This window comes from Flavobacterium potami, assembly GCF_020026915.1.
GTDB classification, from domain to species: domain Bacteria; phylum Bacteroidota; class Bacteroidia; order Flavobacteriales; family Flavobacteriaceae; genus Flavobacterium; species Flavobacterium potami.
Genome location: NZ_JAINUY010000006.1, coordinates 57,672 through 114,580 on the forward strand (window position 1 = coordinate 57,672; position 56,909 = coordinate 114,580).

At 33.7% G+C, this 56,909-nt stretch carries 63 protein-coding genes (2 of these 63 cut by a window edge); 52 read left to right on the forward strand and 11 right to left on the reverse strand.

What is annotated here, in order from left to right:
- Positions 1–2,045: the 5' end (the start) of an alpha-2-macroglobulin family protein gene (locus tag K6T82_RS17015; RefSeq protein WP_223708080.1), read on the reverse strand. The gene continues 4,432 nt to the left of window position 1, outside the view; the window shows 2,045 of its 6,477 coding nt (coding positions 1–2,045); the start codon lies at positions 2,043–2,045; its stop codon lies beyond the left edge, outside the window.
- 215 nt (positions 2,046–2,260) lie between these two features.
- On the opposite strand from K6T82_RS17015, the gene K6T82_RS17020 reads away from it, so the two are divergent.
- Complete coding sequence (locus K6T82_RS17020; RefSeq protein ID WP_223708082.1) at positions 2,261–3,616, forward strand: UDP-N-acetylmuramate--L-alanine ligase; 1,356 nt, start codon at positions 2,261–2,263, stop codon at positions 3,614–3,616.
- 191 nt (positions 3,617–3,807) lie between these two features.
- Here K6T82_RS17020 and K6T82_RS17025 read toward each other — a convergent pair whose 3' ends face one another.
- Positions 3,808–4,437 (reverse strand): DUF1287 domain-containing protein, encoded by a 630-nt coding sequence (locus K6T82_RS17025; RefSeq protein WP_223708084.1) that lies wholly within the window; start codon positions 4,435–4,437, stop codon positions 3,808–3,810.
- 106 nt (positions 4,438–4,543) lie between these two features.
- On the opposite strand from K6T82_RS17025, the gene radC reads away from it, so the two are divergent.
- Genes radC through K6T82_RS17040 form a run of 3 tightly spaced genes read left to right on the forward strand, consistent with a single transcriptional unit; the run spans position 4,544 to position 6,696 of the window.
- Positions 4,544–5,233, forward strand: a complete 690-nt coding sequence (gene radC, locus K6T82_RS17030; RefSeq protein WP_223708086.1) for a RadC family protein — start codon at positions 4,544–4,546, stop codon at positions 5,231–5,233.
- A 3-nt stretch (positions 5,234–5,236) separates the two neighbouring features.
- Entirely contained in the window at positions 5,237–5,923 is a 687-nt protein-coding gene (locus K6T82_RS17035) for a YjjG family noncanonical pyrimidine nucleotidase (protein WP_223708089.1), read from the forward strand.
- Between the two features lie 2 nt (positions 5,924–5,925).
- On the forward strand, positions 5,926–6,696 hold the full coding sequence (locus K6T82_RS17040) for a hypothetical protein (RefSeq protein WP_223709153.1): 771 nt from the start codon (positions 5,926–5,928) through the stop codon (positions 6,694–6,696).
- Between the two features lie 15 nt (positions 6,697–6,711).
- On the opposite strand, the gene K6T82_RS17045 is transcribed toward K6T82_RS17040, so the two are convergent.
- Complete coding sequence (locus K6T82_RS17045; protein ID WP_223708091.1) at positions 6,712–7,989, reverse strand: replication-associated recombination protein A; 1,278 nt, start codon at positions 7,987–7,989, stop codon at positions 6,712–6,714.
- A 172-nt stretch (positions 7,990–8,161) separates the two neighbouring features.
- Between K6T82_RS17045 and K6T82_RS17050 the strand changes: the two genes are divergently transcribed.
- Both K6T82_RS17050 and K6T82_RS17055 read left to right on the forward strand, forming a co-directional pair.
- Positions 8,162–8,920, forward strand: coding sequence for a rhomboid family intramembrane serine protease (locus tag K6T82_RS17050; RefSeq protein WP_223708093.1), 759 nt, complete (start codon positions 8,162–8,164; stop codon positions 8,918–8,920).
- 60 nt (positions 8,921–8,980) lie between these two features.
- Positions 8,981–9,490: a hypothetical protein gene (locus K6T82_RS17055; protein WP_223708095.1), complete on the forward strand. Its 510-nt coding sequence runs from the start codon at positions 8,981–8,983 to the stop codon at positions 9,488–9,490.
- Positions 9,491–9,492: 2 nt separating this feature from the next.
- Here the strand turns inward: K6T82_RS17055 and K6T82_RS17060 are convergent, their stop codons facing one another.
- The 7 genes from K6T82_RS17060 to K6T82_RS17090 form a co-directional block, all read right to left on the reverse strand.
- On the reverse strand, positions 9,493–10,296 hold the full coding sequence (locus tag K6T82_RS17060) for a DUF2490 domain-containing protein (RefSeq protein ID WP_223708097.1): 804 nt from the start codon (positions 10,294–10,296) through the stop codon (positions 9,493–9,495).
- A gap of 49 nt (positions 10,297–10,345) precedes the next feature.
- Positions 10,346–11,080: a 23S rRNA (guanosine(2251)-2'-O)-methyltransferase RlmB gene (rlmB, locus tag K6T82_RS17065; protein ID WP_223708100.1), complete on the reverse strand. Its 735-nt coding sequence runs from the start codon at positions 11,078–11,080 to the stop codon at positions 10,346–10,348.
- A gap of 89 nt (positions 11,081–11,169) precedes the next feature.
- Positions 11,170–12,615, reverse strand: coding sequence for a RagB/SusD family nutrient uptake outer membrane protein (locus K6T82_RS17070; RefSeq protein WP_223708110.1), 1,446 nt, complete (start codon positions 12,613–12,615; stop codon positions 11,170–11,172).
- Positions 12,616–12,619: 4 nt separating this feature from the next.
- Positions 12,620–15,808, reverse strand: coding sequence for a SusC/RagA family TonB-linked outer membrane protein (locus K6T82_RS17075; RefSeq protein ID WP_223708125.1), 3,189 nt, complete (start codon positions 15,806–15,808; stop codon positions 12,620–12,622).
- A 248-nt stretch (positions 15,809–16,056) separates the two neighbouring features.
- A complete protein-coding gene (locus K6T82_RS17080) occupies positions 16,057–17,574 on the reverse strand; it encodes a SusD/RagB family nutrient-binding outer membrane lipoprotein (protein ID WP_223708127.1) in 1,518 nt (505 codons plus the stop codon).
- A 5-nt stretch (positions 17,575–17,579) separates the two neighbouring features.
- Complete coding sequence (locus tag K6T82_RS17085) at positions 17,580–20,834, reverse strand: SusC/RagA family TonB-linked outer membrane protein (protein ID WP_223708138.1); 3,255 nt, start codon at positions 20,832–20,834, stop codon at positions 17,580–17,582.
- A gap of 85 nt (positions 20,835–20,919) precedes the next feature.
- On the reverse strand, positions 20,920–22,548 hold the full coding sequence (locus K6T82_RS17090) for a BamA/TamA family outer membrane protein (protein ID WP_223708140.1): 1,629 nt from the start codon (positions 22,546–22,548) through the stop codon (positions 20,920–20,922).
- A 248-nt stretch (positions 22,549–22,796) separates the two neighbouring features.
- Here K6T82_RS17090 and rpsL point away from each other — a divergent pair, with 248 nt between their 5' ends.
- The 37 genes from rpsL (at position 22,797) to ctlX (ending at position 46,404) form a co-directional block, all read left to right on the forward strand.
- Positions 22,797–23,180, forward strand: coding sequence for a 30S ribosomal protein S12 (rpsL, locus tag K6T82_RS17095; protein WP_007136570.1), 384 nt, complete (start codon positions 22,797–22,799; stop codon positions 23,178–23,180).
- A 24-nt stretch (positions 23,181–23,204) separates the two neighbouring features.
- Positions 23,205–23,681 (forward strand): 30S ribosomal protein S7, encoded by a 477-nt coding sequence (rpsG, locus tag K6T82_RS17100; protein WP_026727879.1) that lies wholly within the window; start codon positions 23,205–23,207, stop codon positions 23,679–23,681.
- An 11-nt stretch (positions 23,682–23,692) separates the two neighbouring features.
- On the forward strand, positions 23,693–25,849 hold the full coding sequence (fusA, locus tag K6T82_RS17105) for an elongation factor G (protein ID WP_223708151.1): 2,157 nt from the start codon (positions 23,693–23,695) through the stop codon (positions 25,847–25,849).
- A 10-nt stretch (positions 25,850–25,859) separates the two neighbouring features.
- Positions 25,860–26,165, forward strand: a complete 306-nt coding sequence (gene rpsJ / locus K6T82_RS17110; RefSeq protein WP_007803605.1) for a 30S ribosomal protein S10 — start codon at positions 25,860–25,862, stop codon at positions 26,163–26,165.
- Positions 26,166–26,570: 405 nt separating this feature from the next.
- Positions 26,571–27,188: a 50S ribosomal protein L3 gene (gene rplC, locus K6T82_RS17115; RefSeq protein ID WP_144217592.1), complete on the forward strand. Its 618-nt coding sequence runs from the start codon at positions 26,571–26,573 to the stop codon at positions 27,186–27,188.
- Positions 27,188–27,817 carry a 50S ribosomal protein L4 gene (rplD, locus tag K6T82_RS17120; protein ID WP_144217595.1) on the forward strand — a complete coding sequence of 210 codons (630 nt, stop codon included), beginning with the start codon at positions 27,188–27,190 and terminating at the stop codon, positions 27,815–27,817. Before rplC ends, rplD begins: the two co-directional genes overlap by 1 nt.
- 7 nt (positions 27,818–27,824) lie before the next feature.
- The gene (gene rplW / locus K6T82_RS17125; RefSeq protein WP_144217597.1) at positions 27,825–28,115 is read left to right on the forward strand and encodes a 50S ribosomal protein L23; all 291 of its coding nucleotides are present in this window, start codon (positions 27,825–27,827) and stop codon (positions 28,113–28,115) included.
- A 9-nt stretch (positions 28,116–28,124) separates the two neighbouring features.
- Positions 28,125–28,949, forward strand: coding sequence for a 50S ribosomal protein L2 (gene rplB, locus K6T82_RS17130; protein ID WP_008464287.1), 825 nt, complete (start codon positions 28,125–28,127; stop codon positions 28,947–28,949).
- A 6-nt stretch (positions 28,950–28,955) separates the two neighbouring features.
- On the forward strand, positions 28,956–29,234 hold the full coding sequence (gene rpsS, locus K6T82_RS17135) for a 30S ribosomal protein S19 (RefSeq protein ID WP_008464288.1): 279 nt from the start codon (positions 28,956–28,958) through the stop codon (positions 29,232–29,234).
- An 8-nt stretch (positions 29,235–29,242) separates the two neighbouring features.
- Entirely contained in the window at positions 29,243–29,656 is a 414-nt protein-coding gene (gene rplV, locus K6T82_RS17140; RefSeq protein WP_007803631.1) for a 50S ribosomal protein L22, read from the forward strand.
- A gap of 5 nt (positions 29,657–29,661) precedes the next feature.
- Positions 29,662–30,420, forward strand: a complete 759-nt coding sequence (gene rpsC, locus K6T82_RS17145) for a 30S ribosomal protein S3 (protein WP_008464292.1) — start codon at positions 29,662–29,664, stop codon at positions 30,418–30,420.
- 18 nt (positions 30,421–30,438) lie between these two features.
- Positions 30,439–30,864 carry a 50S ribosomal protein L16 gene (gene rplP, locus K6T82_RS17150; protein ID WP_017495016.1) on the forward strand — a complete coding sequence of 142 codons (426 nt, stop codon included), beginning with the start codon at positions 30,439–30,441 and terminating at the stop codon, positions 30,862–30,864.
- Between the two features lie 12 nt (positions 30,865–30,876).
- Positions 30,877–31,068, forward strand: a complete 192-nt coding sequence (rpmC, locus tag K6T82_RS17155; RefSeq protein ID WP_008464297.1) for a 50S ribosomal protein L29 — start codon at positions 30,877–30,879, stop codon at positions 31,066–31,068.
- Between the two features lie 17 nt (positions 31,069–31,085).
- On the forward strand, positions 31,086–31,346 hold the full coding sequence (gene rpsQ / locus K6T82_RS17160) for a 30S ribosomal protein S17 (RefSeq protein WP_012022485.1): 261 nt from the start codon (positions 31,086–31,088) through the stop codon (positions 31,344–31,346).
- 2 nt (positions 31,347–31,348) lie between these two features.
- On the forward strand, positions 31,349–31,717 hold the full coding sequence (rplN, locus tag K6T82_RS17165; protein WP_007803649.1) for a 50S ribosomal protein L14: 369 nt from the start codon (positions 31,349–31,351) through the stop codon (positions 31,715–31,717).
- Positions 31,718–31,728: 11 nt separating this feature from the next.
- A complete protein-coding gene (rplX, locus tag K6T82_RS17170) occupies positions 31,729–32,043 on the forward strand; it encodes a 50S ribosomal protein L24 (protein WP_026727873.1) in 315 nt (104 codons plus the stop codon).
- Positions 32,044–32,045: 2 nt separating this feature from the next.
- Positions 32,046–32,597: a 50S ribosomal protein L5 gene (rplE, locus tag K6T82_RS17175; protein ID WP_012022484.1), complete on the forward strand. Its 552-nt coding sequence runs from the start codon at positions 32,046–32,048 to the stop codon at positions 32,595–32,597.
- A 3-nt stretch (positions 32,598–32,600) separates the two neighbouring features.
- Positions 32,601–32,870, forward strand: a complete 270-nt coding sequence (gene rpsN / locus K6T82_RS17180; protein WP_008464305.1) for a 30S ribosomal protein S14 — start codon at positions 32,601–32,603, stop codon at positions 32,868–32,870.
- A gap of 105 nt (positions 32,871–32,975) precedes the next feature.
- Positions 32,976–33,374: a 30S ribosomal protein S8 gene (gene rpsH, locus K6T82_RS17185; RefSeq protein ID WP_008464306.1), complete on the forward strand. Its 399-nt coding sequence runs from the start codon at positions 32,976–32,978 to the stop codon at positions 33,372–33,374.
- Positions 33,375–33,392: 18 nt separating this feature from the next.
- Positions 33,393–33,935 carry a 50S ribosomal protein L6 gene (gene rplF, locus K6T82_RS17190; RefSeq protein ID WP_223708154.1) on the forward strand — a complete coding sequence of 181 codons (543 nt, stop codon included), beginning with the start codon at positions 33,393–33,395 and terminating at the stop codon, positions 33,933–33,935.
- 11 nt (positions 33,936–33,946) lie between these two features.
- On the forward strand, positions 33,947–34,297 hold the full coding sequence (rplR, locus tag K6T82_RS17195; protein ID WP_223708157.1) for a 50S ribosomal protein L18: 351 nt from the start codon (positions 33,947–33,949) through the stop codon (positions 34,295–34,297).
- A 3-nt stretch (positions 34,298–34,300) separates the two neighbouring features.
- Positions 34,301–34,825, forward strand: coding sequence for a 30S ribosomal protein S5 (gene rpsE / locus K6T82_RS17200; protein ID WP_085949269.1), 525 nt, complete (start codon positions 34,301–34,303; stop codon positions 34,823–34,825).
- Between the two features lie 10 nt (positions 34,826–34,835).
- Complete coding sequence (gene rpmD, locus K6T82_RS17205; protein WP_008464315.1) at positions 34,836–35,018, forward strand: 50S ribosomal protein L30; 183 nt, start codon at positions 34,836–34,838, stop codon at positions 35,016–35,018.
- A gap of 11 nt (positions 35,019–35,029) precedes the next feature.
- Positions 35,030–35,482, forward strand: a complete 453-nt coding sequence (gene rplO, locus K6T82_RS17210) for a 50S ribosomal protein L15 (protein ID WP_109190654.1) — start codon at positions 35,030–35,032, stop codon at positions 35,480–35,482.
- Positions 35,483–35,495: 13 nt separating this feature from the next.
- Complete coding sequence (gene secY / locus K6T82_RS17215) at positions 35,496–36,842, forward strand: preprotein translocase subunit SecY (protein WP_223708159.1); 1,347 nt, start codon at positions 35,496–35,498, stop codon at positions 36,840–36,842.
- 7 nt (positions 36,843–36,849) lie between these two features.
- A complete protein-coding gene (infA, locus tag K6T82_RS17220; RefSeq protein ID WP_007136545.1) occupies positions 36,850–37,065 on the forward strand; it encodes a translation initiation factor IF-1 in 216 nt (71 codons plus the stop codon).
- A 12-nt stretch (positions 37,066–37,077) separates the two neighbouring features.
- Positions 37,078–37,194: a type B 50S ribosomal protein L36 gene (gene ykgO / locus K6T82_RS17225; protein ID WP_002987490.1), complete on the forward strand. Its 117-nt coding sequence runs from the start codon at positions 37,078–37,080 to the stop codon at positions 37,192–37,194.
- 2 nt (positions 37,195–37,196) lie between these two features.
- The gene (rpsM, locus tag K6T82_RS17230) at positions 37,197–37,571 is read left to right on the forward strand and encodes a 30S ribosomal protein S13 (RefSeq protein ID WP_184165582.1); all 375 of its coding nucleotides are present in this window, start codon (positions 37,197–37,199) and stop codon (positions 37,569–37,571) included.
- Positions 37,572–37,579: 8 nt separating this feature from the next.
- Positions 37,580–37,963, forward strand: a complete 384-nt coding sequence (gene rpsK / locus K6T82_RS17235) for a 30S ribosomal protein S11 (protein WP_026727866.1) — start codon at positions 37,580–37,582, stop codon at positions 37,961–37,963.
- 92 nt (positions 37,964–38,055) lie between these two features.
- Positions 38,056–38,661: a 30S ribosomal protein S4 gene (gene rpsD / locus K6T82_RS17240; protein WP_008464326.1), complete on the forward strand. Its 606-nt coding sequence runs from the start codon at positions 38,056–38,058 to the stop codon at positions 38,659–38,661.
- A 21-nt stretch (positions 38,662–38,682) separates the two neighbouring features.
- A complete protein-coding gene (locus K6T82_RS17245) occupies positions 38,683–39,675 on the forward strand; it encodes a DNA-directed RNA polymerase subunit alpha (RefSeq protein WP_008464329.1) in 993 nt (330 codons plus the stop codon).
- A gap of 62 nt (positions 39,676–39,737) precedes the next feature.
- The gene (rplQ, locus tag K6T82_RS17250) at positions 39,738–40,229 is read left to right on the forward strand and encodes a 50S ribosomal protein L17 (protein ID WP_091496644.1); all 492 of its coding nucleotides are present in this window, start codon (positions 39,738–39,740) and stop codon (positions 40,227–40,229) included.
- A gap of 239 nt (positions 40,230–40,468) precedes the next feature.
- On the forward strand, positions 40,469–41,578 hold the full coding sequence (gene carA, locus K6T82_RS17255) for a glutamine-hydrolyzing carbamoyl-phosphate synthase small subunit (protein WP_223708162.1): 1,110 nt from the start codon (positions 40,469–40,471) through the stop codon (positions 41,576–41,578).
- Between the two features lie 111 nt (positions 41,579–41,689).
- Positions 41,690–42,982, forward strand: a complete 1,293-nt coding sequence (gene eno, locus K6T82_RS17260) for a phosphopyruvate hydratase (protein ID WP_223708164.1) — start codon at positions 41,690–41,692, stop codon at positions 42,980–42,982.
- A 153-nt stretch (positions 42,983–43,135) separates the two neighbouring features.
- Positions 43,136–44,413, forward strand: a complete 1,278-nt coding sequence (locus K6T82_RS17265; RefSeq protein ID WP_223708175.1) for a citrate synthase — start codon at positions 43,136–43,138, stop codon at positions 44,411–44,413.
- Between the two features lie 62 nt (positions 44,414–44,475).
- Positions 44,476–45,390, forward strand: a complete 915-nt coding sequence (locus tag K6T82_RS17270) for a dimethylarginine dimethylaminohydrolase family protein (RefSeq protein WP_223708178.1) — start codon at positions 44,476–44,478, stop codon at positions 45,388–45,390.
- A 78-nt stretch (positions 45,391–45,468) separates the two neighbouring features.
- Positions 45,469–46,404, forward strand: coding sequence for a citrulline utilization hydrolase CtlX (gene ctlX / locus K6T82_RS17275; protein ID WP_223708180.1), 936 nt, complete (start codon positions 45,469–45,471; stop codon positions 46,402–46,404).
- A gap of 77 nt (positions 46,405–46,481) precedes the next feature.
- Here ctlX and K6T82_RS17280 read toward each other — a convergent pair whose 3' ends face one another.
- The gene (locus K6T82_RS17280; RefSeq protein ID WP_223708182.1) at positions 46,482–47,108 is read right to left on the reverse strand and encodes a MarC family NAAT transporter; all 627 of its coding nucleotides are present in this window, start codon (positions 47,106–47,108) and stop codon (positions 46,482–46,484) included.
- A 150-nt stretch (positions 47,109–47,258) separates the two neighbouring features.
- On the opposite strand from K6T82_RS17280, the gene K6T82_RS17285 reads away from it, so the two are divergent.
- The 9 genes from K6T82_RS17285 to K6T82_RS17325 form a co-directional block, all read left to right on the forward strand.
- Entirely contained in the window at positions 47,259–47,624 is a 366-nt protein-coding gene (locus K6T82_RS17285; protein WP_223708184.1) for a CoA-binding protein, read from the forward strand.
- Positions 47,625–47,759: 135 nt separating this feature from the next.
- Positions 47,760–48,380 (forward strand): recombination mediator RecR, encoded by a 621-nt coding sequence (gene recR / locus K6T82_RS17290; RefSeq protein ID WP_223708201.1) that lies wholly within the window; start codon positions 47,760–47,762, stop codon positions 48,378–48,380.
- A 71-nt stretch (positions 48,381–48,451) separates the two neighbouring features.
- Complete coding sequence (locus K6T82_RS17295) at positions 48,452–49,246, forward strand: polysaccharide biosynthesis/export family protein (protein ID WP_223708204.1); 795 nt, start codon at positions 48,452–48,454, stop codon at positions 49,244–49,246.
- Between the two features lie 11 nt (positions 49,247–49,257).
- A complete protein-coding gene (locus tag K6T82_RS17300; RefSeq protein WP_223708213.1) occupies positions 49,258–51,711 on the forward strand; it encodes a polysaccharide biosynthesis tyrosine autokinase in 2,454 nt (817 codons plus the stop codon).
- Positions 51,712–51,722: 11 nt separating this feature from the next.
- Entirely contained in the window at positions 51,723–52,706 is a 984-nt protein-coding gene (locus K6T82_RS17305) for an SDR family oxidoreductase (protein WP_223708215.1), read from the forward strand.
- 29 nt (positions 52,707–52,735) lie between these two features.
- Positions 52,736–54,127: a UDP-glucose 6-dehydrogenase gene (locus tag K6T82_RS17310; protein ID WP_223708217.1), complete on the forward strand. Its 1,392-nt coding sequence runs from the start codon at positions 52,736–52,738 to the stop codon at positions 54,125–54,127.
- 65 nt (positions 54,128–54,192) lie between these two features.
- A complete protein-coding gene (locus tag K6T82_RS17315; protein WP_223708220.1) occupies positions 54,193–54,657 on the forward strand; it encodes a UpxY family transcription antiterminator in 465 nt (154 codons plus the stop codon).
- A gap of 282 nt (positions 54,658–54,939) precedes the next feature.
- Entirely contained in the window at positions 54,940–56,229 is a 1,290-nt protein-coding gene (locus K6T82_RS17320) for a nucleotide sugar dehydrogenase (RefSeq protein WP_223708222.1), read from the forward strand.
- Positions 56,230–56,256: 27 nt separating this feature from the next.
- Positions 56,257–56,909: the 5' portion of a mannose-1-phosphate guanylyltransferase gene (locus K6T82_RS17325; RefSeq protein WP_223708224.1), read on the forward strand. Its footprint extends 355 nt past the window's final position; only the first 653 of its 1,008 coding nucleotides appear in the window; it begins with the start codon at positions 56,257–56,259; its stop codon lies beyond the right edge, outside the window.

Here is a 56,909-nt window from a genome sequence, read left to right on the forward strand (position 1 = left end):
CTTTTGTATTCCTCAACTCGAAATCTAGAATAAGAGTTGTAAAATTCGATAGTATTCCAAAAGTTATCTTCCGTCTTTAGCATATCTTCCTTTGAAGCCTCTTGCTGTTTTTTTGGAGGAATTACTTTTATGTCAAAACTGCCCGTTATTCCGTTTTTCGGTAGAATAAATTCGCCAGAAAAAGAACCAAATTCGTTCGTCGTTACATCAATTTCTTTAAAATTTTGATATTTAGAATCTTGAATAACAATTTTAAAATGAGCTGAAGCCGCAACAGCTGTTATGTTGTTGTCTTTCTGAAAGGCAATTCCTTTATAGTGAACCGTTTGACCTGGTCTGTAAATTGCTCTATCCAAATAGAATTTGACATTTCCTTTCGGTTTTTCTGTAGTTTCATAATATCCATACACATTATTAAGAGTTCTTTTGACGATGGATAACGTATCATTTGAGGTTGAAAATTCAACAAACCCATCACTACGGTAATTAGTAGGTAAGTTTTCTAAGTATGAAATTCCATTTTTGTCTGTTCTAGCAGTTTCTTCATTGAGTTTTACTGTAACATTTTCTAGAGGCATTCCAGTTTTTCTGTTTACTACTTGAAAAAGTATTTTTGACTTGTTTTTACTGCTTAAAACCGCTATATCTGTTATTGTAATAAACCCAAAAGAATTTGATTTGGTATTTTTTTTATAAGAATCACTTTCAAAATAAACAACATAAGTGCCTTTGCCAAGTTTTGGAAGAAGAACCTCTGTAGAATAATTATAGTAATCTTTCTTTGAAGGCAACAAATAATCTTGAGTAAGAATGGGGTGCATGTTTTTTATAATGTTATGCGAACGTATATCTGCATAATGCTCAACACTCTGCAACTCCAAAAATTGTTTTTGAGTGATTTTAAAAAAGGAAATTTTTAAACTATCGATGTTATTATAGTGAATTTGTGCCCTAGTATTCTCTCCTTCATAAGTGTTTTCTTGAAGGTCAATAGATAATGATTCGGATTTTATTACAGATTTTTGCTCCAACGCTAGTTTGTATGTGTTGGAATGAATATTTGAAGCTAAAATACTGTCGAGAATAGCTACTGACTTAATTTTATAATCAGGATGCAGTTTTTTGGATGAAAGCTTATAATAAGTCATTGCTTTTTCTAATTGAATTTTTTCAATAAGATTTTTATCAGCAATCTTTTTCTGAAAGTTATTTAGAAAAGAAATGTAATCAGTATCTATAATTAAAAGATACTTTGCGCAAAATTTAACCCTTTCCCATTGATTTTCAATTGTTGGTTGACTTGCTTCTTGCTTTTGATATAAAGACAGAACTTTTTCTAATTTCTCATTTTTTACAAATCCTAAATTTAGTTTTATAAATTCTCCAGAATTTCCTAAAAGTTCTCTTTTATAAGATGTAAAATCACTTTTTTCAATTTGCCCCTCATAGATTTTTGAGGAATAGTATGCGATATTTTCTGCTAAGGCATAGTCGTAGACGGTTTTGTTTTTGAATTCATTGAAAACAGAATAATGAAATATTTTTTCGTAATTGTTTAAAAGAGTGTTTTTTAAGGTAACTTCATTTTGCAATGAATTGGTGTAGGCTGTCTCTATTTGCTTTTGTAAATAATCGTTACTCCAAGTTAAAAAATCTGATTCTAGATACGTCGTGTTTGTTCGATCGTAAATGCTATAAAATTCCTTTTTAGAAAAATCTTGCAGACATTTAGCATAAACCAAATTCAGAATTGCTTTTGAAGGTATTGAAACATGGTCAATTTCATTTTTAAGATTATTTATAATTTTAGTTTGCGCATTTTCATCGATTGCCTGTAAATATTTAGATTGGTAGAAAAAGCATTTTATCATTTCTACTTCATTTTTTTGACGTACTGCTTTTTTATAAATAGAAGTAACAATTTTATTTGCAGATTTTACTTTGCCATCATTTTCGAGATCAATTACCTGTTTCCATTTTTTATCATTTTGCTGACCAAATAGTACTGAGGAGATTAATAAGAATACAATTAGTATATTTTTCATAAAAAAGTTTTTATTCTAAAGAGGCTCAAATTTCGAAAATGGTTGGGAACGTTCCTAGATTATTTTGAATAATTTTCGTACAAAGTACTAATTTATCTCTAAAACCAAATGTGACATATTATATTTCCTTATTTTTGAAGAATAATTACGAAGTTTGATTAGTTATTTGCCATGTCGATTAACCGATTAAACAGTTTAACGATTAAACATTTTAAATGAAAACACATTTCATCGCCATCGGCGGAAGCGCAATGCACAATCTGGCATTAGCATTACATAATAAAGGATATCAAGTTACAGGAAGTGATGATGCTATTTTTGAACCTTCAAAATCAAGATTAGAAAAGAAAGGAATTCTTCCTGCTGAAATGGGTTGGTTTCCAGAAAAAATTACTTCAGACATCGATGCTATTATTTTAGGAATGCACGCAAAAGCAGATAATCCTGAATTATTGAAAGCGCAGGAATTGGGTTTGAAAATTTATTCGTATCCTGAATTTCTATACGAACAATCTAAAAACAAAACCCGTGTTGTAATTGGTGGTTCGCACGGAAAAACAACAATTACTTCGATGATTCTTCATGTAATGCATTACCACAATATTGCCGTTGATTATATGGTAGGAGCACAATTGGAAGGATTCGATACAATGGTGCATTTAACTGAAGAAAATGATTTTATGGTTTTGGAGGGAGATGAATATCTATCTTCGCCAATCGACAGACGTCCTAAATTTCATTTATATCAACCAAACATCGCTTTGATTTCTGGAATTGCATGGGATCATATTAATGTTTTTCCAACATATGAAAACTATGTGGAGCAGTTTGAGATTTTTATTCAAAAAATTACAAATGGCGGGATTTTAGTTTACAACGAAAATGATCCAGAAGTAAAACGTGTTGCAGAAGCAGCTACAAACCCAATTAGAAAAATTGCATATTCAACTCCAGAATATTCTGTGAGTGATGGTGTAACTTTACTAAAAACTCCGGAAGGCGATATGCCAATTGAAGTTTTTGGAGCACACAATTTAAACAATTTGGCTGGAGCAAAATGGATCTGCCAAAATATGGGTGTTGACGAAGCTGATTTCTACGAAGCAATTGCAAGTTTTAAAGGTGCTTCTAAACGTCTGGAAAAAATTGCAGAAGGAAAAGGGAAAGTTGCCTACAAAGATTTTGCGCATTCGCCAAGTAAAGTGGCTGCAACGACAAAAGCCGTAAAAGAACAATATCCAAACAGAACTTTAGTGGCTTGTTTAGAATTGCATACCTACAGCAGTTTAAATGCTGAGTTCTTAAAAGAATACGAAGGTGCTTTAGAATATGCCGATGTTGCTGTTGTTTTTTATTCGCCAGACGCAGTAAAAATAAAACAGTTGGAAGAAGTAACGTATGACCAAATCGCAAAAGCATTCAATAGAGAAGATTTAATTATTTATACTAATCCTACTGAGTTCAAAGAATATTTATTCAACTTGAATTTAGATAATTCTGCACTTTTATTAATGAGTTCAGGAAACTACGGAGGTTTGAATTTTGATGATGTAAAAGGATTGATTGAGTAATTTGTCAATTAGAAAATTAGATAATGTGCCAATTGTTTTGCAGTTGGCACTTTTTTTTGGAAGTGGTTAGATTAGATAATTAGATAATTAGATAATTAGATAATGTGTCAATTATTTTACAGTTGACGTTTTTTTTGAATTATCTCATTCTCTAATTTTCTAATTGTCCCATTTTCTCATTGCCACATTTTCTAATTAGCTTTTTCGTATTTAAAATGCCCAACAATTTTATATTCAAATAAACAATCTTCCAAAACTTGTCCGCCACCCACATTGTGTACGATTAAATTACGTTTGCCATCTTTAGATTTTTTATTCGTTACAATTCCAATGTGCGGAAGTTTATCGTTAATCATCCACGTTACTAATTCTCCTGTTTTATAATCTGATGGATTTTGAGTGACAGGTAATTTTGTTCCTTTTCTTTCAAAAAAAACTTCGAGGTTAGGAACTCTTCTGTGATCAATGTTGGTATCGGTTTTTGTCATTCCCCATTTTTTTAAATTTGGGTAAAGTGCAAAATTTTCAATCATATCTTCATGAACTTCTTTCTGCAAATCAATATTTAAGATTCGGTAGGCGCGAATTACAACATCGGTACAAACGCCTTTGTTTTTAGGTACATCTCCATTTGGATAATCAATTTTAAAGTATGCTGGATCATAATCAATCGATGGATCGATTATAGAAATTGCAGCTTGTGATAATTTTTCAGGAAAGGTTGTTGGTTTAGTAGAATTGGAAGCCGTAAAATTTTTTAATTCTTTTTGTTGACATGAAATAAATAAAAGAAACAATATGATGATTTGCAATGGTTTCATTTTCAAAATATTTAAGTTTTAAATATAAGAATTTTTAAAATGCACTACACTATTTGAGAGAATTTTCCTGTTTTTGTATATATTCGCTTTCTAAATTTTTATGATTATGGAAGGAGGAAATTTTACTATAAAAAATTGGTCAGAAGATGATAAGCCTCGCGAAAAATTAATGCTTAAGGGAAAAGATGTTTTAAGTGATGCCGAATTATTAGCCATTTTAATTGGTTCCGGAAGTCGTAACGAATCTGCAGTTGCGTTAAGTCAACGCATTTTGGCTAGTGTTGGAGGGCTTAATTCCTTGGCAAAATTATCTATTGTGCAATTAATGAAATTTAAAGGAATTGGAGAGGCAAAAGCGGTTACAATTGTCGCTGCTCTTGAATTGTGTGCAAGACGAAGATCAGAAAGGGCAGAGGAAACAATAAAAATTACTTCTAGTAAAATGGTGTTTAATATAATGCAACCTTTAATTGGAGAATTATCTCATGAAGAATTTTGGGTGCTTTTTCTTAATAATTCCAATAATGTAATTTCGAAGTCTCAGTTAAGTAAAGGAGGAATTGCAGGTACAACTGTTGATATCAGATTAATTTTTAAATTGGCATTCGAGAAATGTGCTACTGGCTTGATTTTGTGCCATAATCATCCCTCTGGAGGTTTGATTCCAAGTGAAGCTGATAAACAAATTACGAAAAAGATTTATGAGGCTGGAAATAAGTTAGATGTTAAAGTTTTAGACCATTTGATTATTACTGAATCAAAATATTATAGTTTTGTAGATGAAGGAATTTTTTAATACATGAATACCACAATTACAGACGTCTTTTTTGACTTAGATCATACACTTTGGGATTTTGATAAGAATTCTGAAATGGCTTTTGATCGTATTTTTAAAAGTAAATACCAAGAAATTATTACCGAGGATTTTATAAAAGCATACATTCCGATTAATCAGGAGTGCTGGCGATTATATCAAAATGATAAAATTACGCATCAGGAATTACGTTATAATCGTTTGAAGCTTTCTTTTGATGCTTTAAAATATGTTATTTCAGAAGAAAATATTTTTGAAATTGCCAATGATTATATTGAATTCCTTACCGATAACAATCATTTGTTTGATGGTGCAATTGAAGTTTTAGAATATTTGAAGCCAAAGTACAAACTTCATATCATTACTAATGGATTTGCTAACGTGCAGGAAAAGAAAATCAACAATGCTGCATTAGGAAGTTACTTTACTACTATTACAAATTCTGAGTTAGCAGGCGTTAAAAAGCCAAATAGTATTATATTTGATTTTGCAATAAATTTAGCTGGCACATCTAAAGAAAACAGTATTATGATTGGCGATGATTTTGAAGCCGATATTACAGGTGCCTTAAATGCCGGATTGGATGCTATTTTCTTTAATGAAAAAAAATTAGATGTTTCTGGAGATTATAAACAAATTAACCATTTATTAGAACTAAAAAAATATTTATAATGATGAGAATTAAATTTTTACTTGCTGCTGTTTTATGTTCAGTTGTTGGATTCGCGCAGTCAATTAATGATTACAAAGCTGTAATTGTACCTTTGAAATACGATTTTATAAAAACAGATAATCAATATCGTTTAGCTACATTAAGCAAATCAAATTTGGTAAAAGCAGGTTTCGAAGCTTTTTATGCAAATGAACAACTTCCTGATGGTTATACAGATCGTTGTCAGGTTTTGTATATTGATGTTGTAAGAGATAATGCATTTTTGGTAACGAAGCTGTTTATACAATTCAAAGATTGTTTTGGTCAGGTAGTTTTTACATCTGAGGTGGGTAAAAGTAAAGAGAAAGATTATGAGGCAGCATATAAAGAATGTCTTGATAATGCTTTCAAGTCAGTTTATGCTTTGCACTACAAATATAGTGGTAATGCGCCTGTAGTAAACAGTAAAACTCCTGTTGCGGCAAAAGTATCGCCTGCGGCTGCGGCTGTAGTTACAAGTGCTCCCGTAACTCAAGTTGCTGCTGTTGCTACATCTCCAGACTTGAAAGATCCAAATTTATTGTATGCTCAGCCAACAGAATCTGGATATCAATTGATTGATAAAACGCCAAAAGTGGTTATGAAGCTTCTTAAAACTTCTCAGTCTAATGTTTACATTGCAATTAAAGACAATGTACAAGGTTCCTTAATTTTAAAAGAAGACGGGCAGTGGTATTTTGAATCTTACCAAAATGACAAATTAGTTTCAGAAAAGATTGTAGTTAAATTCTAAACATAAAAATACGGCTTAATAGCCGTATTTGTCTTTCCAGCGGTTCTTTAGAAATTCGCGGTTGCTGTTCTCTCTAGAATTGCTTCCGGGATTGTAAAGAACCGTTTCTTTTATGGCGTCTGGCAGGAATTCTTGTTCTGCAAAATTATTAGCATAATCATGCGAATATTTGTATTCGTCGCCATATCCTAGTTCTTTCATTAATTTGGTTGGCGCATTTCTTAAATGAATTGGAACTGGCAAATCTCCAGTTTGTTTAACCAATTGTTGAGCATTTCCAATTGCCATATACGAAGCATTACTTTTAGGAGATGTTGCGAGGTAAATAGCACACTGACTTAAAATAATACGACTTTCCGGATAACCAATTGTTGTAACAGCCTGAAAGGTGTTATTAGCCATAATAAAAGCTGTAGGGTTGGCATTGCCAATATCTTCACTGGATAGAATCAGCATTCTTCGGGCAATAAATTTTACATCTTCTCCTCCTTCAATCATTCTAGCAAGCCAATAAACAGCTCCATTTGGATCACTTCCACGAATTGATTTTATAAATGCGGAAACAATATCATAATGTTGCTCGCCAGTTTTGTCATACAAAACAGTGTTCTGTTGTACCAATTCTAAAACACGATCATTGGTAATAGTAATATCATCTCCCGCAGAGGCGTTAATGACAAGTTCAAATACATTTAAAAGCTTTCTTCCATCACCTCCAGAAATACGTAATAAGGCCTCCGTTTCTTTAAGATTGATCTTTTTTGTCAATAAATAAGAGTCAGTTTTCATTGCTCGCTCTAAAAGGGCTTCTAGATCAGCTTTTGTAAATGCATTTAAGATGTAAACTTGACAACGTGACAATAATGCAGGAATTACCTCGAAACTCGGATTTTCTGTCGTGGCTCCAACCAGAGTGATCCATCCTTTTTCAACAGCTGCCAACAACGAATCTTGCTGTGATTTACTAAATCTATGAATCTCATCAATAAAAAGGATTGGATTCTTTGCAGTAAACAAACCGCCACTTTGTTTGGCTTTTTCAATAACATCGCGAATATCTTTCACTCCGGAATTAATTGCACTCAAAATATAAAATGGTCTTTTTGATTCTTGTGCAATAATTTGTGCCAGGGTGGTTTTTCCTGTTCCTGGTGGTCCCCAAAAAATTAGAGACGGAATTATTCCTTTCGAAATCTGTTGTGTTAAAGAACCGTTTGGCCCAACCAAATGCTGTTGACTGATATAATCTTCTAATTTTTGCGGACGAATACGCTCTGCTAAAGGTGCTTCCATTCTACAAAATTACTGTTTTAAGATTTAAATTTCATTCAATCAAAAGTTAAAACCACTGCTGTTAAGTAGGATTGTTCTAATCTGAGACAATTTTCTGTTTTTCTATGACAAATTATCAGTAAAATATTTTTGGATAGTTTTTTGAGTTCTTTTAGAAGTTATTTTTACAAATATGAGCGATAATAATTTTAAGTTTTCAAATGCTGTTGTCGGACTGCCATTGTTTTTTGTCCTTTTTTTATGGATAATCTATTGGCTTCAGATTCGCTTTGATTTTGACTTTTATCAATACGGAATTTACCCAAGAGATTTTGTTGGGCTAAGAGGTATTCTGTTTAGTCCATTTATTCATGAAAATTTAGATCATTTATACAATAATAGTATTCCGCTTCTGATATTGTTAGCGGCAATGCAATTTTTTTATCCGAAGCAAACATTTGGAGTTATTGTCTATGGAATACTGTTTTCAGGATTGATTACATGGATTGTCGGTAGAGAAAATTTTCATATTGGAGCTAGCGGATTAATTTATGTTCTGGTAACTTTTATTTTTTTTAAAGGAATTCAAACCCGATATTATCGTTTAGTAGCTTTATCTCTAACTGTGATTTTACTTTATGGCGGAATGATCTGGTATGTTTTTCCAGACGTAGATCAGTCTATATCTTGGGAAGGACATTTAGGTGGATTTATTGGTGGTTTTGCTTTGACATTATTTTACAAAACACCAGAATATGCCAAACCGATTGTTTATGATTGGCAAAGGCCAGATTTTGATCCTGCTAGTGATCCCTTTATGAAACATTTTGATGAGAATGGTAATTTCGTTCCTGTTTCCTATGAAGATGATGAGATTATTATGGAATACTTTTCATCTAGTTATCCTGTAAATTATATTATTACTAAAACCGAACAAGACAATGAAGAGTAGAATGATAGCTTTAAAATAAAAACTGTAAATTTGTTTTATAACAAATTAATTTAGAGCATTATGAGGAAGATGAATTTTTTATTTTTGTTCTTGTTTTTAAGTTTTAGTCTAAAGGGAATTTCTCAGTGTGACATTAAAAATAGGGTGCAGGCGGATGGAAGTATGATGTATTTTTTTGAACCTACGGTTTTCTATACAACAAAATCAAAATCGCTGAAAATTAATATTGTTACAGACAAAGAACATTACTTTGTATCCTTACAGCCAACACCTTTTCCTGAGAAAAAAATTGGAAAAAAAATTAAAGATGATTTGATTATTCATTTGGCCGATAACAAAACATACACGTTAGCACATTACGATACACAATACAGACGTAATGACTCGATTATGCAGGTCCTTTACCTAATAGATGATAAAGATATTGAGGCATTTGCTAAATATGAAGCCGTGACAGCGGAGATTAATATGAAAGGCACGGAATTTATAAGAAGCTATAATTTTAAACTACATAAAAATGCAATTGTAGAGCAGTTAAATTGCTTTTTGAAAAAGGAAGAAAATGAATAGCTTTATTCTTCTTCTTTAATTTCTGGCTGATGCTTAGCAGCTATTTTTTTCTGAAGATTTCTTACTAGGTTATTAAAGGTAAGTGTTATTGAAGCTGCATTGGTGATCTGATTTCCATTATTTCTGGGAAGATACTCGTTGCAATACGTAAGCTCAACTTGGATATCATCTGTAAATAAATAGCCAGCTCCAATGTTGAATCGGTTTCTGTCAAAGAAACTTTCTCCTGTAACTTTTGCTCCAGTTTTTAGATAAACTTCATCTGAGGCAACACCGTAAACTACTCCTTCTCTTAATATCTTGCTATTAAAAGGTTGTATGTATTTGACTTGCTGACGGTATCTAAAAACATTTTCATAGTCGTCATCCTGGTTTCTCATATGACGAAGTTCTGCACGCATTCTTGTACTTAAGGTGTAGCCAGTTTTATGAAAATAATAAATTGACTGAAGTGAAAAACGTATTTCTGGAGATTCAAATTGTCCGATTTCTGGAACATCTCTATTGTTATAATAGGCAATGAAAGCTGAAAATTTCCATCGTGGAGAAAAGTAGTAATGTCCCCATCCTCTTATGGATCTTTGAATGGTGTTTTCGAATAAATTTGGAGATGATTCTGTGCTGCTGTGAGTGGCGGCAAAATCTATTTCAGTTGCCCACTTTTTGCTTAAAGTTTGATTAAACTGAATTTCATTCCAGAATTGATTGTATGAAGTTTTTTGTCCGTAGCTGTTTGTAATAAATAAAATCACAAACAGACATCGGACTATAGTAATTGTAAATTTTGGATTAGATTTTGAAAGCATTAATTAAAGGGTTTAATTATTCATTCACATCTTAAATCTCAATTTGGTTTTAAGTTCTCTGACGAACGGTTTCGTATAAAAATGCACCGCAAGCAACAGATACATTTAAAGAGCCTATGGAGCCAAACATGGGTAATTTTGCTTTTTCATCGACTATTTTCAAGACAGAAGGATTTATCCCTCTATCTTCTGATCCCATAATAATAGCTACCGGATCAACTAATGAAATGTCGTAGATGTTTTGATCTGTTTTCTCGGTAGCTGCAACTGTTTTGATTCCTGATCCTTGTAAATAAAAGATAGCATCTTTTATATGCTCTACTTTACAGATAGGAACATTGAAAACAGCTCCGGCAGAAGTTTTAACAGTATCTCCATTTACGGGAGCTGAACCTGCCTTCTGAACAATAATACCATTTACACCAGTACATTCTGCAGTTCTGATAATGGCACCAAAATTTCTAGCGTCTGAGATCTGGTCTAAGATTAAAAATAATGGTTTCTTACCCGATTCGATAGTTGATTCAACTAAATGTTCTAAATCAATAAATCCAATAGGAGAGATGGTTGCTACTGCACCTTGATGGTTATTTGGAGTAAGACGGTTTAATTTTTCTACAGGTACATAAGAGAAATTGATGTTGGCACGTTTCATTACCTTCATTAAGTCCTTCATTAACTCACCCGAAATCTCTTTCTGAATGAAGACCTTGTCTACTTCTTTTCCTGCCTGAATTGCTTCTATAATGGCTCTGATGCCAAATATTTGATGTTCTTTTTCCATGGGACAAATATAGGTAATATGTTTCTATAAAAAAACCGCTCTGAGTGAACAGAGCGGTTTTGATATAAGCATTATAATCTAAAATTAGATTATAGTGGACTTTGTACAATTAATGGGTTAGCATCAATCTCAGCTTGTGGAACCTGGAAGATGAAGTTAGGAGATGAAGCAGGGTAGTTGTATTTTCCAAATGCAACGTGGTTAGAACCTGCGTAGTCTCTTGTAAGACCTACACCTAAACGTTTCATGTCAAACCAAGCGTAACCTTCTCCCCATAATTCAATTCTTTTTTGAAGAACGATCTCGTTGATTAAAGCAGCTCCAGAATTAGTAGATAATGTGTAAGCTGGGTCTCTAGTTACAGTGATATCATACAATACTTGTTTTGCAGCTCCTTCATTTCCTGATCTTGCTAAAGCTTCAGCTTCGATATAGTATAAAGAAGCAGATCTTACGTAGATATAATCTCCAGAATCAACTGTTGGATCTCTAAATTTCGTATTAGCATATGCTGGTAATGCAGGGTAAAGTGGGTTTCCAGCTACTGGTACGAATGCTTTTTTTCTATAGTCCGTTGCAGGAATACTGTTGTATAATCTTACGTCGATATTTTTGAAGATTTGTAGACCTCCAGCATATCCTGAATCATTTGTATTGTCAAAATGACCAAAGAAACTTGCTACGAATGTACTTTGAGCAGATGTAATTGTTGCTCCCCACATTGTTTCACCGCCTGTAGTGATGTCATAGAATCCAGTATTCCAGTCAGTTTCATTAAGTAAAGTGTAACCTTGTCTAGCTTCATGTGCTAAAGTAGCAGCTAATGCGTATTTACCTTCTTCTAAGTAAACATCAGCTAAAAATGCTTGCGCTACAGATTGATCTAATCCGTCTTTGTTTGCACGTGTAAAACCTTCAAGTAATTCTACAGCTTCTTTTAAATCGCTTTCAATTACAGTATAAACTTCTGCAACTGTAGCTCTTGGTTTTGCTTCTAATGATACCTCAGTATATAATGGTACACATAGTTTTGCTTCGTTTCCTACATAAGTTGGTCCGTACATACGAGCTAACATAAAATAGAAATATCCTCTTAAAGCTAAAGCTTGTCCTCTTAATGCTTTTAAGTTAGCATCATCAGTGTCAGCTGGAATAGCAGTGATAACTGTGTTAGTAGTTTTAATTTGAGGATAGTACATACTCCAAGCTAATTTTGATCTTGAGTTGGTTTGTGTTCTTCCTAAATAGTTATAGAAAGATCCATACCAGCTAGATTTTGTCATTAACATATCGTTAGACATCATATCTGTAGCAACAAGAATAGACTTGTGACCATAATCTTCGTGGCTACCTGGTATAGACAGACCATAAGATCTTAGAGCTGAATAGATCCCTGCAATGATAGCTTTGTTAGCTTCAGCAGATGTTCCAAGTTGTTCGTCATTGATTGTTGATTCAGGTTTTGTGTCAAGAAAATCTTTTTCACATCCTGTAAGTACCAACAAGGACATTGTTATTAATAATAATTTTTTCATGTTCTTAGAAATTTACTGTTAAACCAAATGAGATCGTTCTCATTACTCCATACACATTTAAAGATTGACCGTTGTTTGATCTAGTACCTAAGTTGTTCAATCTTGGGTCCATACCTTTTCTTTCTGACCATAATGCTAAGTTAGTTCCCATTACACTAAATTTAGTAGATGAAATACCTAGATCTGTAAGTTTACTGTTTTTGAAATCATAAGATAAAGAAACATCTTGAATACTGATGTAATCTGATTTTGTTAAGAAATAATCAGAAGCAGCCATTTGTAATGTTGAAACGTGATCAATTCTAGGAATATCTGAATTTGGGTTGTCTACTGTCCAAGCTTTTTGTGTGTCTTTGTGGTAGTTTTGTCCGATGTTGTCTCCTCCAGAGTACATTGCACTTGCATAAACTCCATCATACATATATCCACCAAATTGATAAGCTAAGCTAGCTTGTAATGTTAAGTTTTTGTATCTAACTACAGTTCCAAAACCTCCGTAAACATCTGGGTTAGCATCTTTGTCGCTTAAATACTGAGTAGCATTACCATAAACGTTAGTAGTAGTTCTACCAGTTACAGCTCCAGAAGCATCTTTTTGATCCATGTACCATAATGCATCTCCATTTGTTTTGTCAACACCAGCAAATTGTCTTAAGTAGTAAGCATATGCAGGAGCTCCAACTTCAAAACGGAAGATACCAGATGTAAATGGACTTGGTAAAGAAGTTACTTCGTTTTTGTAATGTGTACCATTTGCCCAAATGTTGAAATCTACATCTTGAGTTTTAATGATGTCAATACCTAAGTTAATCTCAACTCCTCTGTTAACCATGTCTCCAATGTTTTCACTGATGAAGTTAACTCCTGAAGCAGGTGGAAGAGGTTTGTTGTAAATTAAGTCACTTACTTTTCTTTCAAAATATTCAGCTTCAATGTTTACTCTGTTGAATAATTCAATTTCGAATCCAACGTTCATGTTTTTTGAAACCTCCCATTTGATGTCTTTGTTTCCAGTAAATACTTGAAGAACTGTTGCGTTTCCTTCAGCATCAGGAACAATTTCGTACTGATTTTGGTAAGCATAGTAGTTTCTAGCTGAACCAAAATAGCTACGGTGGCTAATTGATGTACTTGCAGGATAGAAGATGTTATCGTTTCCTTGCTCTCCATAACTTCCTTTAATTCTTAAATCTGTAATAACTTTAGATTGAGGGAAGAAAGATTCTTTTGCTACAGACCATGCAGCTCCAAATCCGTAGAAGTTACCCCATCTGTTATCTGGGTGGAATACAGAAGATCCATCTCTTCTGAAACTTGCATTAACAAAATATTTGTCTTTATAGCTGTAGTTTGCTCTTGAGAAGTATCCTTCAACATTGTATAAGTCGTTGTAACCATCTACATAGTTGTATTTAGTTGCATTACTTAGAACTGGTAAACCAGGAATAACAACTCCACTTTTTTGTCCAGCTAACATTTTTGATGTAAAATCAGATGATTCGTGACCAACAAGGATATCTAAAGTATGATTACCCATTGTTTTTTTCCAAGACAATAATTGTTGGTTTGTGATTGTGTAGTCATCTTGAGATGCAGTACCAATTCTACCATTTACTCCCATGTCATCACCACCTTCTCCAGTAGTACTGTTTAAGTAGTATCCAGACATTAAATCGTAACCAAGGTTATATCTGAAGTTGAAATCTTTTAAGAAATCAATAGAAACATATCCTCTAGCTCCAAATTTATTTTCTTGGTTTAAGTTTGTGTTTAATAATGTAGTTGCATATGGATTTAAGTTTGCTCCATAAGGACGATTTCCACTTTTGTTAAAATCGTAAACTTTGCTTCCATCAGCATTTGTTACATAGCTACCATCAGCATTTCTCTCATAAATTGTATAGATAGGAGCAATGTTTCTTGCCCAGCTAAATAAGTTACTGTATGTTGAAGAAGATACTTGAGAGATAGGTGCATTTTGATCTGAGTTAGCGTAGTTTAAGTTAGCTCCAACTTTAATTTTGCTGTTAACGCTATAATCTACATTTGCTCTAACCGTTGCACGTTTAAAATCTGAATTTACTGTATAACCGTTGTCTTTTAAATAACCAACAGATAAGTAAGAACTTAAGTTGTCTGTACTGCTTGATAAGCTTAAGAAGTGCTCTGTTCTTGTAGCATCTCTAAATAAAGCGTCAGCCCAATCATCATGATATAATAATTTTGCGTTTGGATTTAGTTTTCCAGTTGCAGGGTTTATTACTTGGTTGTCTGCTACATTATAGTTGTTGTATCCTAAAGAATAAGAATCTCCACTTATTAAAGTATTAGCAGCAATTGTAGATGCGTTAGCAGCTGTTGCTCCACCAAAGATTAAACCACTTTTGATTCTACCGTAAACTGTTTCGTAGTATTCTCCCGGATCTTTAATCATATCGTATTCAGGAACCGCTCTTGAGTTAACCCCGATTTTTGTTTCGTAAGTAACTCTTAATTGTCCTTTTTTACCTTTTTTAGTAGTAACAATGATAACACCGTTTGCTCCACGGCTACCATATAATGCATTAGAAGATGCATCTTTCAAGAAACTGATAGATTCAATATCTTGAGTAGCAATAGCATTGATATCTCCATTGTAAGGAATACCATCTACAACATATAAAGGAGCGTTAGAAGATGATAATGATCCAATACCTCTAAATCTTACTTGAGGAGGATCTCCAGGTTGTCCTGAGTTTGCACTAATCTGTACACCGGCAACTTTACCAGTTAAAGATTGAATTGCATTCGACGCTTGAGCAGTTTCAAGAGCTTTAGCATCAATTTTTGTAACTGCTCCAGTAATCTCAGATTTTTTCTGAGTACCAAATGCAACTACTACAACTCCTTCAAGCTCTAATGCGTCTCCAACTAGTTTCGTGTTAACTGTTGTAGAAGAAGCAGGCTCTTCTTTTGCTTTCATTCCAATGTAAGTAAAGACCAAAGTTTGATTTGGAGCAGCTTTAATAGAGTACTTTCCATCAAAGTCTGTTTGAGTCCCTGTTTTTGTTCCTTTTACTAATACACTAACACCTGGTATTGGCATTCCTGTATTATCAGAAACAATTCCCGAAACAACTCTTTCTTGAGCAAATGTAATTTGCGTCATTAGTACTAATAACAGTACTATAAAAGCATTGAATTTTAGTTTCATTTTTAATTATTTTGAATTAGTACGGCAAAAATCTTAATTAATTGTTAATATTCCTAACAGAAAAGTATTTTTTTTACCTTCTCAATATGTTAATTTAACATTTACCCCAAGTTTTGCTATAATAATCACAATTCTGTAATTAGAATTTGGTTATTTTATTATTAATATTAATAACAATTGTTAAATGAAAAAAAACCGCCGGTTTTGCCGGCGGTTTTTAAGGGATTATTTTAATTTTTCAAGATGTTTTAATGGTTAACATCCCAAAATACTGGAACAGTTAATTTGTCTCCTCCTATGTTGTCTGAAGCGGTTGTCCAGTTAGCTCCATTAACAGTTTGTTCAGCTGCTGGGTAAGTCCATCTTATTGGCACTTTTCCTTCAGCGATTTGAACAGAACTTGGATGTGAAGTTAATTTAGGGAAATCTAATCTTCTAAATGCAGTCCAAGATTGGAAACTTCTGTTGTACAAAGCAATCCATTCTTGATATCCGATTTTTTCTTGCCATGAATTTGTACCTGTACCAGCTGTTCCTGTAATTGGAGTCGTAGCTGCTGTTGCGTAAGCAACTTTAGGGTTGGCTAAGTAAGCTTGAGTGTCTGCTGCTGAAACTCCCCAAAACTCGCAAGATAATGTGATTGCATTATTGTAGTAGTATTCTACTGTATTACCAACGTTAAAATTTCTTGCTGCAGCTTCTGCTAAATAAAAGTTTACTTCAAAAGCTTCTAACAATACTCCTGCTGCATCTGGTTTTTTAATAACATCTCCAACATGAGAATAAGTTGTTTCATAAGGAAGTGAGTTACGACCTCCAGGTACTCCTCCAACATAAGTTCCGTCTGCCATCGGTGTGAAGAAAATTGGTCTTCTTGGGTCAGACAAATCATTCATTTGGTTTACTAATGTAGTTGCAGGAACGTTGTCATTTCTTTGGCTAGCTACAAGATTGTCAAAAACAGGGTTGTAGTTTGGTGCAAAAGAGGCATATTTCAATAATGCATTGTTTGCGTTGTGCAAAAGAACTCCGTTGGCATAAGCTGATTCGATAGTTGTTTTTGCTAAAGCTGCATTTTTTTCTGCAATATTTATTCCTAATTTTAATTTTACTGAGTTAGCAAAAATTTTCCAGTTTGCTACATCACCTTTGTAAATTAAATCACCTGTATCAAAACTTTTTCCTGTAACATCAAGTTGAGCGATTGCAGCATCTATACGAGCAATTAATAATGGATAGATTGCCTCGTCATCATCATATTTAGGTAAAATGATTTTTGGGTTTTGTAATGATTCTGAGTAAGGAACGTCTCCAAAAGTATCAACCAAGATTTGGTAGGTGTATACTCTTAAAATCTCAAGAATTGCAACTTTGTTCTTTTGTTGTTTTTGCCAATCAGCATCTGCAACATCGACTGGTTTAACTTGTGCTTCAAGTACCTCTTGAGAAGTTTTTAGATTCCCTAAAACATCCTGGTATAATTTTGTCCAGTGTGTGTCAGGAATAGTTCTCGTTGTTAAGTTATATCTTGATTCGGCAGTATATAAAGTTGCTGCCCAATATTGAACATAGTAACGTAATGGGTTGTTGTTAACACTTGGAGTAGTCAACTGATCTGTTAATTCTTTTTGTGCATTCGATAATAATGATTCTGCCGAAACTTCGTAAGACTTTTTGATGTCATCATTAAAATTTTCATTGTCACTAACACAACTCGATAGAGTTAAAAATGCCAGTGTTGCTATTGATAAAAATATCTTTTTCATTTTGTTTAGAAGTTAAGTTTTACATTAAACGAGTATACTTTTGTAGCTGGCATAACTCCTGATTGGAATCCTTGAATGTTTCCTGCAGATGATCCTGCTTCAGGATCTGCATAAGGAAGGTTTTTGTGGATGATCCAAAGGTTGTTTCCAATTACGCTAAATGACATACCTTTAATGTTCATTTTGTCTAAGATTCTAGATGGAACAGTATACGTTAATCCTAGTTCTCTTAGTTTTACAAAAGATCCGTCGTAAACGTAAGCTTTTGTTGGGTTGGTGTCAGAGCTGAATGCAGTACCTCCAGATGTAGATGCGTCAATTCTTGTTGTATTTGGTGTTCCGTCTTCGTGAACCCCAGGTAGAATTATACCACCAACTTTAAATTGAGTAGGGTCTAGTGGGTTTCCATCAGCATCAAATGCTGGATTTCTAACAGAATTTCCTAAATCGTTTATTCCTAAATCGTAAATACCTGTTTCTCTACCATAAGCTTGGTCAAGAGAGAAAATGTCTCCACCTTTTTTCACGTCAATTAAGAAATTGAAAGAAACATTTTTGTAAGTTAATCTATTTGATACACCACCGATCCATTTAGCTTGTGTGTTTCCAATAACTTTATTTGAAGCTAATACATAGTATCCGTCTTCGTCAATTACTCTGTTTCCGTTTGCATCATAAGTGTAGTCTTTACCTCTTAAAGTTCCATAAGATTCTCCTACAGTTGCGTTAAGAGAAGCACCTCCTTGGAAAGTAGCTAGTAATAAGTTGTCTCTACCTTGGTTTAATGAAACTACAGTGTTTTTATTTGTAGACCAGTTTACTCCAAGATCCCAAGAGAAGTTTTCAGTTTTGATTACTTTTCCTGATAAAGCAAGTTCGATACCTTTGTTTTCGATTTCTCCTGCATTAACTGTTGCGTAGTTTACACCAGTTGAAGTAGATTGTGGTACATTGAAAATTTGATTTTCAGTATTTGTTTTGTATAAAGATAAATCAAAGTTTAATCTGTTTCTAAACATTGCCATCTCCAAACCAGCTTCCCAAGCTTTTTGAACTTCAGGTTTTAAGTTTGCGAAATCTAAGTAAGTGTTACTGTTTCCAAATAATGGATTTCCGTCTAAACCGTAGTTGTTAACTTTTGCTCCTAATCTTCCTGCAGCAGGGTCGTTACCAACTTGCGCGTAGTTGATTCTTACTTTTCCTAAGTTTAACCAATCAGCTTTTGCTAATTCAGAGAAAATTAAACTTGAACCGATAGAGTAGTAGCTATAGTTGTTGTTTTCTTGTGGTAAAGCAGTACTTTTATCTAATCTGTATGAACCTTCAACAAATAAAGTCTTTTTGTAGTCTAAAGATAATTGTCCGTATAAACCTGATTTCTGATAAGTAACTTGAGATTCTTTTGCAGGTAAGAATACGTTAGAGTTGTCTAGACTGTATAGTCCTTCTTTTGCTAAACCTCCAGTTGTAGAAGCTTGGATAGAATATGCGTCAGATCTTAAGAAAGTATATCCTGCTAAAGCTTTTGCTCCAATATTGTCAGATAAATTGAAGTTGTAAGTAGCGATGAAATCATAAGTTTGTTGCATGAAGTCTCTTTTGTATAGAGAGTATCCTGAGCTGTCGTTGGCTCCACTAATACCAAAAGTTTCAGCGTGGCTTCCTACTGCTTTTCTTAATTCTTGTTGATCGTTTGAGTAATCAATTGTTGCACGACCTAAAACTGTAAAGTCTTTATTGATGTCGTAAGATAAACTAGTACCAGCCAAGAATCTTGTTCTAGAATCTTGTTCGTAGTTTTGGTATCTGTCGAAGTAAGGGTTGTTCCAGAATGCAGGGGCAAGGTTTCCGTTAGTTGGATCAGTCATGTTCCAAGTAATGTTTTGGTGCGTTCTGTTGTATTCTTGCTCCAGCTCTTTAATGTCTACGTTTGTAGCCCACCATTGTCTGAAGCCTCCAATGAAGTTATCTCCGTATCCAGTGTTATTTCTACCAGTTGTATTTTGATTGGTAAATGTAAAGAACGCTGTTGAAGTTAATTTGTCAGACAAGTCTCTTGAGAAGTTACCATTTAAACTGTTTTTGTTTAATAAACTGTTTGGTAAAACTCCAGTGTTGTTGCTGTTTGTAAAGCCTAAATTATAAGCTCCTTTTTCGTCTCCACCACTTAAGTTAACATTGTTAGTGAAAGTAGTTGATTTTTGGAAGAAATCTACCGGAGTGTGTTTAGCAGCTACCCAAGGAGTCGCTTTTCCGTAGTTTGGATTTCCTAATACGAATGCATTCCAATTATAAACCATAATGTTTGGGTCGAAAGCATTACCGTAAGAAGCATCGTCTCCAGTTGATGCAACTAATCCGTTAGGATTTCCAAATACTGGTGCAGTATAACTACTGTCTTCACCTCCGTAACCTTCTCCATATTGAGTTTGGTAAGTCGGCATAGTAGATTTGTCTATTGCACCAACAGAAACAGTTGAGCTAACGCTTACTCCTAAAGCACTATTCTTTTTTCCTTTTTTAGTAGTAATCATAATTGCTCCGTTTGAAGCTTGGCTACCGTACAATGCTGTCGCTGCAGCTCCCTTAAGAACGTTGATTGATTCAATGTTATTTGGGTCAATATCTGAAGCAGCATTACCAAAGTCAAATCCTTGTCTTCCGTTTTGTGAGTCAGTATCATTTAAGTTTGCATTACTAACAGCAACACCATCAATAACGATCAAAGCCTGATTGTTTCCAGTGATACTTTTTACACCTCTAAGTACGATGTTGGTAGAACCTCCAAAGTTAGAGTTTGCTTTAATTTCCAAACCAGCAACTTTTCCAGATAAGTTGTTAAGGAAATTGTTTGTTGGAGTACTGTTTACTTGTTCAGCAGTCACTAATTGAGAAGAATAACCTAAAGATTTTTTCTCTCTTTTAACCCCTAAGGCTGTTGTTACAACAACTCCCTCAAGTTCTTGTGCGTCTCCTGCTAATTTAATGTTAATAACAGATGAGCTTGCAGCTACCTCTTGAGTTTTCATCCCGATGTAGCTAAATACCAAAACTTGGCTTGTTGTTGCTTTGATAGAAAACTTTCCATCAAAATCTGTCTGAGTTCCCGATTTTGTTCCTTTAACCAATACACTCACGCCAGGTAGAGGCATTCCTGCATTGTCAGAAACTGTTCCCGAGACAGCTCTTTCTTGCGCAAATGTAAGCTGCGCCACTAGTACTAATAAAAGTACTAGAATTCCATTGAACTTTAGTTTCATTTTTAAATATTTTGAATTAGTTCGGTAAAACTCTTAATAATTTGTTAACTATCCTAACGTTCACTTAAACTTTTTTCAATTTAGATTAAAATTTAACATTATAACATATGTTTACTATAGTGTTATATAATTGTAAATCGGCCGTATTTTCTGCCCCATTTGTAAGATTTATTTTTAATATTCCGTTTGCTGTGTAAACGGTAGTACCAAATCCAATTCCTATTAATTTTTTTATTTGATTTGGATTTGAAGAGCTTGTTAAATCTTGGTAAAGCGCATAATCAAGAATCGAATTGATGTAAAGATTTTTTGAAAGTAAGTAGCGATATTCTGTAAGAATCATCGATGTGAAGTTTGCTTGAAGACTATTCTCTAAAAAGCCCCGAATTGAATTTATTCCGCCGAAGCGAAATAATTCGTTCGAAATATAGTTTTTACTTTTTAAGAAAAAATTTTGTGAATTTATGTTAATGAAATTTTTGGGATTGAGTTCAAAATTATATTTCAAATTTATATTTGCGAAGAACTGACTGCTTTTTCCAGCTGATTCAGGATTATTATTCGTTGTTCGGTTTCCAAAACCAATCGAACTGGCGATGTATGCTTTGTTTCCAAAAATCGTGTTTTCGAAATCACTTTTCTGATAATCATAAGTTGTAGTTAGATATGAATTGTTGAAGTCACTTAAAATCGAATTGTTTATGTTTTGAATATCGCTTGATTCTGTTGATTGGTATCCTAAATAGAGTTTGGAATTGTAATTTAAATAATACCCAAGATTAATTTCTGTTTTGGTGTTTTGAAATGTGCTGTCTTGTTTGAAGATGTTTAGTTGCGCTTTTATTCCTATAGGAGATTGAAAAAGGTATGGGATTTCGATTTTAGTGTTGAATGTTTTTTGTTGATTACCATCACTTTTCCAATAAAGAGAGAATTTTTCACCGGCGCGTAAAGTATTTACAAGTAAAATGTCTAAATACCCATTTAGATTTAGTTTCTTGTTTTCATCATTTGAAAATCCGATGTAGCCGTCAAATGTATTGGCTTTCCTTTTTTCTATATAAGTGAAAACTTTAGTGGAGTCGGTTGTAAATAATATTTCGGGATATTTTGTCTGCGAAACAAATTCAAAACTATTGATGTCGTTAAATAGACTTTTTATAATTTCCTGATTGAAAGTTTTGTCAATATATTTTTTGTTTAGTTGCTTTAATGCTCCCTTCGGGAAAAAATCTTTTGATTCACTGTGGTTAAGAATAATTGAATTTAGGTTTCTTTTTTTTTCGGAATCCAAAATTAAATCTGCATAAATTATTGAGTTTCTTCTTTTAATATTTTTTAATCTTATTTTAGAAAATGCAAAACCGTCCTTTTCTTTGTTTTGAATTTCTTGATTTAAAAAAGTTTCTAACTCTGAATAGGGGATTTTAATGCTGTCATTTGTGTTTTTTTTCGAATCAAAAAATATACTATTTGTACCTATATATATATGTATAGTTTTTATTTTGCTTTTTAAGTCAAAAATAGAGGTGAAGGTACTGTCGTTTATTTGATTGTTTTGCAGTGTAATAATATCGATGTAGCCTTGTTTGGTTAAGGTGTTTGATACTGAAGTGACTTCATTATAAAGTGATTTTAAGTTTTTGTGTACCTTATTGTAATGAATCGAATCAATAGTTTGATTTTGCTTTTCATTTGTTCCCTTAATGGTCAAGTAGAAAGATTGACCGAAAGATTTCGAGCCAAAAAGAAAAATTAGTGCGTATATTAATTGTTTCAGTTGCAATTGGTTTGTTTATTAAATGTTAAGCAAATATCATATGTTTCTTTGTGAAATCATAGATATAAATAATGTTATTGAAAATTAATGGTTTAACGTTTGTATACTGAAAAATATTTTATACATTTGCAACCCCGTAAAAAGCGGGAATTTAATAAACATAATAATTTTTAGTATTAATTATGCCAACAATTCAACAATTAGTAAGAACAGGAAGAACTCAGATCACTAAGAAGAGTAAATCGGTTGCTTTAGATTCTTGTCCTCAAAGAAGAGGGGTTTGTACGCGTGTTTACACTACTACACCAAAAAAACCAAACTCTGCAATGCGTAAAGTTGCGCGTGTACGTTTGACAAATGGTAATGAGGTGAATGCTTACATCCCAGGAGAAGGACACAATCTACAAGAGCACTCGATAGTATTAGTGCGAGGTGGAAGGGTAAAAGATTTACCAGGTGTTAGATATCACATCGTTCGTGGAGCGCTTGATACATCAGGTGTTGCAGGAAGAACGCAAAGAAGATCTAAGTACGGTGCTAAACGCCCAAAAGAAGCAAAAAAGTAATTTAAAAACTTTTAAGAAAAAGACATGAGAAAAAGAGCGGCAAAGAAAAGACCACTTTTACCGGATCCAAGGTTTAACGACCAATTAGTAACACGTTTTGTGAACAACTTAATGTGGGATGGTAAGAAATCTACAGCTTTTAAAGTATTTTATGATGCTATTGATATCATTGAAACTAAAAAGCAAAATGATGAGAAAACTTCATTAGAGATCTGGAAAGATGCTTTAACAAACGTTATGCCTCACGTAGAAGTACGTAGCCGTAGAGTTGGTGGAGCTACATTCCAAATCCCAATGCAAATTCGTCCAGACAGAAAAATTTCTATGGCAATGAAGTGGTTAATACTTTATTCAAGAAGAAGAAATGAAAAATCTATGGCACAGCGTTTAGCTTCTGAGTGTTTAGCAGCTGCTAAAGAAGAAGGTGCTGCAGTTAAGAAAAGAATGGATACTCACAAAATGGCAGAAGCTAATAAAGCATTCTCTCACTTTAGATTTTAATTCGTAAAGAAATGGCTAGAGATTTAAAATATACAAGAAATATCGGAATCGCTGCTCACATTGATGCTGGTAAAACAACAACAACTGAGCGTATTCTTTTTTATACTGGAAAGTCACACAAAATTGGTGAGGTGCACGATGGTGCTGCAACAATGGACTGGATGGCTCAAGAGCAAGAAAGAGGTATTACAATTACTTCTGCTGCTACAACTTGTACTTGGAACTTTCCAACTGTACAAGGTAAAGTTATTCCAGAATCATTACCATACCACTTTAATATTATTGATACTCCTGGACACGTTGACTTTACTGTAGAGGTAAACCGTTCTTTACGTGTACTTGATGGTTTGGTTTTCTTATTTAGTGCTGTTGATGGTGTTGAGCCACAATCAGAAACTAACTGGAGACTTGCTGATCAATATAGAGTTCCTCGTATGGGATTCGTAAACAAAATGGACCGTCAAGGTGCTAACTTTTTAGCTGTATGCGGACAGGTTAAAGATATGTTGAAATCGAATGCGGTTGCAATTACTTTGCCTATTGGTGATGAGGCAGATTTCAAAGGTATTGTTGACTTAGTTAAAAATCAAGCTATCGTATGGCATGATGAAACTCAAGGAGCGACTTTTGACGTTGTAGATATTCCAGCTGATATGGTTGATGATGTTAAGCATTACCGTTCTATTCTTATCGAAGAGATTGCAACTTATGATGAAAATCTTTTGGATAAATACATGGAAGACGAAAACTCTATTACAGAGGAAGAAATCAATAATGCTTTAAGAGCTGCTACTATTGATATGGCAATCATTCCTATGCTTGCTGGTTCTTCTTTCAAAAATAAAGGAGTTCAGTTCATGTTAGATGCGGTTTGTAAATATTTGCCATCTCCATTAGATAAAGAAGGTATCGAAGGAATTCACCCTGATGATGCTGAATTGTTAGAAGAAGATCAAAAGAAAATTTTACGTAGACCAGATGTAAAAGAGCCGTTTGCTGCTTTAGCATTTAAAATTGCTACTGACCCATTCGTAGGTCGTTTAGCTTTCTTCCGTGCTTACTCTGGACGTTTAGATGCTGGTTCTTATGTTTTAAATACTCGTTCTGGTAACAAAGAGAGAATCTCTCGTATTTACCAAATGCACGCTAACAAACAAAATCCAATCGAATTTATTGAGGCTGGAGATATTGGAGCTGCTGTAGGATTTAAAGATATCAAAACTGGAGATACTCTGTCTGATGAAAAGAATCCAATTATTTTGGAGTCTATGAAATTCCCAGAGCCAGTAATCGGTATCGCTATTGAGCCTAAAACTAAAGCTGACGTTGATAAAATGGGTATGGCTTTGGCTAAATTAGCTGAAGAGGATCCAACGTTTACTGTAAGAACTGATGAGGCTTCTGGTCAAACTATTATCTCTGGTATGGGTGAGCTTCACTTGGATATCTTAGTTGATCGTATGAAACGTGAGTTTAAAGTAGAGGTTAATCAAGGTGAGCCACAAGTAGAGTACAAAGAGGCGTTTACTAGATCTGCTCAGCATAGAGAAACTTACAAAAAACAATCTGGAGGTCGTGGTAAATTCGGTGATATCGTATTTAGAATCGAGCCTGCTGATGAAGTTGATGGTAAAGTTCCTGTAGGATTACAGTTTGTTAATGAGGTAAAAGGTGGTAACGTTCCTAAAGAATATATCCCTGCTGTTGAAAAAGGTTTCCGTGAGGCTATGAAAACAGGTCCATTAGCTGGATATGCTGTTGATAGTTTGAAAGTAACTTTATTAGACGGATCTTTCCACCCTGTGGATTCTGATGCTCTTTCTTTTGAATTAGCTGCTAGAATGGGTTATAAAGAGTCTGGACGTGCTGCTGGAGCTGTTATTCTTGAGCCAATCATGAAAATCGAAGTTATTACTCCTGAAGAAAACATGGGTGATATCGTAGGTGACTTGAACCGTCGTAGAGGTCAGGTTAATGACATGGGTGATAGAAATGGTGCTAAGACTATCAAAGCTGATGTGCCTTTATCAGAAATGTTTGGTTATGTAACTACATTAAGAACATTATCTTCTGGTAGGGCTACTTCAACAATGGAGTTCTCTCACTATGCAGAAACACCTTCTAATATTTCAGAAGAGGTAATCAAAAAAGCAAAAGGTAACGCTTAATTTTAAGAAAATGAGTCAAAAAATCAGAATAAAACTAAAATCTTACGATCACATGTTGGTAGATAAATCTGCTGAAAAGATCGTAAAAACAGTAAAAACTACTGGAGCAGTTGTAACAGGTCCAATTCCGTTGCCAACTCACAAAAAACTTTTCACTGTATTGCGTTCTCCGCACGTTAACAAAAAAGCGAGAGAGCAATTTGAAGTAATGTCATACAAGAGATTGATTGATATTTATTCATCTTCATCTAAAACTATTGATGCTTTAATGAAACTTGAATTGCCAAGTGGTGTTGAAGTAGAGATAAAAGTATAATTTTTTTATATTTTTTTATATAAAAAGCGAGTCAGAAATGTCTCGCTTTTTTTTGTTTTAAAAATACTTTTCGTTGCGTGTTTTTGCAGTGTTTTTAAGTTTGGAATTTTTGCATGAAATTTTTTAAACCCCTTTGTTTTAAAGTGATGCGGAGTTTTTTTGTTGCGATTTTATTAATTAATTGTTAAGTGTTGTTTGTTTGTATTGATAAAATAGAAGGTTGAAATTTATGATAAAAAGGATTGTTTTTTGTCTTGGTTTGAGGCTTGGATTTTGATAATGAGCGATTTAATTTCTGTAACTGTTTGGTATATTCAATTTTAATAACTACTTTTGCACTCCCTGTTTGGAAATTTCTGTTATTTTCAAATTGAAGGGAATTTTAGTAATTAATAATTAATATTTATGTCTGGGTTAATTGGTAAGAAAATCGGCATGACTAGTATTTTCGATGAAAACGGGAAAAACATTCCTTGTACAGTAATCGAAGCTGGACCATGCGTTGTTACCCAAGTCAGAACCAACGAGGTTGACGGGTATGAAGCGTTGCAACTTGGTTTCGATGACAAAAACGAGAAACATTCTACTAAAGCTGCTTTAGGGCACTTTAAAAAAGCTGGAACTGTTGCTAAGAAAAAAGTCGTTGAATTCCAAGATTTCGCAACTGAACAAAAATTAGGAGATCTTATTGATGTTACTATTTTTGAAGAAGGAGAATTTGTAGATGTACAAGGTGTGTCTAAAGGTAAAGGTTTCCAAGGTGTTGTTAAACGTCACGGTTTTGGTGGGGTTGGACAAGCTACTCATGGTCAGCACAACCGTTTAAGAGCGCCAGGTTCTGTAGGAGCTTCTTCTTATCCATCTAGAGTATTCAAAGGAATGCGTATGGCTGGAAGAATGGGAGGAGAAAATGTAAAAGTTCAAAACCTTAGAGTTTTAAAAGTAGTTGCTGAAAAGAATCTACTTGTTGTTAAAGGATGTATTCCAGGGCACAAAAACTCTTACGTAATCATTCAGAAGTAATGGAAGTAAAAGTATTAGATTTCAACGGAAAAGATACTGGTAGAAAAGTTCAACTTTCTGATTCAGTATTCGCAATTGAACCAAACAATCACGCTGTATATCTTGATGTTAAGCAATATCTTGCTAATCAAAGACAAGGTACTCACAAGGCTAAAGAAAGAGCTGAAGTAACTGGAAGTACACGTAAGATTAAAAAACAAAAAGGAACTGGTACTGCTCGTGCAGGAAGTGTTAAGAATCCTTTGTTTAAAGGTGGAGGAACAGTTTTCGGGCCAAGACCAAGAAGTTATTCATTTAAATTGAATAAAAGCTTGAAAAGATTGGCTAGAAAATCAGCTTTCTCAATTAAAGCAAAAGAGTCTAACATTGTAGTTCTTGAAGACTTTAATTTTGAAGTGCCAAACACTAAAAATTTCATTAACGTTTTGAAAGCTTTAGGGTTAGAAAATAAAAAATCTCTATTCGTGTTGGGTGAGTCAAATAAAAATGTATATTTGTCGTCACGCAATTTGAAGGCTTCTAACGTCGTAACTAGCTCAGAATTAAGCACTTACGCAATATTAAACGCTAATAATTTAGTGCTTTTGGAAGGTTCTTTAGGGTTAATTGAAGAAAATTTAAGTAAATAATAGGAGTATGAGCATCATTATCAGACCTATAGTAACGGAAAAAGTAACCAAAGAAAGTGAAGTTCTAAACCGCTTCGGATTCGTTGTTGACAAAAAAGCAAACAAAGTTGAAATTAAGAAAGCTGTTGAGGCTGCTTATGGAGTAACTATCGTTTCTGTTAACACAATGAATGTGAGACCAGATAGATCTACTAAATACACTAAAAGTGGTTTAATCAGTGGAAAGACAAATGCAATTAAAAAAGCAATTGTTCAAGTACAAGAAGGAGAAACAATTGATTTTTACAACAATATCTAAGATAGAAAAATGTCAGTAAGAAAATTAAAACCTATTACCCCAGGTCAGCGATTTAGAGTTGTGAATGGTTATGACGCCATTACAACTGATAAGCCGGAACGCTCTTTGATAGCGCCGATAAAAAACTCTGGAGGTAGAAATAGTCAAGGAAAGATGACCATGCGTTATACGGGTGGTGGTCACAAGCAGAGATATCGTATTATTGATTTCAAAAGAACTAAAGATGGAATTCCAGCTACAGTGAAATCAATCGAATACGATCCAAATCGTACTGCGTTTATCGCTTTGTTAGCTTATGCTGATGGAGAGAAAACTTATATTATCGCTCAAAACGGATTGAAAGTTGGACAGAAATTAGTTTCTGGACCAGAATCTCAACCAGAGATCGGTAATACTTTACCTTTAAGCAGAATTCCTCTTGGAACTGTTATATCTTGTATTGAGTTACGTCCAGGACAAGGAGCTGTAATTGCTCGTTCAGCTGGAACTTTTGCTCAGTTAATGGCAAGAGACGGGAAATATGCAACAATTAAAATGCCATCTGGTGAGACAAGATTAATCTTGTTAACTTGTTCGGCTACAATTGGAGCTGTTTCTAACTCTGACCACCAATTAGTTGTATCTGGTAAAGCAGGTAGAACAAGATGGTTAGGAAGAAGACCTAGAACTAGACCAGTAGCGATGAACCCAGTTGATCACCCTATGGGAGGTGGTGAAGGACGTTCTTCTGGAGGGCACCCACGTTCAAGAAACGGATTGCCAGCTAAAGGTTACAGAACTCGTTCTAAGAAAAACCCGAGTAACAAGTATATCGTAGAACGTAGAAAGAAATAATAAGATATGGCACGTTCATTAAAAAAAGGACCTTTCGTTCATTATAAATTAGACAAGAAAGTTCAAGAAAACGTAGAAAGTGGTAAAAATGCAGTTGTTAAGACTTGGTCTAGAGCTTCAATGATTACTCCAGATTTCGTTGGACAAACTATCGCAGTTCATAACGGTCGTCAATTTGTACCAGTTTACGTAACAGAAAACATGGTAGGTCACAAATTAGGAGAGTTTTCACCAACTAGATCTTTTAGAGGTCATGCTGGAGCAAAAAATAAAGGTAAAAAATAAAAGAAGCAATGGGAGTTCGTAAAAGAGAAACAGCAGATGCGAGAAAAGAGGCTAATAAGTCTATCGCTTTCGCAAAATTGAATAACTGCCCTACTTCACCTAGAAAAATGCGCTTAGTAGCGGACTTGGTAAGAGGTCAGAAGGTAGAAAGAGCACTTAACATTTTAAGATTCAGTTCTAAAGAAGCTTCAAGAAAATTAGAAAAACTATTATTATCTGCAATCAACAACTGGGAGCAAAAAAATAGTGAAGGTAATTTAGAAGAAGCTGGATTATTTGTTAAAGAGATCAGAGTAGATGGTGGAATGATGTTAAAAAGACTTCGTCCAGCTCCACAAGGTCGTGCACACAGAATAAGAAAACGTTCTAATCACGTAACAATCGTGCTTGGAGCTATCAATAACACACAAAGCAATTCTTAAGCAGCATGGGACAAAAGACAAATCCAATTGGAAATAGACTTGGTATCATCAGAGGATGGGACTCAAACTGGTATGGTGGAAATGATTACGGCGATAAATTAGCTGAAGATCACAAAATCAGAAAGTATATCCACGCTCGTTTATCAAAAGCTAGTGTATCAAAAGTAATCATCGAGAGAACTTTGAAACTTGTAACCGTTACTATCACTACTGCTAGACCTGGTATCATTATCGGAAAAGGTGGACAAGAGGTAGACAAGTTAAAAGAAGAACTTAAGAAAGTTACTGACAAAGAGGTTCAAATCAACATCTTTGAAATTAAAAGACCTGAGTTAGATGCTTATCTTGTGGCGACAAGCATCGCTCGTCAAATCGAAAGCCGTATTTCTTACAGACGTGCAATCAAAATGGCTATTGCTGCTTCTATGCGTATGAACGCTGAGGGTATCAAAGTTTTGATTTCTGGTCGTTTGAATGGTGCTGAGATGGCGCGTTCGGAAGGTTTCAAAGAAGGTAGAATTCCTCTATCAACTTTCAGAGCTGACATTGATTATGCTTTGGCTGAAGCTCACACTACTTACGGTAGAATGGGTATCAAAGTATGGATCATGAAAGGTGAAGTTTACGGTAAGAGAGAACTTTCTCCACTTGCTGGAATGGACAAAAAACAATCTGGTACAGGTGGTGGTAAAGGTGGAGATGCTCCTAGAGGCAAATCTAACTTTAACAAAGGCGGAAAACCAGACGCTCGTAAAAGAAAGTAATTTTTAAACTAAAGAAAAATGTTACAGCCTAAAAGAACAAAATACCGTAAGGTACAAAAAGGTAAAATGAAAGGTAACTCTCAAAGAGGGCATGAACTTTCTAATGGAATGTTTGGTATTAAATCTGTACATGAAGATGGAATGTTCTTAACTTCTCGTCAAATCGAAGCTGCACGTATCGCTGCAACTCGTTACATGAAGAGAGAGGGACAATTATGGATTAAAATTTTCCCAGACAAACCTATTACTAAGAAACCTCTTGAAGTACGTATGGGTAAAGGTAAAGGAGCAGTTGAGTATTGGGCTGCTGTTGTTAAACCAGGAAGAATTATGTTTGAAGTTGGAGGAGTTCCATTGTCAGTTGCAAAAGAGGCTTTGCGTCTTGCAGCTCAAAAACTTCCAGTAAAAACTAAGTTCGTCGTTGCTAGAGATTTCGAAGCATAATTTATATTTATTATGAAACAATCAGAAATAAAAGATCTTTCTGCAGCGGAGTTGCAAGAAAAGCTTAGTCAAACTAAGAAAGTATATGCTGACCTAAAAATGGCTCATGCTATCTCTCCAATTGCTAACCCACTTCAAATTAGAAGCGTTAGAAGAACAGTTGCAAGATTAGCTACAGAGTTAACTAAAAGAGAGTTACAATAATTGTATTCTGCTGAAAGATGGAAGAAAAAAGAAATTTAAGAAAAGAAAGAATAGGTGTTGTTACTTCAAATAAGATGGATAAATCTATCGTTATTTCTGAAGTAAGAAAAGTAAAACACCCATTATACGGTAAGTTCGTGTTGAAAACTAAGAAATATGTTGCACACGACGAAACAAACGACTGTAACATTGGAGATACTGTAAGAATTAGCGAAACGCGTCCTTTAAGTAAAACAAAATGTTGGAGATTAGTTGAAATCTTAGAAAGAGCTAAATAATTATGGTACAACAAGAATCAAGACTAAAAGTAGCAGATAACACGGGAGCTAAAGAAGTTTTAACTATTCGTGTTTTAGGAGGTACTAAAAGAAGATATGCCTCTGTTGGTGACAAAATTGTAGTTTCTATCAAAGATGCAACTCCAAACGGAAACGTGAAAAAAGGAGCTGTTTCAACTGCAGTTGTTGTACGTACTAAAAAAGAAGTGAGAAGAGCTGATGGTTCTTATATCCGTTTCGATGACAATGCATGTGTTCTTTTGAACGCTGCAGGGGAAATGAGAGGAACTCGTGTTTTTGGTCCGGTAGCAAGAGAACTTCGTGAAAAACAATTCATGAAAATTGTATCATTAGCACCAGAAGTGCTTTAATTCGTTTTAAGATGATAAAGCTAAAAATAAAATCAGGAGATATCGTAAGAGTTATTGCTGGAGACCATAAAGGTGCTGAAGGTAAAGTTTTACGTGTTTACCGTGAAAAAAACAAAGCGATCGTTGAAGGTGTAAACATGGTTTCTAAACATACTAAACCAAGTGCTAAAAACCCTCAAGGTGGTATCGTTAAGAAAGAAGCTTCTATTCAAATTTCTAACATTGCTTTAATTGATCCTAAAACTAAGGAGACAACTAGAGTAGGTATTAGAGTAGAAGGAGATAAGAAAGTAAGATTTTCAAAAAAATCTAATCAAGTACTATAGTAATGGCATATACACCTAGACTAAAAGAAGAATATAAGAGTAGAGTAATCTCTGCTCTTAAAGAAGAGTTCGGATATACAAACGTAATGCAAGTTCCTAAACTTGAAAAAATCGTTTTGAGCCGTGGAGTTGGTGCAGCTGTATCTGATAAAAAACTTATTGACTATGCAGTTGATGAGTTGACAAAGATCACTGGACAAAAAGCAGTTTCTACAATTTCTAAGAAAGACGTTGCGTCTTTCAAATTGAGAAAAGGAATGCCTATTGGAGCAAAAGTTACTTTACGTGGAGAAAGAATGTATGAGTTTTTAGATAGACTTATTACTTCTGCTTTACCACGTGTAAGAGATTTCGGTGGTATTAAAGCTACTGGTTTTGATGGAAGAGGTAACTACAATCTTGGAGTTTTAGAGCAAATCATTTTCCCAGAAATTGATATTGACAAAGTAAACAAAATTTCAGGAATGGATATTACTTTTGTTACTACTGCAAAAACAGACAAGGAAGCAAAGTCATTATTGGCTGAATTAGGATTACCTTTTAAAAAGAATTAAGACATGGCTAAAGAATCAATGAAAGCCCGCGAGGTGAAAAGAGAGAAAACGGTAGCTAAGTATGCTGAGAAGAGAAAAGCTTTATTAGAAGCTGGAGACTACGAAGGATTACAAAGATTGCCTAAAAATGCTTCACCAGTTCGTTTACACAATCGTTGTAAATTAACAGGTAGACCTAGAGGTTATATCCGTCAATTTGGTATTTCACGTGTAACTTTCCGTGAAATGGCTAATAATGGATTAATTCCAGGAGTTAAAAAGGCTTCTTGGTAATCTCGCAATAAGTTATTACTTTTGCAAACCAAAAAATAATTTTTAATTGATTAAAGGTTCGGGAAACGAGTGTTTCCCGAAAACCATAATCGCAATCAAATACATATGTATACAGATCCTATTGCAGATTATTTGACTAGAGTTCGTAACGCTGTGGCTGCAAACCACAAAGTTGTTGAAATTCCAGCATCTAATCTTAAAAAAGAGATAACTAAGATCTTATTTGATCAAGGTTACATCTTAAGTTACAAATTTGAGCAGAATACTGTACAAGGTTCTATCAAAATTGCTTTGAAGTATGATAAAGATACTAAAGAGCCTGTAATTAAAGATATCCAAAGAATTAGTAAACCTGGTTTACGTAAGTACGCAGGTGCTGCCAAATTACCAAGAATCCTTAATGGGTTAGGAATTGCTATTGTTTCTACATCAAAAGGTTTGATGACAGGAAAACAAGCTAAGCAATTAAATGTAGGTGGTGAAGTAATTTGTTACGTATACTAATTTTAAACACTAGAAAAGATGTCAAGAATAGGTAAAAGCCCAATTGTAATCCCTGCTGGTGTAACTGTTGAAGTTAAGGACGGTGTAATTACAGTAAAAGGAAAAAGAGGTCAACTAGTTCAGGAGTTTTCGGACGTAACTGTAAAAGTTGAAGGCGATCAAGTTTTAGTAGAAAGATCGTCTGATCATAAAGACCATAGAGCAAAACACGGATTATTCAGATCTTTGATCAATAATATGATTGTTGGTGTGTCTGAAGGTTTCACAAAAGAACTAGAATTAGTTGGAGTTGGTTATAGAGCTTCAAACCAAGGTCAAAAATTAGATTTAGCTCTTGGATATTCTCACAATATTGTTTTAGAAATTGCTCCTGAAGTAAGTTTAGAAACAATATCTGAAAAAGGTAAGAACCCAATCGTAAAATTAACATCATTAGATAAACAACTTTTAGGTCAAGTTGCTGCGAAAATCAGAGGTTTCCGTAAGCCAGAGCCATATAAAGGAAAAGGTGTTAAATTTGTGGGTGAAGTATTAAGAAGAAAAGCAGGTAAATCAGCTTAAAATATAAGATTATGTCATTAACAAAATCTGAAAGAAGACAGAGAATTAAATTCAGAATTAGAAAATCGGTTAGTGGTTCTGCTGCAAGACCTAGACTTTCTGTTTTTAGAAGTAATAAAGAAATTTACGCTCAACTTATTGATGATGTAAATGGAGTTACTATATTAGCTGCATCTTCAAGAGAAAAAGAAATAGGAAACGGTACTAACGTTGAAGTAGCTGCTGCTGTTGGAAAATTGGTTGCAGAGAAAGCGTTAAAAGCTGGAATTGATACCATCACTTTTGATAGAGGTGGATATTTATACCACGGTCGTATTAAATCATTAGCAGAAGGCGCAAGAGCCGCTGGACTTAAATTCTAATATATTATGTCTAAATACAAAAATGTAGAATTGGTAAAACCTAGTGGTCTTGAACTTAAAGATCGTCTAGTTAGTGTTAATCGTGTTACTAAGGTTACAAAGGGAGGTAGAGCTTTTGGTTTTTCTGCTATTGTAGTTGTAGGTGATGAAAATGGAGTAGTTGGTCACGGATTAGGAAAATCTAAAGACGTTTCTGAAGCAATTGCGAAAGCAGTAGAAGATGCTAAGAAAAACTTAGTTAGAATTCCTTTGAATGGTCAATCTGTTCCTCACGAACAAAAAGGTAAATTTGGTGGTGCACGCGTATTCTTAATTCCAGCATCTCATGGTACTGGAGTTATCGCTGGTGGAGCTGTTCGTTCAGTTCTTGAGTCAGTAGGTATTCACGATGTATTGTCTAAATCTCAAGGATCATCAAATCCACATAACGTAGTAAAAGCAACTTTTGATGCTTTATTGCAAATGAGAAGCGCTCATACTGTTGCAAAACAAAGAGGTGTTTCTTTAGAGAAAGTTTTTAAAGGTTAATTAGGAAATTATGGCTAAATTATTAGTAAAACAAGTAAGAAGCAAAATCAACTGCCCTCTTTCTCAAAAGAGAGGTTTGGAAGCTTTAGGTCTACGTAAAATTGGACAAGTTGTGGAGCATGAGTCAAATCCTGCTATCCTTGGGATGATAAACAAAGTTAAACACTTAGTTTCTGTTGAAGAAGCTAAATAACAAATACTGTTATGAATTTAAGTAACTTACAACCTGCTGAGGGATCTACACACAATCAAAATAAAAGATTAGGTAGAGGAGAAGGTTCTGGAAAAGGTGGTACCGCTGCACGTGGACACAAAGGAGCTAAATCTCGTTCTGGTTATTCTAAAAAGATTGGATTTGAAGGAGGGCAGATGCCACTTCAAAGACGTGTACCTAAGTTTGGTTTCAAAAACATCAATCGTAAAGAATACGAAGGTGTTAATTTAGATACTCTTCAATTATTAGTAGATAATGGTGTGATTACTGATTCTGTTTCAATGACAGATTTCGTAGCAAATCGTCTAGCTACTAAAAATGAAATCGTTAAGATTTTAGGTAGAGGAGAATTGAAAGCAAAATTAAAAGTAACTGCCCACAAATTTACTGCTACTGCAAAAGCTGCTATTGAAGCTGCTGGTGGAGAAGCTGTAACTATATAACTTATCTATTAAGATGAAGAAATTTATTGAATCAATAAGTAATGTTTGGAAAATCGAAGAACTAAAAAATAGAATCTTAATTACATTAGGATTACTTTTAGTATATCGTTTTGGAGCACACGTTACGCTTCCTGGAATTGACGCAACGCAATTGACTGGTTTAGCGGGACAAACTAAAAATGGTCTAGGATCTATTCTAGACATGTTCACCGGGGGTGCTTTCTCTAAGGCTTCAGTTTTTGCCTTAGGTATCATGCCTTATATTTCTGCGTCTATTGTTGTTCAGTTGATGGGAATTGCGATTCCATATTTACAAAAACTTCAAAATGATGGAGAAAGTGGTAGAAAAAAGATTAATCAAATCACTCGTTGGTTGACAATCGCTATCACATTGGTTCAAGGTCCAACTTATATCTATAATTTATACAGAACATTGCCTAGTAATGCATTTTTGCTAGGCTTTAATTCTCCTGAATTTTTGTTCTCTTCTGTTATTATCTTAGTTACAGGTACAATTTTTGCTATGTGGCTTGGAGAGAAAATTACAGATAAAGGTATTGGAAATGGTATTTCATTGTTAATTATGGTTGGTATTTTAGCTCGTTTACCACAAGCTTTTATCCAAGAGTTTACAACTCGTGTGACCAATAACAATGGAGGTCCAATGTTATTAGTTATTGAAATTATTGTGTGGCTATTAGTTATCATTTCTTGTGTATTGCTTACAATGGCAGTACGTAGAATCCCAGTTCAATACGCTCGTCGTACTACAACTGGAGATTATGAGCAAGATTTGGCAGGAGGTAACAGACAATGGATTCCTTTAAAGCTTAATGCTTCAGGAGTTATGCCTATCATTTTTGCTCAGGCAATTATGTTTATCCCTTCAGCTGTGGCTGGGCTGTCTAAATCAGATACATCACAATCAATTGTTGGTGCATTTAGTAATATGTTTGGTTTCTGGTATAATTTTGTTTTTGCAACTTTAATTATTGTATTTACATTCTTTTATACTGCAATCACTGTACCTACTAACAAAATGGCTGATGATTTAAAGAGAAGCGGTGGTTTTATTCCGGGTGTTCGCCCAGGAGCTGAAACTTCTGATTTCCTTGATAAAGTGATGTCTTTAATAACTTTCCCAGGATCTTTATTCCTTGCTTTGATTGCTGTGTTCCCAGCTATTGTTGTAAGTATTATGGATGTACAACAATCTTGGGCAATGTTTTTTGGAGGTACCTCTTTAATAATTATGGTTGGTGTTGCAATAGATACTATTCAACAGATCAATTCATACTTGTTAAACAAACATTATGATGGTTTAATGAAGACTGGTAAAAATAGAAAAGCGGTAGCTTAATATATTTATGGCAAAACAATCAGCAATAGAACAAGACGGATCAATTATTGAAGCATTGTCAAATGCTATGTTCCGTGTAGAGTTAGAAAATGGACATATTGTAATTGCTCATATTTCTGGAAAGATGCGAATGCATTACATCAAATTATTACCTGGTGATAAGGTGAAACTAGAAATGAGTCCTTATGATTTGTCAAAAGCAAGAATTACTTATCGATATTAAAGGATATTCACTATGAAAGTTAGAGCATCAGTAAAAAAGAGAAGTGCCGAGTGCATTATCGTGCGTAGAAAAGGGAGACTGTACGTAATAAACAAAAAGAATCCTAGATTTAAACAAAGACAAGGATAATTATGGCAAGAATAGCAGGGGTAGATATCCCAAAAAACAAAAGAGGTGTTATCGCACTTACCTACATCTTCGGATTAGGAAAAAGTAGAGCTGTTGAGATTTTAGAAAAAGCTCAAGTTAGCCAAGATAAAAAAGTTCAAGATTGGAATGATGATGAAATCGGAGCAATTCGTGAAGCTGTTTCATTTTACAAAATTGAAGGAGAATTACGTTCTGAAATTTCTTTAAACATTAAACGTTTAATGGATATTGGATGTTACAGAGGTATTCGTCACAGATCTGGTCTTCCATTAAGAGGACAAAGAACTAAAAACAACTCAAGAACAAGAAAAGGTAAAAGAAAAACTGTTGCTAACAAGAAAAAAGCAACTAAATAATAAGTAATATGGCTAAAGCAACTGCAAAAAAACGTAAAGTTATCGTTGAATCAACGGGTGAGGCTCATATTTCTGCCACTTTTAATAACATTATTATTTCTTTGACTAATAAGAAAGGTGAAGTTATCTCTTGGTCTTCAGCTGGTAAAATGGGTTTCAGAGGTTCTAAAAAGAACACTCCTTATGCGGCTCAAATGGCAGCAGAAGATTGCGCTAAAGTAGCACTTGAGGCAGGACTTAAAAAAGTGAAAGTTTATGTAAAAGGACCAGGTAACGGACGTGAGTCTGCTATCCGTTCTATTCATAACGGTGGAATTGAAGTTACTGAAATTATTGATGTTACTCCAATGCCACACAACGGATGTCGTCCTCCAAAAAGACGTAGAGTTTAATTTTTTATTTTTATAGTATAAACAAGGTAGAACATAGATTATCGAAGGATTAGACCTGAATTCATAATTTCTACCTTAAAATTTTTTTTAAAATGGCAAGATATACTGGTCCTAAAACCAAAATCGCTCGTAAATTTGGCGAGGCAATCTTCGGAGATGATAAATCTTTCGAAAAAAGAAATTACCCACCTGGACAACACGGGATGGCTAAAAAAAGAGGAAAAAAGTCTGAGTACGCTGTTCAGTTAATGGAAAAGCAAAAAGCTAAATATTCTTACGGAATTTTAGAAAAACAATTCAGAAACTTATTCGAAAAAGCATCAGCGACTAAAGGAGTTACTGGTGAAGTTTTATTACAATTATGCGAAGCAAGATTAGATAATGTTGTTTTTAGAATGGGAATTGCTCCATCTAGAAGAGGTGCGCGTCAAATCGTATCTCACAGACACATTACTGTAAATGGAGAGGTTGTTAATATTCCTTCTTACCACCTTAAGCCTGGTGATAAAGTTGCAGTTCGTGAAAAATCTAAATCTTTAGAAGCTATCGAACGTTCTTTATCAAATTCAAGTCATGTTTATGAATGGATTACTTGGAACAATGATCTTAAAGAAGGAACTTTCGTTTCTGTACCTGCGAGACTTCAAATTCCAGAAAACATTAAAGAACAATTAATCGTAGAGTTGTACAACAAATAATAATTGACTTAGTCGAAATTTATGGCAATATTTAATTTTCAAAAGCCCGATAAAGTTATCATGATCGATTCAACCGATTTTGAAGGTAAATTCGAATTTAGACCTTTAGAACCTGGTTATGGATTGACAGTTGGTAATGCACTTAGAAGAGTTTTGCTTTCAGCGTTAGAAGGTTATGCAATTACATCTGTTCGTATCGAAGGTGTAGATCATGAGTTTTCTACTATTTCAGGTGTTGTTGAGGATGTTACCGAAATTATCCTTAATCTAAAACAAGTACGTTTCAAACGTCAAATTGAAGATATCGATAATGAATCAGTTACTATTTCTGTTTCTGGTAAAGATCAATTGACAGCTGGTGATTTTCAAAAATTTATCTCAGGTTTCCAAGTTCTGAATCCAGACCTTGTTATCTGTAATTTAGATTCTAAAATCAAATTGAATTTCGATTTAACTATCGAAAAAGGTAGAGGATACGTGCCTGCTGAAGAGAACAAAAAACAGAATGCTGCAATTGGAACGATTTTTACAGATTCTATTTTTACTCCGGTAAAAAATGTAAAATATGCAATCGAAAACTTCCGTGTAGAGCAAAAAACAGATTACGAAAAATTAGTTTTTGAAATTAAAACTGATGGTTCTATCAATCCAAAAGATGCTCTTACTGAAGCTGCTAAAGTTTTAATTCACCATTTCATGTTGTTTTCTGACGAAAGAATTACACTTGAGGCTGACGAAATTGCACAAACAGAATCGTATGATGAAGAGTCATTGCATATGAGACAATTGCTTAAAACTAAGCTTGTTGATATGGATTTATCTGTGAGAGCATTAAATTGCTTGAAAGCGGCTGAAGTTGATACACTTGGTGATTTAGTATCTTTCAATAAAAATGACCTAATGAAATTCCGTAATTTCGGTAAAAAATCTTTAACTGAACTTGATGAACTTGTTGCAGTGAAGAATTTAACTTTCGGAATGGATTTAGCTAAATACAAATTAGATAAAGAATAATTTACTTCATATTTTGCTCTCCATAGTGGATTGTAGCAAGATGAAGATAAAAAAAACACGTCATGAGACACGGAAAAAAAATCAACCACTTAAGCAGACAGACTGGACATAGAAAAGCTATGTTGGCTAATATGGCTTGTTCTCTTATCGAGCACAAACGTATTAATACTACTGTTGCTAAAGCTAAAGCGCTTAAACAATTCGTTGAGCCTTTAATTACAAAATCAAAAGAGGATACGACTCACAACCGTCGTATTGTTTTTGCTTACTTACGTAACAAATACGCTGTAACTGATTTGTTCAGAGATGTTGCTGCTAAAGTTGGAGACCGTCCAGGTGGATACACTCGTATCATTAAAGTTGGAAATCGTTTGGGAGATAACGCTGATATGGCGATGATCGAACTTGTTGACTTCAATGAACTTTACAACGGAGGTAAAAAAGAAGTTAAAAAAGCGAAAAGCCGTCGTGGTGGTAAAGCTAAAAAAGCTGAAACTGCTGCTCCAGAAGCTCCTGCTGCTGAAACAGAAACGACTACTGAAGCTTCTGAATAATTATGAGAGTAATCATTCTATAATATTAAAGGATAAACTAATTTTTAGTTTATCCTTTTTTTTTGATTTTTTTAAAACTAAAAATCTAACTTATTTAAAATGGTCGGTTTTATTTTTACCATTGAAAGTTTTAAAAAATCTTGGAAGGACTGTCTTAAAGAAGTAAATTTGCAAAATATCTAATTACAAATGAAGTTTTACTTCATACACAATTAAAAAAAAACAATACAAATTAAAGAATGAAATACACAACACGACAAAGCGCCATTTTATTACTAAGTGATGGAACTGTTTTTCATGGAAAGTCTATCGGTATTAGCGGTAAAACTTTTGGTGAAGTTTGTTTTAATACTGGAATGACCGGATATCAAGAGATCTTTACAGATCCTTCATACTTTGGACAGATTATGGTTACTACTAATCCGCACATCGGGAATTATGGTATAAATGATTTAGAAGTTGAATCAGACAGCGTGAAAATTGCTGGTTTAGTTTGTAAAAATTTTAGCTTTAATTATTCAAGAACAGGTGCTTCTGGAAGCTTGGAGGATTATTTTGCTAAACAAAATTTAATCTGTATCTCTGATGTAGATACTAGAGCTTTGGTTAGTTACATCCGTGATAATGGTGCAATGAATGCTGTTATCTGTACAGATGGAACTTCGATTGAAGATCTTAAAAAAGAATTGGATAATGTTCCAAATATGGAGGGTCTTGAGTTAGCATCAAAAGTGTCTACGAAAGAGCCTTATTTTGTTGGGGATGAAAATGCTACTTATAAAATTTCGGCACTTGATCTTGGGATTAAAAAGAACATTTTAAGAAACTTTGCGAAAAGAGATTGTTACATTAAGGTTTTTCCTTATGATACAACATACGAAGAACTAAGTGCATTTAATCCTGATGGTTATTTCTTGTCAAATGGACCTGGTGATCCAGATCCACTTCATGGAGTAATTGAGGTGGCTAAAAATATTATTGCAGATGACAAACCTTTGTTTGGTATTTGTTTAGGACATCAAATTATCGCTTTGGCTAATGGAGTTCAGACTTACAAAATGTTTGGCGGACACCGAGGAATTAATCATCCTGTAAAAAACCTTCTTACAGGTAAAGGTGAAATTACTTCTCAAAATCACGGGTTTGCTGTGAAAAGAGAAGCATTAGAAGGTCATCCAGAGCTAGAATTGACTCATATACATTTAAATGATGATACTGTTGCAGGTATGAGAATGAAGAATAAGAATTGTTTTTCAGTACAATACCATCCAGAAGCTAGTCCGGGACCACACGATTCTTCCTATTTATTTGATCAATTTGTGGAGAATATTAAAACTAGCAAAGCCTAAAACGATGTAGTTAATAAATAAAGGTGTTTAATAACTAGAATGCGTTTATAGTATCAAATAATTTTATAATTTCGAAAAAAAAATATAATTTATTAATAAAAAACAAAAATAATGAGTATTATAATTAAAGTTCACGCAAGACAAATTCTTGATTCTAGAGGTAATCCTACTATTGAAGTAGATGTAGTAACTGAAAATGGAGTTTTAGGTAGAGCTGCGGTTCCATCTGGAGCTTCAACTGGAGAGCACGAAGCTGTTGAATTACGTGATGGAGGTAAAGCTTATCTAGGTAAAGGTGTTTTGAATGCAGTGAATAATGTAAATACTGTTATTGCTGAAGAATTAGTTGGAACTTCTGTTTTCGAACAAAACACAATTGACCAATTAATGATTGATTTAGATGGTACTCCAAACAAATCTAAATTAGGAGCTAATGCTATTTTAGGTGTTTCTTTAGCTGCTGCAAAAGCTGCTGCTAACGAACTTGGTTTGCCGTTATACAGATATGTAGGTGGAGTTTCTGCTAATACATTACCAGTTCCGATGATGAACATCATCAATGGTGGTTCTCACTCTGATGCGCCTATCGCATTCCAAGAGTTTATGATTTTCCCTGTAAAAGCAACTTCTTTTACACATTCTATGCAAATGGGAACTGAAATTTTCCACAGTTTGAAAAAAGTATTACACGATAGAGGTTTAAGTACTGCTGTTGGTGATGAAGGAGGTTTTGCTCCAAACTTGGCTGGTGGAACTGAAGATGCTTTAGATACTATCAAATTAGCTGTTGAGAAAGCAGGATATACTTTCGGTGACGAAATTATGATCGCTCTTGACTGTGCTGCTTCTGAGTTTTATGTAAACGGAAAATACGATTACACTAAATTTGAAGGAGAAACTGGAAAAATTAGAACTTCTGAAGAGCAAGCTGAATACTTAGCTGAGCTTGCTGCTAAATATCCAATTATTTCTATCGAAGACGGTATGTACGAAGATGATTGGGATGGATGGAAAGCTTTAACTGAAAAAATTGGAGATAAAGTACAATTAGTAGGTGATGATTTATTCGTAACTAACGTTGCTCGTTTGTCAACTGGTATCGAGAAAGGAATTGCTAACTCTATCTTAGTAAAAGTAAACCAAATTGGTACTTTAACTGAAACTATTGCGGCTGTAAACATGGCTAAAAATGCTGGTTATACATCTGTAATGTCTCACCGTTCAGGAGAAACTGAAGATAATACAATTGCAGATTTAGCTGTTGCTTTAAACTGTGGTCAGATTAAAACTGGTTCTGCTTCTCGTTCAGATCGTATGGCTAAATACAATCAATTATTAAGAATTGAAGAAGAATTAGGAAGTACAGCTTACTTCCCTGGTTTAAAAGCTTTCAAGATTAAATAATCATAAGAGTTATATTAAGACAAACCATTCATTTTCTAATGAATGGTTTTTTTTTGGAGTTTTAACAAATTCATAGCAGTATTCTTTTTTTAATTAGTCTTAAATTCATTAGATTTGGTAAATTATTATTTAAAGAATTATTTCCAAGATATTATGTCAAAAATAGCTACATTAGAAATAGATGGTAAAAAAATTGAACTTCCAGTAATCACAGGAAGTGAAAATGAATCAGCTATCGATATTAACAAATTACGTGATTTAACAGGTGTTATTACAATTGATCCAGGTTATAAAAACTCAGGATCTTGTACAAGTGAAATCACTTTCCTAGATGGAGAAGAAGGAATTTTACGTTACAGAGGATATTCAATAGAAGATTTAGCAGAAAAAGCTAGTTTCTTAGAAGTTTCTTATCTTTTGATTTTTGGAGAATTACCAACTGCTACACAATTAGAAGATTTTGAAAATAATATTAGAAAACATTCTTTGGTAAACGAAGAAATGAAAAATATTATTGACGGTTTTCCAAAGACAGCACATCCAATGGGAGTATTATCTGCTTTAACAAGTGCTTTAACAGCATTTAATCCAAAGGCAGTAAACGTTGATAACGAAAAAGAAATGTACGAAGCTATTTGTAAAACAATGGCTAAATTTCTTGTAATTGCTACATGGACTTACAGAAAGTCAATGGGGTATCCATTAAACTACTACGATAATACAAAAGGATATGTGGAAAGCTTTATGCAATTAATGTTTAAATTGCCTACAGGACCTTATACTGCAAATCCAGTGATTGTAAATGCTTTAGATAAGTTGTTTATTCTTCATGCTGATCACGAGCAAAACTGTTCTACTTCTACAGTTAGAATGGTAGGTTCTTCTCATGCAGGTTTATTTGCTTCAGTTTCTGCAGGAGTTTCTGCTCTTTGGGGACCGCTTCATGGTGGAGCCAACCAAGCAGTACTTGAAATGTTGGAAGAAATCAACAAAGATGGTGGAGATACAGATAAATTCTTAGCAAAAGCAAAAGATAAAAATGATCCTTTCCGTTTAATGGGATTCGGACACAGAGTCTACAAAAACTTCGATCCAAGAGCAAAAATCATCAAAAAAGCGGCAACAGAAGTATTAGAAACTTTAGGTGTTGAAGATCCGATTTTAGATATCGCAAGAAAATTAGAAAAAGCAGCTCTTGAAGACGAGTACTTCAAAGCAAGAAACTTATATCCAAACGTAGATTTCTATTCTGGAATTATCTACAGAGCTTTAGGAATTCCAACAGATATGTTTACAGTAATGTTCGCTATCGGAAGACTTCCGGGTTGGATTGCGCAATGGAAAGAAATGCGTGAAAACAAAGAGCCAATTGGAAGACCAAGACAAATTTATACTGGACATCCTTTAAGAGAGTTCAAGTCTAATAAATAAAAAACGAAAGCTTCACTTAACTGTGAAGCTTTTTTTATATTTGCTCAAAATATAATAGAGTTATGTTGCAATTAAATGTAAAGAACGAAACATCGCGGCTTCGCGCCGTAGTTTTGGGTTCTGCTGTTCATAATGGGCCGACTCCAACACTGGAGGAAGCTTATGATCCTAAATCATTGGAACATATTAAGGCAGGAACTTATCCTGTAGAAGAAGATATGGTTGCTGAAATGGATGCTTTTAATGCTGTTTTTCAGAAATATGCTGTAACTGTTTATCGTCCAGAAATGATCGAAAATTACAATCAAATATTTGCTAGAGATATTGGTTTTGTAATTGATAATATTTTTGTGAAATCTAATATTCTACCCGACAGAGAAAGAGAGTTAGATGCAATTCAATATGTAATAGATCAAATTGATCCTTTAAAAGTAGTTCGCCCTCCTGAAGAAGTTCATATCGAAGGAGGAGATGTAATGCTTTGGAACGATCATATTTTTATCGGAACTTATAAAGGAAGTGATTATAAAGATTACATTACTGCAAGAACTAATATGCATGGTGTGAATTTTATCAAAGAATTATTTCCAAATAAAATTGTAAAAGAATTTGATTTAGTAAAATCGAAACTAGAAGCAAGAGATAATGCATTGCATTTGGATTGCTGTTTTCAACCCGTTGGAAAAGATAAAGGTATTATCTATAAAAGAGGTTTCCGTGAAGAAGCAGATTATCTTTATTTGGTAAAACTTTTTGGAAAAGAAAACTTGTTTCATATTGAAAGAAATGAAATGTACAATATGTTTTCGAATGTGTTTTCAATTGATGAAAATGTAGTGGTTTCTGAAAAGAATTTTACAAGATTGAATAACTGGCTTCGTGAAAAAGGTTTTACTGTTGAAGAAATTCCATACGCCGAAATTGCTAAGCAAGAAGGTTTATTGAGATGTTCAACTTTGCCATTAATTAGAGACTAAAAAAGTTTCAAGTTTCATGTTACAGGTTTTCTGTTGCGAACTTGAAACTTGAAACCTGAAATAAAAAATATAAAAATCATGAAACAAACAACTAATGCTATCGTGATGATTCGTCCAGTTGCATTCAGAATGAATGAGCAGACAGCTGTAAATAATTATTATCAAAAGGTTTTAGACGGGCTTTTGCCAAGTACTGTTAATGCGAAGGCACAACAAGAATTTGATGCTTTTGTTGAAAAGCTTCGTGGAGTTGGAGTTGATGTAACTGTTGTAGATGATAATTTAGAAACCGATACTCCTGATAGTATTTTTCCAAACAATTGGGTTTCATTTCACGAAAATGGGGATGTAGCTTTATATCCAATGTTTGCAGAAAACCGTCGTCAAGAACGTCGTGAAGATATTTTAGATACTTTGGAAGAAAAAGGATTTGAAATTGCAAATATCATGGATTACACGTCTGCGGAAGAAGATGGTATTTTTTTAGAAGGAACAGGGAGTTTATTGCTAGATAGAGCAAACGGAAAAGCATATTGCGCATTATCGCCAAGAGCAGATGAGGAACTTTTTATAGAATTCTGTGAAGATTTTGATTATGCTCCAGTTATTTTTGAAGCATTTCAAACTGTTGATGGAGAACGTAAACTAATTTATCACACCAATGTGATGATGTGTTTAGGAGAAACCTTTGCAGTTATTTGCGCGGATTCTATTGATGATAAAAAAGAACGAAAAATGGTTCTTGATAATCTTAAAGAAGATAAAAAAGAAATCATTTTAATTACAGAAGACCAAGTAAATAATTTTGCAGGAAATATGCTTGAAGTTCGCGGTGCAAATGATAAGAGATATATTGTAATGAGTGCTTCTGCACATCAAAGTTTAACTCCAAAACAAATCGCTCAATTAGAAAATCATGCTGAAATTTTGAGTTCAAGTTTAGATACAATTGAGGCTTGCGGAGGCGGAAGTGCAAGATGTATGATGGCTGAAGTTTTCTTGCCAAGAAGCTAGAATAAAAATGTAAAAAGAAAAAGGGATAAAATCATCAATGATTTTATCCCTTTTTCTTTTTAGAAATATTTTTTGAATTAAAAATTTCCTTTAATAATATTTACAATTGCACTGACAATATATTGAATTCCAATTGAAATAACTATAAAACCAACAATCCTGGAGATGGCAACAATTCCTGATGCTCCTAGAATTCTAGCTAAGTAATGTGCACTTTTTAGAATCGCAAAAATAGCAATCGCAATTGCAAGGATTGCTAATGAAGAAATTATGATTTCATTTAATTCATGATGTTCTTGATAAAAAGCAATTAGCAGCGACATAGATCCAGGGCCTGCAAGCATCGGAATTGCAAGGGGGGTTAAAGCGATGTCATTTCTTTGTTGCGCTTCATTTTCTATTTTCTTGTTGATTCCTCGTTTTTTGTTGAATTTTCCAGAAAGTAATGAAAATCCTGAATTTACAATTACAATTCCGCCCGCAATTCTTAAGGCGTCAATGCTAATTCCGAAAAAAGTTAGCACGTATTGACCAATAAAATAAGAAACTAATAATATGATAAACACATTGATAGCAGTCCAAAGAGAAATTCTGGATCTTTCTTTTTGCGAATCGTGTTGAGTCAGTCCAACAAAAATTGGCACAGTTCCGATTGGGTTTAATACTGAGAATAAAGCAGCAAACAGGTAAATGAATAATTCCATATAATTTGGGTTTGTGAGGTAAAAATAGTTATTTTTTGATGTTTTTGAGTAAATAATGTTAGGATAATCTTTTGGCCGCTACTGATTCTGAATCAAACACATAGAATTAAATGGTTCTTTTTGATTACTTTTGCATTCTAAATAAAAACAATGAAAAGTAAAAAAACATTAGTTATAGGTGCATCTACAAATCCAGAACGTTATTCTTATAGAGCTGTAAATATGTTAGTTGGAAAAGGTCATTCTGTTTTAGCAATTGGCCAAAAAGCGGGTGAAGTTGCTGGAATAAAAATTCAGACTAAAGCAATTCCTGTGAAGAATATAGATACGATTACTTTGTATCTGAATCCTGTTCGTCAGCGAGATTATTATAATTATATTATTGAAGCTCAGCCAAAAAGAGTGATTTTTAATCCTGGTACTGAAAATCCAGAATTGTATCAATTGTTAGAATTAAATGATATTCAGATTGAAATAGCTTGTACTTTGGTTTTATTGGCTACAAGTCAATATTAAAAATGATAACTAAGATTAGGTTGTTTATTGATGATTTGGCAGTCGACTTTTTATAATAAATCTACTCTTGCAAGATGAGGCGAAATTAATTGCGGGAATGCGGGCTAAACCATTAAAAGTATTACTTTTGTCGTCATGGAATTTTCATCAAAATTAATTGAAAAAGCGGTTAACGAAATGTCACAATTACCTGGAATTGGTAAGCGTACAGCACTTCGTTTGGTTCTTCATTTGTTAAAACAACCAAAAGAACAGACTTCTTTTCTGTCGCAAGCATTAATTAACATGCGTGAAGATATTAAGTTTTGCGAAAATTGTCACAATATTTCTGATACTAAAGTTTGTGAAATATGCGCCAATGTGCTTAGAAATCATGAAACAATCTGTATCGTTGAAGATATTCGAGATGTAATGGCAATTGAAAATACTGGACAGTATAAGGGAATTTATCATGTCCTTGGCGGAAAAATTTCGCCTATCGAAGGAGTTGGGCCGAATCAGCTAAATATTTCGAGCTTAGTAGATAAGGTGAAATCAGGAAAAGTAGTAGAAATTATTTTTGCATTAAGCTCTACCATGGAGGGAGATACCACAAATTTTTATATTTATAAACAAATTGCAGGTTCAGGAATTGTTGTTTCAACAATTGCAAGAGGAATTGCTGTTGGAGATGAATTAGAATATGCAGATGAAATAACTCTTGGCAGAAGTATTCTTCATCGGGTTCCTTTTGAAAAAACATTTAAAAATAATTAACTAAAGCCCAATAATATTCAGGTTTTCCAGATATTTAATAGGAGGACTATATTTGCGATAAAATTAAACTAATGACAAAAAACAGTTTTTATCTATTGTTGCTGATCTCCGTATTATTTACGTCATGTATCCCAATGAAAGATTTAGTTTATCTTCAGGATAAAAGTTCATCAAGTGAGCAAACCAATATTGCTGCGGTAGAAGCAAAACCTTATCGATTACAGGTAAATGATGTTTTAAGTATTAATATAAAAGCTATCGATCCAAAATTGGTGGCTATTTTTAATACAACGAGTAATCAAAATGATCAATCTGTACAATCAGAATCTGCTTTGTATTTTAATGGATTTACAGTAGATGATCATGGGAATATTAGAATTCCAATTTTGGGAGAAATGAACGTGATTGGTTATACGGTTGAAGAAGTGAGGTTAAGAATTGAAAAAAAATTACTAGAAGAGTATTTTAAAAGTGAGGCTAACCTTTTTGTTACTGTAAAATTAGCAGGCCTTAGATATACAATAAATGGTGAAGTTGGATCGACGGGAACAAAAGTAATATTTAAAGATAACGTAACTATTTTAGAAGCGATTGCTAATTCAGGAGATATTACAACTGTTGGTAATAGAAAAGAGGTTTCTGTAATTCGTCAGACACCAACGGGTGTTCAGATGCATAATATTGATCTGACTGATGTTAATGTAATGAAATCTCCGTATTACTATTTACAACCCAATGATTATATCTATGTTAAGCCTTTAAGACAAAAAACATGGGGAACAGGTCAGACGGGAATACAATCAATTGGAACTATAATAACATTATTGTCATTAGCTACAACGGTTTACCTTATTATAAAAAATTAAAGATTTAAAAAATGTTAGATATTAAAGATTTTTCCATTTTTGAAAATCATTCCAATTTTGATTTTAAAGGTCTTTTGTTGAAGATTATTAGCTACTGGAAATGGTTTGTTATTAGTTTGATCATTGCATTTACGATTGCTTATCAAGTAAATATTCGTAAAGAGAAAATTTACGGAATGCAGACAATGATTTCCATTAAAGAAGAAAGCAATCCGTTTTTTACATCTAATACAAGTCTAGTTTTTAATTGGGGAGGAGTATCGGATCAGGTTAATGGAATTTCAACGATTCTTAAATCAAGATCGCACAACGAATTAGTGGTAGATAAACTCCAATTTTACATTGATTATTTAGAACAGGGAAAATATAATTATGTGGACTCTTATGGAGCTGTTCCTTTTTTTGTTGATATTGATAAAACAAAAGGGCAGATTGCAGGTGCATTAATAAGTATAAAATTTCTGAGCGAAAATGAATATCTAATTACTATACCTTTTGAAAATAGTTCAGTTCCGTTAATTATATATAGTAATAATACAAATAGCGATACCTCTGTAAAACCAGAAATTTTTTCAAAAAAGTTTAAAGTTGGAGAGCGTGTCAATTTGCCTTTTCTAAATTGGAAATTGCAAATTACAGATAATCCTGGTTTTTATAAAGGAAAGGAATATTTTGTCCGCTTTAATGGTTTTGATGGAACGGTTGCTGGATATAGAGGGATTAGTGTTGAAGGAGATAGGAATGGTGGATCTATATTGACACTGTCTATGCAGGGAAGAAATAAAGCGAGAATGGTAGAATATTTAAATGCTACTGTAAGAATGCTTATAAAAATCCAGCTTGACGGGAAAAATCAGTTTGCAACAAATACTATTAGATTTATAGATAGTACTTTGGTCGCAATGGAATCCCAGTTGAAACAAACAGGAAATGAACTGAAGACTTTTCAAAAAGACAAAAATATTTATGAGATCGAAGATGGTGGATCTAAGGTTTCAGATAAAATAATGAATTTCGATCTTGAAAAAGATCAGATAACAAGAAAGATAGCTTACTATAACTCTTTAAAATCGTATTTAAATAATAGTGTTGATTACTCCAGATTGCCAGCTCCTTCAGTTGCAGGAATTGAAGATCCAAACATTGTAGCCAATATTGCTAAGTTAATAGCGCTTTCTACTCAGAGGTCTGAGATGGCTTATGCTGTAAAGAGCGAAAAAATCTTTAGAGATTTTGATAATCAAATGGAAGCAGTAAAAAATGTGCTTCAGGAAAATATTGCTTCTGCAAAAGTGTCATTGGTTTCTGATTTAGGTATGCTAAATGCTAAAATTGGGCAAGCTGAGGGTGTTGTAAAGAAATTGCCTGCAGAACAGCAAGAGTTGTTAAAAATTAAAAGGAAGTATGATTTAAACGATAACATTTACACAGAATTTCTCCAAAAAAGAAATGAAGCTGAAATTGTCAAAGCGTCAAATTTATCAGACATACATTTCATTGATCCTGCCAAGGATATTGGGGATGGATTAATAGGGCCAAAAACTTCTGTGAATTATGTTTTAGCTTTATTCTTAGGGACACTAATTCCGTTATTATTTGTTTTTGGGATTTTCTTTATAAATAATTCAATTCAAAATACAGAAGATATCAGTAATTTAACTCAAATACCACTTTTGGGAGTAATTGGTATAAACAAAAACTCTAGTAGTCTAGCTGTGTTTGATAAACCTAAATCGGCACTTTCGGAGGCTTTTAGAGGAATTCGTTCCTCATTGCAATTTTTGTACAAGAAACAGCAGGTTAGCGGTTCTAAGACTTTAATGATTACTTCGTCAATAAGTGGTGAAGGAAAAACATTCTGTTCTATCAATATAGCGACCGTTTTTGCTTTAAGTGAGAAGAAAACTGTTATTGTAGGTTTAGATTTAAGAAAACCAAGATTGGCGGACGAATTTCAATTAAACACATCTTTAGGAGTAGTTAATTATCTTATAAGACAAAATAGTTTAGAAGAAATAACAAATTCGACTGAGATTCCAAATCTGGATGTTATACTTTCAGGACCAATTCCGCCAAACCCTTCAGAGCTAATACTCGGAGATGCTATGAAAGAGTTGATAGAGGAGTTGAAACAAAAGTACGATTACATAATTTTAGATACTCCACCAGTAGGATTGGTTGCAGATTCGCTAGAATTGGTGCAGTTTGCAGATGTTACATTGTACATCGTTAGGCAAAATCATACTAAGAAAGAAATGATTACGTTGTTAAATACCAGAATAAAACGCGGCGAATTAAGTAACGTCAGTATCGTATTAAACGGTTATGAGAACAAAGCCAAATACGGTGCAGGTTATGGTTATGGATACGGTTATGGATATGGTGCATACGCAAATGGGTATCACGAAGAGGAAATTAGGTCTGGATTTTGGAAGACATTCTTAAATAAATTTAGAAAAAAATAAATCTTTAATAAATGGAAAAAGTGATAAAAAATACAATCTTAATTACAGGAGGAGCGGGATTTATTGGTTCAAATTTGACTGAATATTTTTTAGGATTGGGTTATAAGGTTGTCTGTCTAGATAATTTTTCTACAGGACATCGTCACAATTTAAAAGATTTTTTAAGCAATCCGAATTTCAAATTAATTGAAGGTGATATTCGAAATTTAGAAGATTGTATTCTGGCTGTTAAAGAAGCAGATTATGTGTTGCATCAAGCTGCTTTAGGTTCTGTACCTCGTTCTATAAAAGATCCAATTACTACAAATGATGTGAATGTTTCTGGTTTTCTGAATATGCTTACGGCGGCTCGTGATGCTAAAGTCAAACGTTTTGTTTATGCGGCAAGTTCTTCTACATATGGAGATTCGCAAGGATTGCCAAAAGTTGAAGCTGTTATTGGTAAGCCTCTGTCTCCTTATGCAATTACTAAATATGTGAATGAATTATATGCTGAAATTTTTAGTAAAACTTATGGGTTGGAAACTATTGGACTTCGTTACTTTAATGTTTTTGGAAGAAAACAAGATCCAAATGGAGCATATGCTGCAGTAATTCCAAAATTTGTAAAACAATTTATTAGTTATGAAAGTCCAGTAATTAATGGAGATGGAAATTACTCTCGTGATTTTACATACATTGATAATGTGATTCAGATGAATGAATTGGCGATTACGTGTCAAAATCCAGAGGCAATTAATACCGTTTACAATACTGCTTTTGGTGATAGAAATACATTAAATGATTTAGTGAAATATTTAAAACAATACTTGTCAGAGTTAGATCCAAAAATAAATGATGTTCAGGTTGTTTATGGAGAAAATAGAGCAGGTGATATTCCGCATTCACTAGCCAGTATAGAGAAGGCAAAAAAAATGTTAGGTTACAATCCACAATATTCTTTGCAACAAGGTTTGAAAGAAGCTGTTGGTTGGTATTGGAACAATTTAAAATAAATTAAAAGATCAAGATAATAATAGATCAAATGAAAATTACAAAAATTTGCTGCATAGGTGCAGGATATGTTGGTGGACCTACAATGGCGGTTATAGCTCAAAAATGTCCACATATTCAGGTTACAGTTGTTGATTTAAATGAACAAAGAATAGCAGACTGGAATGACCCAAATCCTGAAAACATTCCGATTTATGAGCCTGGTCTTTCAGAAATTGTTTCAGAAGCAAGAGGTAGAAATCTATTTTTTTCGACTGATGTTGATAAAGCAATAGATGAAGCACAAATGATATTTATTTCGGTAAATACGCCAACCAAAACTTACGGAAAAGGAAAGGGAATGGCAGCAGATTTAAAATATATTGAATTATGCGCAAGGCAAATTGCTAAAGTTGCAAAGCAAAATAAGATAGTAGTTGAAAAATCAACTTTACCAGTTCGTACAGCCGAAGCAATTAAGAGTATATTGGATAATACAGGAAATGGAGTTCAATTTCAAATTTTATCAAATCCGGAGTTTTTAGCTGAAGGTACAGCTGTAACTGATTTGTTGAATCCAGATAGGATTTTAATTGGAGGTGATACAACTCCGGAGGGAGAGGAAGCAATAAATGCTTTAATTGAAGTTTACTCAAATTGGGTAAGTAAAGATAGAATTTTAACAACAAACGTTTGGTCTTCGGAATTGTCTAAACTTACAGCAAATGCTTTTTTAGCGCAACGTATTTCATCAATTAATGCAATGTCTGAACTGTGCGAAAAAACAGGAGCAAATGTATCTGAAGTAGCGAAGGCAATAGGAATGGATAGCCGAATTGGATCTAAATTTTTGAAAGCCTCAGTGGGTTTCGGAGGTTCTTGCTTTCAGAAAGATATTTTGAACTTAGTTTACATAGCTAAATCCTACGGTTTAAGCGAAGTTGCAGATTATTGGGAACAAGTTATTATTATGAATGATCATCAAAAAAGACGATTTTCAAATAAAATTGTTCAGACTTTATATAATACTGTTGCAGATAAAAAAATTGCATTTTTAGGATGGGCTTTTAAAAAAGACACCAACGACACAAGAGAATCTGCTGCAATTTATGTTGCTGACGATCTAATAAATGAACAAGCACGTATTTCGGTATACGATCCAAAAGTTTCACAAAATAAAATGCTAAACGATTTGGATTACCTTGAAACAAGATCAAAACAAGATAATGCAAATTATTTAAATGTATTTGATAATGCTTATGAAGCTTGTAAAGATGCTCATGCAGTTGCCATTTTAACAGAATGGGATGAGTTTGCAACTTATGATTGGAAAAGAATTTATGATGCCATGCATAAGCCAGCATTTATTTTTGATGGAAGAAATATATTAGATGCCAAACAGTTAGAAGAAATTGGTTTCGTTTATAATGGAATAGGTTCGTAAATTTGTATTGAAAGAAGGAAAAAATTTGAGGCAGTATATTTTGCTGTCTCGTTGTAAAAAAAAAGATGAATTGGTACGTAGTTTATACAAAGCCTAAGTGGGAGAAGAAAGTTGCGGATAAGCTTAGTCAATTAGGAATTGAATGCTATTGTCCAATTGTGACACAAGTTAGACAGTGGTCCGATCGCAAAAAGAAAGTCGAAGTGCCTCTTTTTAACTCCTATGTTTTTGTTCAATTAACAGACGCTGATCGAAATTCGGTTTTTCAGGTACCGGGAGTAGTAAGATATTTGTTCTGGCTCGGAAAGCCTGCAATTGTAAAAGATCAGGAAATCGAAAATATAAAAAAAAGTCTTAAAGCACCAAATATTAGTGATGTCTCTGTTTCTGAAATTCAAGTGGGTGATAAAATCAAATTAGAATCTGGGGCATTTACCAATCAAAGTGCTATTGTGCAGGAGGTCTCAAATAATTATTATATTCTAGTTTTAGAAACTTTAGGATGTGTTCTGAAAATAAAATATAAATAACAGCGTTATCAAGTAAAATTAAACAGAAGAAAATGTCTTTTTTTAGATTTTTTTCTTCTGTTTTTTTTATAAAGTAAATATTTACATCCTGATTAATAAGGTATTGTGCTTTAGTGCTTTTTTATTAACAATTTCTTTTTAAGGATTACGTGAAACCGTATTGAATAACTAGAGTTATTGTGCTATATTTGCCGAAAATGATTAATTTAGGTAGCTGAGTCCAAATATTGGGACTCGGAATGGCGAAGCCGTGAAATTTTACTACCTAAATAAATTGAAAAAATGAAATTAAAAAATAATGTTAAAATCGCGGTTATTGGTTTGGGCTATGTCGGGTTGCCTTTAGCTCGATTATTTGCTACAAAATATTCAGTTGTCGGATTTGATATAAATGAATTGAGAGTCAGTTCATTAAAATCAGGAACAGATACAACATTAGAAGTTGAAGATAATGTTTTACAAGAGGTTTTAGTTGAAAAGGCTAATGAAGACAAAGGACTTTATTGTACTACATCATTAAGTGATATAGCAGATTGCAATTATTATATCGTTACTGTTCCTACGCCAGTTGATAAAAACAACCGACCAGATTTGACTCCACTATATAAATCTAGCGAAACTGTCGGAAAGGTATTGAAAAAGGGAGATATTGTTATTTATGAATCTACAGTATATCCTGGTGTTACAGAAGAACAGTGTGTTCCGGTTTTGGAACGTATTTCTGGTTTAAAATTTAATGAAGATTTCTTCGCTGGATATTCACCAGAAAGAATAAATCCTGGAGATAAAGAACATACAGTTGAAAAGATTTTAAAGGTTACTTCAGGTTCAACTCCTGAAATTGGTTTAGAAGTAGACGCTCTTTATAAATCTGTTATTACTGCTGGAACACATTTAGCACCAACTATAAAAGTTGCTGAGGCAGCAAAAGTTATTGAGAACTCACAACGTGATATCAATATTGCTTTTGTAAATGAATTAGCGAAAATATTCAATTTAATGAATATTGATACACAAGAAGTATTAGATGCAGCTTCAACAAAATGGAACTTTTTACCATTTAAACCAGGATTGGTTGGTGGACATTGTATTGGAGTAGATCCTTATTATTTAGCACAAAGAGCACAGGAATTTGGATATCATCCTGAAATTATATTGGCGGGAAGACGTTTAAATGACAGTATGGGAGAATATGTAGCTTCGCAAATTGTGAAGTTAATGATCAAAAAAGGAATTTCTGTGAATGGTGCAGAGCTTTTAATGCTTGGGATTACTTTTAAAGAGAATTGTCCAGATGTTAGAAATACTAAAATTGTTGATGTTGTAAAAGCTCTAAAGGACTACGGAATAGCGGTCACTATTTTTGACCCTCTTGCAAATATTGATGAAGTTAAGAGAGAATATAAACTTGAAACTGTAAATAATTTACCAACTGATAAATTTGATGCTTTAGTTTTAGGTGTAGCACACTCAGAATTTCTAGAAATCAATTTTTCAACTTTACAAAAGGATAAAAGTTTAATTTATGATGTAAAAGGAGTTTTAGGATCTTTAGCAGATAATAGGCTATAAGTTTTTGGTTTCTTTTTTAAAAAAAATATGAGTTTAGATAAATCTATAACACACGTAATACTTACAGGCGGCGTTGGAAGCCGTTTATGGCCACTTTCTCGCAAAAGTAGACCAAAACAATATCTTGAAATATTTGAAGGGAAATCATTATTTGAAATGACAGTAGATAGAAACAGTCATTTGGCAAATAAAGTAATGGTTGTTGGAAATGTTGATAATCATCAATTAAGTGGAAAAGTAATGGATAAAACCAATACTTCTTACCTAAATATTATTGAGGCAACCCCTAGAAATACTGCTGCAGCAATTGCTTTTGCTGCATTTGCATCTGAACCAGATGATATTTTGATTATTACACCTTCGGATCACATAATCGATCAAATGGATAACTATAATCATGCTATATCTGAAGCTGTTTCAAAAGCAAAAGATGGTTTTATAGTTACTTTTGGAGTCATTCCTACAAAGCCTGAGACAGGTTATGGTTACATAGAAGCAGAAGGAGATAATGTCATTTCATTTCGTGAAAAACCAAACGAGACTACAGCAAAAGAATTTATTGCAAAAGGTAATTTCTTATGGAACAGTGGAATGTTTTGTTTTAAAGCAAGTGTTCTTTTAGATGAGTTGAAGAAATTTCAACTGGATGTTTATGAGAAATCTAAAAGAGTATGGGAAGC

What these genes read in the sequence shown, in the direction of transcription:
- K6T82_RS17020 (WP_223708082.1), top strand. Translation starts at nt 2,261, where the DNA reads ATGAAAACACATTTCATCGCCATCGGCGGAAGCGCAATGCACAATCTG.
- K6T82_RS17025 (WP_223708084.1), bottom strand. Translation starts at nt 4,437, where the DNA reads ATGAAACCATTGCAAATCATCATATTGTTTCTTTTATTTATTTCATGT.
- radC (WP_223708086.1), top strand. Translation starts at nt 4,544, where the DNA reads ATGGAAGGAGGAAATTTTACTATAAAAAATTGGTCAGAAGATGATAAG.
- K6T82_RS17035 (WP_223708089.1), top strand. Translation starts at nt 5,237, where the DNA reads ATGAATACCACAATTACAGACGTCTTTTTTGACTTAGATCATACACTT.
- K6T82_RS17040 (WP_223709153.1), top strand. Translation starts at nt 5,926, where the DNA reads ATGAGAATTAAATTTTTACTTGCTGCTGTTTTATGTTCAGTTGTTGGA.
- K6T82_RS17045 (WP_223708091.1), bottom strand. Translation starts at nt 7,989, where the DNA reads ATGGAAGCACCTTTAGCAGAGCGTATTCGTCCGCAAAAATTAGAAGAT.
- K6T82_RS17050 (WP_223708093.1), top strand. Translation starts at nt 8,162, where the DNA reads ATGAGCGATAATAATTTTAAGTTTTCAAATGCTGTTGTCGGACTGCCA.
- K6T82_RS17055 (WP_223708095.1), top strand. Translation starts at nt 8,981, where the DNA reads ATGAGGAAGATGAATTTTTTATTTTTGTTCTTGTTTTTAAGTTTTAGT.
- K6T82_RS17060 (WP_223708097.1), bottom strand. Translation starts at nt 10,296, where the DNA reads ATGCTTTCAAAATCTAATCCAAAATTTACAATTACTATAGTCCGATGT.
- rlmB (WP_223708100.1), bottom strand. Translation starts at nt 11,080, where the DNA reads ATGGAAAAAGAACATCAAATATTTGGCATCAGAGCCATTATAGAAGCA.
- K6T82_RS17070 (WP_223708110.1), bottom strand. Translation starts at nt 12,615, where the DNA reads ATGAAAAAATTATTATTAATAACAATGTCCTTGTTGGTACTTACAGGA.
- K6T82_RS17075 (WP_223708125.1), bottom strand. Translation starts at nt 15,808, where the DNA reads ATGAAACTAAAATTCAATGCTTTTATAGTACTGTTATTAGTACTAATG.
- K6T82_RS17080 (WP_223708127.1), bottom strand. Translation starts at nt 17,574, where the DNA reads ATGAAAAAGATATTTTTATCAATAGCAACACTGGCATTTTTAACTCTA.
- K6T82_RS17085 (WP_223708138.1), bottom strand. Translation starts at nt 20,834, where the DNA reads ATGAAACTAAAGTTCAATGGAATTCTAGTACTTTTATTAGTACTAGTG.
- rpsL (WP_007136570.1), top strand. Translation starts at nt 22,797, where the DNA reads ATGCCAACAATTCAACAATTAGTAAGAACAGGAAGAACTCAGATCACT.
- rpsG (WP_026727879.1), top strand. Translation starts at nt 23,205, where the DNA reads ATGAGAAAAAGAGCGGCAAAGAAAAGACCACTTTTACCGGATCCAAGG.
- fusA (WP_223708151.1), top strand. Translation starts at nt 23,693, where the DNA reads ATGGCTAGAGATTTAAAATATACAAGAAATATCGGAATCGCTGCTCAC.
- rpsJ (WP_007803605.1), top strand. Translation starts at nt 25,860, where the DNA reads ATGAGTCAAAAAATCAGAATAAAACTAAAATCTTACGATCACATGTTG.
- rplC (WP_144217592.1), top strand. Translation starts at nt 26,571, where the DNA reads ATGTCTGGGTTAATTGGTAAGAAAATCGGCATGACTAGTATTTTCGAT.
- rplD (WP_144217595.1), top strand. Translation starts at nt 27,188, where the DNA reads ATGGAAGTAAAAGTATTAGATTTCAACGGAAAAGATACTGGTAGAAAA.
- rplW (WP_144217597.1), top strand. Translation starts at nt 27,825, where the DNA reads ATGAGCATCATTATCAGACCTATAGTAACGGAAAAAGTAACCAAAGAA.
- rplB (WP_008464287.1), top strand. Translation starts at nt 28,125, where the DNA reads ATGTCAGTAAGAAAATTAAAACCTATTACCCCAGGTCAGCGATTTAGA.
- rpsS (WP_008464288.1), top strand. Translation starts at nt 28,956, where the DNA reads ATGGCACGTTCATTAAAAAAAGGACCTTTCGTTCATTATAAATTAGAC.
- rplV (WP_007803631.1), top strand. Translation starts at nt 29,243, where the DNA reads ATGGGAGTTCGTAAAAGAGAAACAGCAGATGCGAGAAAAGAGGCTAAT.
- rpsC (WP_008464292.1), top strand. Translation starts at nt 29,662, where the DNA reads ATGGGACAAAAGACAAATCCAATTGGAAATAGACTTGGTATCATCAGA.
- rplP (WP_017495016.1), top strand. Translation starts at nt 30,439, where the DNA reads ATGTTACAGCCTAAAAGAACAAAATACCGTAAGGTACAAAAAGGTAAA.
- rpmC (WP_008464297.1), top strand. Translation starts at nt 30,877, where the DNA reads ATGAAACAATCAGAAATAAAAGATCTTTCTGCAGCGGAGTTGCAAGAA.
- rpsQ (WP_012022485.1), top strand. Translation starts at nt 31,086, where the DNA reads ATGGAAGAAAAAAGAAATTTAAGAAAAGAAAGAATAGGTGTTGTTACT.
- rplN (WP_007803649.1), top strand. Translation starts at nt 31,349, where the DNA reads ATGGTACAACAAGAATCAAGACTAAAAGTAGCAGATAACACGGGAGCT.
- rplX (WP_026727873.1), top strand. Translation starts at nt 31,729, where the DNA reads ATGATAAAGCTAAAAATAAAATCAGGAGATATCGTAAGAGTTATTGCT.
- rplE (WP_012022484.1), top strand. Translation starts at nt 32,046, where the DNA reads ATGGCATATACACCTAGACTAAAAGAAGAATATAAGAGTAGAGTAATC.
- rpsN (WP_008464305.1), top strand. Translation starts at nt 32,601, where the DNA reads ATGGCTAAAGAATCAATGAAAGCCCGCGAGGTGAAAAGAGAGAAAACG.
- rpsH (WP_008464306.1), top strand. Translation starts at nt 32,976, where the DNA reads ATGTATACAGATCCTATTGCAGATTATTTGACTAGAGTTCGTAACGCT.
- rplF (WP_223708154.1), top strand. Translation starts at nt 33,393, where the DNA reads ATGTCAAGAATAGGTAAAAGCCCAATTGTAATCCCTGCTGGTGTAACT.
- rplR (WP_223708157.1), top strand. Translation starts at nt 33,947, where the DNA reads ATGTCATTAACAAAATCTGAAAGAAGACAGAGAATTAAATTCAGAATT.
- rpmD (WP_008464315.1), top strand. Translation starts at nt 34,836, where the DNA reads ATGGCTAAATTATTAGTAAAACAAGTAAGAAGCAAAATCAACTGCCCT.
- rplO (WP_109190654.1), top strand. Translation starts at nt 35,030, where the DNA reads ATGAATTTAAGTAACTTACAACCTGCTGAGGGATCTACACACAATCAA.
- secY (WP_223708159.1), top strand. Translation starts at nt 35,496, where the DNA reads ATGAAGAAATTTATTGAATCAATAAGTAATGTTTGGAAAATCGAAGAA.
- infA (WP_007136545.1), top strand. Translation starts at nt 36,850, where the DNA reads ATGGCAAAACAATCAGCAATAGAACAAGACGGATCAATTATTGAAGCA.
- ykgO (WP_002987490.1), top strand. Translation starts at nt 37,078, where the DNA reads ATGAAAGTTAGAGCATCAGTAAAAAAGAGAAGTGCCGAGTGCATTATC.
- rpsM (WP_184165582.1), top strand. Translation starts at nt 37,197, where the DNA reads ATGGCAAGAATAGCAGGGGTAGATATCCCAAAAAACAAAAGAGGTGTT.
- rpsK (WP_026727866.1), top strand. Translation starts at nt 37,580, where the DNA reads ATGGCTAAAGCAACTGCAAAAAAACGTAAAGTTATCGTTGAATCAACG.
- rpsD (WP_008464326.1), top strand. Translation starts at nt 38,056, where the DNA reads ATGGCAAGATATACTGGTCCTAAAACCAAAATCGCTCGTAAATTTGGC.
- K6T82_RS17245 (WP_008464329.1), top strand. Translation starts at nt 38,683, where the DNA reads ATGGCAATATTTAATTTTCAAAAGCCCGATAAAGTTATCATGATCGAT.
- rplQ (WP_091496644.1), top strand. Translation starts at nt 39,738, where the DNA reads ATGAGACACGGAAAAAAAATCAACCACTTAAGCAGACAGACTGGACAT.
- carA (WP_223708162.1), top strand. Translation starts at nt 40,469, where the DNA reads ATGAAATACACAACACGACAAAGCGCCATTTTATTACTAAGTGATGGA.
- eno (WP_223708164.1), top strand. Translation starts at nt 41,690, where the DNA reads ATGAGTATTATAATTAAAGTTCACGCAAGACAAATTCTTGATTCTAGA.
- K6T82_RS17265 (WP_223708175.1), top strand. Translation starts at nt 43,136, where the DNA reads ATGTCAAAAATAGCTACATTAGAAATAGATGGTAAAAAAATTGAACTT.
- K6T82_RS17270 (WP_223708178.1), top strand. Translation starts at nt 44,476, where the DNA reads ATGTTGCAATTAAATGTAAAGAACGAAACATCGCGGCTTCGCGCCGTA.
- ctlX (WP_223708180.1), top strand. Translation starts at nt 45,469, where the DNA reads ATGAAACAAACAACTAATGCTATCGTGATGATTCGTCCAGTTGCATTC.
- K6T82_RS17280 (WP_223708182.1), bottom strand. Translation starts at nt 47,108, where the DNA reads ATGGAATTATTCATTTACCTGTTTGCTGCTTTATTCTCAGTATTAAAC.
- K6T82_RS17285 (WP_223708184.1), top strand. Translation starts at nt 47,259, where the DNA reads ATGAAAAGTAAAAAAACATTAGTTATAGGTGCATCTACAAATCCAGAA.
- recR (WP_223708201.1), top strand. Translation starts at nt 47,760, where the DNA reads ATGGAATTTTCATCAAAATTAATTGAAAAAGCGGTTAACGAAATGTCA.
- K6T82_RS17295 (WP_223708204.1), top strand. Translation starts at nt 48,452, where the DNA reads ATGACAAAAAACAGTTTTTATCTATTGTTGCTGATCTCCGTATTATTT.
- K6T82_RS17300 (WP_223708213.1), top strand. Translation starts at nt 49,258, where the DNA reads ATGTTAGATATTAAAGATTTTTCCATTTTTGAAAATCATTCCAATTTT.
- K6T82_RS17305 (WP_223708215.1), top strand. Translation starts at nt 51,723, where the DNA reads ATGGAAAAAGTGATAAAAAATACAATCTTAATTACAGGAGGAGCGGGA.
- K6T82_RS17310 (WP_223708217.1), top strand. Translation starts at nt 52,736, where the DNA reads ATGAAAATTACAAAAATTTGCTGCATAGGTGCAGGATATGTTGGTGGA.
- K6T82_RS17315 (WP_223708220.1), top strand. Translation starts at nt 54,193, where the DNA reads ATGAATTGGTACGTAGTTTATACAAAGCCTAAGTGGGAGAAGAAAGTT.
- K6T82_RS17320 (WP_223708222.1), top strand. Translation starts at nt 54,940, where the DNA reads ATGAAATTAAAAAATAATGTTAAAATCGCGGTTATTGGTTTGGGCTAT.